We start from the raw sequence: 57671 nt of genomic DNA on the forward strand, positions 1-57671 counted from the left end.
CACTACGCAGCAGGCGACCTGGTCAACCAGGCGCAGGGCAAGCTCTACGAGGCCAGTACCGATGTCGGTCGACTGGAGACGGAGATTCGTTTCGTGGTGGAGGGCCGCGCCCGGGTGGAGCAAAGGCTTGTGACTTTGCACGAGCAGGCCACACTGTGGGCGGCCCGGGCTGAGGAGGCCCAGGGGGAGCTCGGTCGGCTTGAAGAAGTCGCACTCAGCGGCGACACCCAAGCCGAGGTGTTGGCCGCGCAGCTTGAAGAGCACGCCCAGCAAATTCCAGACCTGGAGGCCGCGCTGCGCCAGGCACAGGCGCAGGCCGATAGCCAGCGCACGGCGGTGGTACAGATTCAGCAGCAGCTGCAGGTGCTGGCCGCCGAGCAGCGCAGCATCGAAGAGCAAAGCCGCGGCCACCAGCTGCGCTGCGAGCGCCTCAGTGCCGACCGCAGCGTCCTGGTGGTGGCGGATGACTCCCGCTTGCATGACCAGCAGGCTCAGTGCGACGCGCTGCAGCAGGCAGCGCAGCAGGCACAGGCGCAGGTCGACACCTTGCAAGAGGCGCTGGGCGCGCGCGATACCCAGCGCCGTGAGAGCCAGCAATCCGCCAACAGCGCATCGGCGCACCAAGCGGATTTGTCAGCGCGGCTCGAGGCCCTTAAGGCCTTGCAGGAGCGGGTGAAAACTGACGGCAAGCTGCAACCCTGGCTGGCGCGCCATGGCTTGGACCATTTGCAGGGACTGTGGAGCCGCGTGCACATTGAGCAGGGCTGGGAAAACGCCTTGGAGAGCGCGCTGCGCGAGCGCCTCGCGGCGTTGGAGGTGTCGCGCTTGGACATGGTGCGCGCGTTCGCCAACGACACCCCACCGGCCAAGCTGGCTTTTTACAGCCCCCCACAGGCCCGCAAGCCAGAGCCCAGCAGCACGCTGCCGCGCTTGGTCGACTTGCTGCGATTGAATGACGCGAGCCAACGCGCCATCTTCGCCGACTGGCTGCATGGGTGCCTGACCGCGCCCAGTATGGAAGACGCACTGGCTCAGCGCAATCAGTTGCAGCCGGGTGAAACCATCTACCTGAAAACGGGCCATACCGTAAGCGCCCACGCCGTAGGTTTCTATGCCCCAGACTCAGAGCAGGCTGGCTTGCTGGCGCGCGCGCAAGAGATTGAGAGCCTGGACAAGCAATTGCGGGCGCAGCAAATCATTGCCGAGGAATCGCGCATGGCGCTGGCGCGCTCCGAGAGCGCATACGCCGACGCTATGCAGCGACTGGTCGAGGTACGGCGTGCGGCAACCGAGGCCCAGGCAAACCACCACGCCGCGCAAGTGGAAGTCCTGCGGCTAACGCAACAGGCGGAGCAGGCCCGCAGCCGCAGCCAGCAACTTGACATTGATCTGGCCGAAGTGATGGCCCAGTTGGAGTCGCTGCAAGAACGCCGCGCATTGGCACAAGAGCAGTTTGAGTCGCTGGACATCGCCTTAGGCGAAGCCCAAGAGCGCCACGCTGAACTGGAAGACCGCGTGCTGCAGGCGCAGCGTGTGCTGGCCCAGTGTTTAGAGCAACAGCGCAGCGTAGAACGCCAGGCGCAAGAAGCTCAGTTTGCCCAGCGCAGCCTGCAGTCGCGCCAGGCGGAGTTGCTGCGGTCGGTGGAAACTGCGGGAACCCAGGCGCAGACGATTGCGCGGGACGAGGCACGTGCCCGCGAGGAACTGGGCGGCCTGACCGACGCGGTGGCCCAAGCCGGGCTACAAAACGCGCTGGCGCAAAAGCTGGCCTGCGAGAAAACCTTGGGCGAACGCCGCAGCGAGTACGACGACCTCACCGCCAAACTGCGCAGCAGCGAAGAGCGCCGCATGCAACTCGAGCGCGAACTTGAACCGCTGCGCCAGCGCATCACCGAGTTCCAGCTCAAGGAGCAGGCTGCACGCCTGGGCTTCGAGCAAATGCAAGCCCAGCTTAGCGAGGCGCAGGCTGACCTGACGGCGCTTGAAAAGAGCATCCAGGAAGGCGGCGTGCGCCTGCAAGGTCTGCAAAGCGAGATCGACCGCTTGCACCGTGAGATTGCGGCCCTGGGCGCGGTCAACTTGGCGGCCTTGGACGAGCTGGCTGCCGCCCAACAGCGCAAGGCCTTTTTGGATGCGCAAAGCCAAGATTTGCGTGATGCGATGAACACCCTGGAAGACGCCATCCGCAAGATCGACGCCGAGACACGCACGTTGCTGTCGGAAACTTTCAACCAAGTCAATGGACACTTCGGGCGCATGTTCCCCGAGCTGTTTGGGGGCGGCAATGCGCGTTTGGTCATGACCGGCGACGAAATTTTGGACTCCGGCGTGCAGGTGATTGCCCAGCCGCCGGGCAAGAAGAACCAGACCATCCATCTGCTCTCCGGCGGAGAAAAGGCTTTGACCGCGATTGCGCTGGTGTTTGCCATCTTCCAGCTCAACCCCGCCCCGTTTTGCCTGTTGGACGAAGTGGACGCCCCGCTGGACGATGCCAACACCGAGCGCTATGCCAAGCTGGTGACCAGCATGAGCAAAGAGACGCAGTTTCTTTTCATCAGCCACAACAAGATCGCCATGGAAATGGCCGAGCAGCTTATCGGCGTGACCATGCAAGAGCAGGGCGTTTCCCGCATCGTGGCCGTGGACATGGACTCCGCAATCACAATGGCCACTTCGGCATGAACCTCCATGATGAGTAACCTGCAAATCGGTTTGGCGGTGTTGGGCGGCTTGGTGCTGGCCGCTTTGGTGGCCCACAGCACCTGGACGGCCCGCAAGAACGCGCCACGCCGCGCGCAGCCTGCGCCCGAGCAGCGGGACACCGCGCCAGAGCCTCAGGAGCCCATACTCGACGACACCGACCTGGCCGCCCCTGATTTGCCCCGTCCGACCACCTTGCGCAAAACCTCGCTGGACCCGCTGATCGATGTCATTGCCACCGTGGCGCTGGACCCGGCAAGCCCGGTGGTCTCCGGAGACGCCGCCATCGCCGCATCGCCTGCCACCCGCCGAGCCGGCACCAAGCCTTATGCCATCGAAGGCTACAACCTGTCGTCCCAGGTGTGGGAGCCACTGGCCGCCGGGCAGCGCTACGGCGGTTTTCAAGCGGGGGTGCAATTGGCCAACCGCTCGGGTGCGCTCAATGAAATCGAGTACTCCGAGTTTGTCGTCAAGACCCAATCGTTTGCAGACGCCCTCAACGCCACGCCGGAGTTCCCGGAAATGCGCGACGAAGTAGCCCGCGCCCGCGAGCTCGACCAATTTGCCAGTGCGCACGATGCGCAGCTTGGCTTCACCATCCGCGCCAAGAGCGCATCCTGGAGCCCCGGCTACGTGCACCAATGCGCGGCCAGGTTGGGTTTTGTGCCCGGCGCGGTGCCGGGGCGCATGGTGCTGCCCGCCAGCGTGGAAGGGCTCGCACCCGTGCTGGTGCTGGCTTTCGACTCGCAGGCGGCTTTGGCCGAAGACCCCGAGCAGTCCGCCATCCGCGAGCTGGGCTTGCACCTGGATGTGGCGCACGTGGACCGCAACGAGCAACCCTTTGTGCGCATGCGCGACGCCGCATTTGCGCTGGCCCGCGAGATGGACGGTGTGGTCACCGACGACGACGGCCAGGCGCTGGAAGCGCGCACCATGGACCTGATTGGCCAGGAGCTGGAGTCGCTCTACAACACCATGGAGCAGCGCGACTTGGCGGCGGGCAGCGTGCTGGCGCGGCGTCTGTTTTCCTGACGCTGGCGCCCGAGCTACGGCCATGCCCCAGAACCTTTCGTTTGACGAAGCTGCCTTGCAGCGCCTGCGCGCGCTGCACGCGCAACTGCACTACCACGCGCACCGCTACTACGTGCTGGATGCGCCGGAGATCCCTGATGCGCAGTACGACCAGCTGTTTCAGGAACTGCAGGCGCTGGAGGCCAAGCACCCCGAATGGCTGACGCCAGACTCCCCCACGCAGCGAGTCGGTGCAAAGCCGCTAGACCAGTTTCAGGCGGTGCGCCACGCGGTGCCCATGCTCAGCATCCGCACCGAGACCGACACCGAGTCCACTGGCGCGCAAGCGTTTGATGCCCGGGTGCGGCGTGAGTTGGAACTTTCCGAAGACGCAGCGCCGCTGGAGTACGTGGCCGAACTCAAGTTCGATGGCTTGGCCATTAACCTGCGTTACCAGCGTGGTGTGCTGGTGCAGGCCGCCACCCGTGGCGATGGCGAAAACGGGGAAGACGTCACCCAGAACATCCGCACCATCGGCCAAATTCCGCTCAAGCTGCCCGAAGGCGTGCCCGAGGTGTTGGAGGTGCGCGGCGAGGTGTATATGCGGCGCGACGACTTCGAGGCGCTCAACGCTCGCCAGCGCGCGCGCATCGCCGCCGGCGACAAAGGGGAGAAAACCTTTGTCAACCCGCGCAACGCCGCCGCCGGTGCGGTGCGTCAGCTCGATCCTGCCATTGCGGCGCAGCGGCCCTTGAGTTTTTTTGCCTACGGTGTAGGCGAGGTGTCCACTACGGCAGGCCGCCTGTTTGACACTCATATGGAACTGTTGCAGGCGCTCAAAGCCTGGGGCTTTGCGGTGGCGGCGCACACCGCTGTGGTGCAGGGTGCGGCTGGGCTGGTGGCGTTCCACCAGCGCATTGCGTCTGAGCGCGACAGTCTCCCGTTTGACATTGATGGCGTGGTCTACAAGGTCAACCGCATCGCCTTGCAGCAGCGCCTGGGTTTTGTCACCCGCGAGCCGCGCTGGGCGGTGGCGCACAAGTACCCGGCGCAAGAGCAAACCACCACGGTGTTAGCCATTGATGTGCAAGTGGGCCGCACCGGCAAGCTCACACCCGTGGCCAAGCTGGCGCCGGTGTTTGTGGGCGGCGTCACCGTCACCAACGCCACCCTGCACAACGAGGACGAGGCCCGGCGCAAAGATGTGCGCGTGGGCGACACCGTGATTGTGCGGCGCGCTGGTGATGTGATTCCCGAGGTGGTGGCCGTGGTGCCGGACAAGCGACTCGGCGACGTGGCCGTGTTTTCCATGCCGCTGGTCTGCCCGGTCTGCGGATCAACCGCAGTGCGCGAGGAGGGCGAAGCCGACCACCGCTGTACGGGTGGCCTGTTTTGCTCCGCCCAGCGCAAGCAGGCCATCCTGCATTTCGCGCAGCGCCGCGCCGTCGAGATCGAAGGATTGGGCGACAAACTGGTGGAGCAATTGGTGGACGCGCATATCGTGCGCACTTTGCCGGACCTGTACCGGCTCGGCCTGACCGCGCTAGCCGCACTGGAGCGCATGGCCGACAAGTCGGCCCAGAACATCCTGGATGCGCTGGAAAAGTCCAAGCGCACCACGCTGGCGCGTTTCATCTACGGGTTGGGGATTCGCCACGTGGGCGAGGCCACGGCCAAGGAGCTGGCCCGCCACTTCGGACGCTTGGACGCGCTGATGGACGCCGACGAAGCCGCGCTGCTGGAGGTCAACGATGTCGGACCGGTCGTTGCGCAGAGCATCCACACTTTTTTTGCCCAAGCCCACAACCGCGAGGTGGTGGAGCAATTGCGCGCCTGCGGCCTCACGTGGGAGGAGGGCAGTGCCGCCAGCGACCTGCCCAAACCTTTGGCGGGCCAGACCTTTGTGCTGACCGGCACTTTGCCGACGCTGGGCCGCGACGAGGCCAAGGACCGCATCGAGGCAGCGGGCGGCAAGGTCTCGGGTTCGGTCAGCAAAAAGACCCACTACGTGGTGGCCGGCGCGGATGCTGGCAGCAAGCTCGACAAAGCGCAGGCGCTGGGTGTGAACGTTATCGACGAGGCGGGCCTGTTGGCGCTGCTAGAGGAGAGTTCCCGTGGCAGTGCGTGAAATTTTGAAAATGGGCGACGCGCGCCTCTTGCGCACCGCACAACCCGTCACTGCGTTCGACACCGACGCGCTGCACCTGCTGGTAACCGACTTGCTCGACACCATGCGCGCAGCCAACGGCGCGGGTTTGGCGGCGCCGCAGATTGGCGTGGACTTGCAGGTGGTGATTTTTGGTAGCCGCGACTCGAACCCGCGCTACCCCGACCGGCCGCTGGTGCCGCCTACCGTGCTCGTCAACCCAAGCATTACGCCCTTGGGTGAGGAGGAAGACAGCGATTGGGAGGGCTGCCTGTCGGTGCCTGGGCTGCGTGGCATGGTGCCGCGCTGGTCGGCCATCCGCTACACCGGTTTCGACCAGTTTGGTGACCCCATCGACCGCAGCGTCAGCGGTTTTCATGCCCGGGTGGTGCAGCACGAATGCGACCACCTGTGGGGCACGCTGTACCCCATGCGGGTGCGCGACTTCACCAAGTTTGGCTTCACCGAGGTGCTGTTTCCCGGCATCTCCGACGCGCAGGACGACTGAGGGTCTACGAGGCCAGCGCGCCCAGCAACTCGGTTTCGATCTCGATTTGCGCCCGGTTGTGCTGGAGTTGCGGGCCGTGGATCAAGAACGTGTCTTCCACGCGCTCGCCCAGCGTCACCACTTTGGCAAGTTGCACTTCGATCTTGTGACGCGCTAGCACCCGCGCAATTGAGTACAGCAAGCCCAGGCGGTCGCTGGCGGACACATTGAGAAGCCAGCGCTGTGCCTTCTCGTCGGGCCGCAGCGAGACGCGTGGCGCCACCGGAAAACTCTTGACCCGACGCGACACCCGGCCTCGGCTGGGCGGCGGCAAATCGCCAGCGTTGGCAATTGCGCTGACCAAGCCGCTTTCGACCATCGCGGTGATTTCGCGAAAGTGCTCGTCCAAGTCAGTAGGCGTGATCACCTGGAAGGTGTCGAGCGCGTAGCCGGTGTTGCTGGTGTGGATGCGCGCATCCAGGATGCTGTAGGCGCCCTGGTCAAAGTAGCCACAAATGCGGGCGAACAGATCGGTCTGGTCTTTGGCGTACACCAGCACCTGCAGGCCTTCGCCCACCGGCGAGCGGCGCACCCGCACGATGGGCTCGGTGGTGTGCACGTGGCGCGAGAGCTGCTTGGTGTGCCAGGCGATGTCGGCGGCGTCGTGGCGCATGAAGTAGCCCACATCGAGCGTGTCCCACAGCGCCTTGTGCGCCTCAAAAGGCATGGCGTACAGCGCGACCATCACCAGGGCTTCGCGCTTGCGGGCTTCCACCTCGGTGTCGGGGTCGATGGCGCGGCCGCCCAAGGCGCGGGTGGTGTACTTGTACAGGTCTTCGAGTAGCTTGCCCTTCCAGGCGTTCCACACCTTGGGTGAGGTGCCGCGAATGTCGGCCACGGTCAGCAGGTACAGCGCGGTCAGGTAGCGCTCGTTGCCCACACGCTTGGCAAAGTCGCTGATCACGGTGGAGTTGCTGAGATCAGACTTTTGCGCAATGCGGCTCATGGTCAGGTGCTCGTGCACCAAAAACTCGATGAGCTTGGTGTCTTCAACGCTGATGCCGTGTTGCTTGCAAAAGCGCCGGGCTTCGGTGGTGCCCAACTCGGAATGGTCGCCCCCGCGACCTTTGGCAATGTCGTGGAAGAGTGCGGCAATGTAGAGCACCCAGGGCTTGTCCCAACCAGCAGCCAGCTGTGAGCAAAACGGGTACTCGTGGGCGTGCTCCACGATGAAGAAGCGCCGCACATTGCGCAGCACCATCAGAATGTGCTGGTCCACCGTATACACATGGAACAGGTCATGCTGCATCTGGCCAACGATGCGTCTGAACACCCAGAGGTAGCGCCCCAGCACCGAGGTTTGGTTCATCAGCCGCATGGCGTGGGTGATGCCCTCGGGTTGCATCAAGATCTTGCGGAAGGTTGCGCGGTTGACCGGGTCGCTGCGGAACTTGGCATCCATCAGGTCGCGCGCGTTGTAGAGTGCGCGCAAGGTCCGCGCCGACAGGCCTTTGACGCCCACGGTGGTTTGGTAGACCAAAAAGGTTTCCAAAATGGCGTGGGGCTCGCGCCGGTACAGGTCGTCGCTGACCACGTCGATGGCGCCGGCCTTGTCGTTGAAATGCTCGTTGATGCGGTGCGGCGCATGGGTGGAGGGGTTGAGCCGCTCCTCAATGTTCATCAGCAAAATCTGGTTGAGCTGGCTCACCGCCTTGGCCGCCCAGTAGTAGCGCTTCATCAGCGCTTCGCTGGCGCGCACAAAGCCTTTTTTGCCCGAAGCTGCTTCGCTGGACTGGTAGCCAAAGGACTCGGCTACCGCGTTTTGCAGGTCAAAAATCAGACGGTCCTCCCGGCGTCTGGCCAGCAGGTGCAGCCGCGCGCGGATTTGGAAGAGCAGCGACTCGTTGCGCTGGATTTGCCGTACCTCGAAGGTGGTGGCCAGTCCGTTTTTGGCGAGTTCGGCCCAGTTGTTTCCATAACCCGCTGCCTTGGCCACCCACAGAATCACTTGCAGATCGCGCAGGCCGCCGGGCGACTCTTTGCAGTTGGGTTCCAGCGCGTAGGGCGTGTCTTCAAACTTGGTGTGGCGCTGCTGCATCTCCAGCGTCTTAGCCACAAAGAAAGCCCGGGGGTCCATGGCCGCGAAAAATGCCTTCTGGAATGCGCGCACCAGCGTGGCGTTGCCGGTCACGCAGCGCGACTCCAGCAGCGCGGTCTGGATGGTGACGTCGCGCGCCGCTTCGCTCAGGCATTCCCCCACGGTGCGCACGCTCGAACCGATCTCCAGCCCCACGTCCCAGCAATTGCCAATGAAGCGCTCCAAACGCGCTTTCAGTGCGGGGTCTGCTTCGGGGGAATAGCCGTCGGGCAGCAGCACCAGCACGTCCACATCGGATTGCGGAAACAACTCACAGCGCCCGAATCCGCCCACTGCCATCAACGCAAACGGGTTTTGGAGCCCCGCCCACTCCCAAAGCTGCACCAGCGTGCGGTCGGCCAGCTGCGCCATCTGGTGCAGCGCCAGACGCATGCTGCGCCCCGAGGCGCCACGCTCGACCATCGCCTCTTGCAGTTGCTTCTTTTGCGCGCGGTACTGCGAGCGCAGCAGGGCGATGTCGGTCATTGCGCCTCAGGCCGCCTGGGGTACAAACGCTGGCGTCGCAGGACTGCCTGCAGAGAGGGTCAGCACCTCGTAGCCGGTGGGCGTGACCAGCACCGTGTGCTCCCACTGGGCCGACAGCGAATGGTCTTTAGTGACGATGGTCCAGCCGTCTTTCTCGGGGCCGTCTTTGATCTCTTTTTTGCCCGCATTGATCATGGGCTCGATGGTGAAGGTCATCCCTTCAACCAGCTTCTCCAGGGTGCCCGGGCGTCCGTAGTGCAGCACCTGCGGCTCTTCGTGGAACACCTGGCCGATGCCATGGCCGCAAAACTCGCGCACCACGCTGAAACCGTGGCCCTCGGCAAACTTCTGGATCGCAGCGCCAATGTCACCCAGATGCGCGCCGGGCCGGACCATTTGGATGCCGTGCCACATCGCGTCGTAGGTGACCGCACACAGCCGCCGCGCGGCAATCGAAGGCTCACCCACGAAGAACATGCGGCTGGTGTCGCCGTGCCAGCTGTCCTTGATGACGGTGATGTCGATGTTGACGATGTCGCCCTTTTTGAGCTGCTTGTCATTGGGAATGCCGTGGCACACCTGGTGATTGACCGAGGTGCAAATCGACTTGGGGTAGGGCGTGTTGCCGCCGCCGGTGTAGTTCAGGGGCGCCGGGACGGCGTGTTGCACCTGGGTGATGTAGTCGTGGGCGAGGCGGTCCAGCGCATTGGTGGTCACGCCGGGCTGGACGAAGGGGGTCAGGTAATCCAGAACCTCGGAGGCCAGCCTGCCGGCCAGGCGCATGCCTGCAATGCCCTGGGCGTCTTTGTAAGTGATGCTCATGGTTGCAATTATCCCATCGGGTTTCCGACTGGGGCGGCGGGTAAAATTTGCGGCTTTCCAGCCCACACCCCAGGCCCGCACAGTGACCTTGCACCTATCGACATTCGAGGGCGGAAACGCCTTGAGCAGCTTTCGGGTTGCGCAACTTCTGCCACGTTTGCAAGCGATCCACGACAAGGTCCACTTCGTCTCTGCCCGCTATGTGCACCTAGTGGCCACCGAAACGGCACCCGACGCCGCACTCTTGGCCAAGCTCGCGGCCCTGTTGACCTATGGGGACCCCTACGCCGGGTCGGTCGAGGGCGCGTGCATCGTCGTAGGCCCACGCTTTGGCACGGTGTCGCCCTGGGCCTCCAAAGCCACCGACATCGCCCGAAATTGCGGCCTGGCTGTGCGCCGGGTCGAGCGTTTGGTGGAGTACCGCATAGGCATCAAGAGCGGCGTGCTCTCCAAGCCAGTGCTCGGCGCGGAGCCGTTGCGCCAGATGGCCGATGTGCTGCACGACCGCATGACTGAGAGCGCCATGCTGGAGCGCGCACAGGCCACCGCCTTGTTCCAGAGCCTGCAAGCCGCACCCATGGACCACGTCGATGTGCTGGGCGGCGGTCGCGCCGCTTTGGTCGCCGCCAACACAGCGTTTGGCCTGGCACTGGCCAATGACGAGATCGACTACCTGGTGACGGCCTTCACGGGACTGGGGCGCAACCCCACCGATGTCGAGCTGATGATGTTTGCGCAGGCTAACAGCGAGCACTGCCGTCACAAGATTTTCAATGCCCGCTTCACCATCGACGGTGAGGCGCAAGACCACAGTCTGTTTGGAATGATCCGCCACACCCACCAGACTTCGCCCCAGCACATGCTGGTAGCGTACTCCGACAATGCGTCGGTGATGGAGGGTGCGGTGGTGGAGCGTTTCATGGCCAGCGCAGCGAATGCAACGCCAAGCGCCACCATTGGTGTGCCGCGCTACCAAAAGCAGCGGGCCACCCAGCACATCCTGATGAAGGTGGAAACCCATAACCACCCCACAGCCATCTCGCCTTTTCCCGGCGCGTCCACCGGCGCTGGCGGTGAGATCCGCGACGAAGGCGCAACCGGTCGTGGTTCCAAGCCCAAGGCTGGGTTGACCGGTTTCACCGTGTCCAAACTCTGGGGCGGCGGGGCGGATACGCCGGGCGGCAAGCCCGAGCACATCGCCAGCGCCCTGCACATCATGACCGAAGGCCCCTTGGGCGGAGCAGCTTTCAACAACGAGTTTGGGCGCCCCAACCTGTTGGGGTACTTCCGCGAGTACGAACAGACGGTTGTCAGCGATGTGGACACGGTGCAGCGCGGCTACCACAAGCCCATCATGATCGCAGGCGGCTTGGGCGTGATCGACGCCACCCAGACCCAAAAAATCGCCTTTGCAGCGGGCAGCTTGCTCATCCAGTTGGGCGGGCCGGGCATGCGCATCGGCATGGGAGGAAGCGCCGCCAGCTCCATGGCCACCGGCGCCAACGCGGCCGAGCTTGACTTTGATTCGGTGCAGCGCGGCAACCCGGAGATAGAGCGGCGTGCACAAGAGGTGATCAACCAGTGCTGGCTGCTGGGGCAGGGCAACCCGATTCTTGCGATCCATGACGTGGGTGCCGGTGGCCTGTCCAACGCCTTCCCCGAGCTCACCAACGACGCTGGTCGTGGTGCCCGTTTCGACCTTCGGGCGGTGCCGCTCGAAGAAAGCGGCATGGCGCCCAAAGAGATTTGGTGCAACGAGAGCCAGGAGCGCTATGTGCTGGCGATTGCACCGGAGTCGCTGGAGCTGTTTCGCGCCCTGTGCGAGCGCGAGCGCTGCCCGTTTGCGGTGGTGGGTGTGGCCACCGAGGCGCGTGATTTGCTGGTCGTGCAGGCCGATGGCCTGGCGCCTGCGGAGTTGGCCCGAAACGCTGCGGTGCAAATGCCCATGGATGTGCTGCTGGGCAAGCCGCCCAAGATGCACCGAGACGTGCAATCGGTGGCGCGCAAGTTCAAGCCCTTGGACCTCGGAGGTTTGGACCTGCAAAAAGCGGTCATTGACGTGCTGTCCCACCCGACGGTGGCGTCCAAGCGCTTTCTGGTGTCCATTGGCGACCGCACCGTGGGCGGCCTGACCCACCGCGACCAAATGGTTGGCCCCTGGCAGGTACCGGTGGCCGATTGCGCCGTCACCCTGGCCGACTATGCTGGCTTTGCTGGCGAGGCCATGGCCATGGGCGAGCGCACACCGCTGGCCGTGCTCGACGCGCCCGCGTCTGGCCGCATGGCAGTGGCCGAAGCCATCACCAATTTGCTGGCTGCGCCCATCGAACTCCCCCGCGTCAAGTTGTCGGCTAACTGGATGGCCGCCTGTGGCGAACCCGGCGAAGACGCTGCGCTGTACGCCGCCGTCCAAGCGGTGGCGCTGGAGCTGTGCCCGGCCTTGGGCATCTCAATTCCAGTGGGCAAGGATTCGCTGTCCATGCGAACCCAGTGGACGACTCCGCCAAGCGCCGGTGGCGGACCGCGCAAAGTGAGTGCGCCGGTGTCCCTCATCGTCAGCGCGTTTGCCACCCTGGTCGATGTGCGTGGCACCCTCACACCACAACTCGACCGCAACGAGGACAGCACGCTGGTGCTCATCGACCTGGGCCGCGGCCAACACCGCATGGCTTCCAGCGTCCTGGCGCAGACCCTGGACCAGGTGGGTGACGCCGCGCCCGACCTGGACCACGCACAAGACCTGGTTCACTTGGTCAATGCGGTCAATGACTTGCGCGCGCGCGGCATGCTGCTGGCCTACCACGACCGCAGCGACGGCGGGCTGCTGGCCACTGTGGCCGAGATGGCGTTTGCGGGGCGCGTGGGCGTGTCGCTCAATGTGGACCTGCTGGTCACCGAGGGCGACGGCATTGCCGACAGCCGCATGGATGTGGGCGACAGCAAGAACTGGGCGTCCCAGGTGGGCGCCCGCCGCGACGAACGCACACTGCAGGCGCTGTTCAATGAAGAGCTGGGTGTGGTGCTGCAGGTGCGCACCGCGCAGCGAAGCGAAGTGATGCAAACCCTGCGCGCACACCACCTTTCGGCGTTCAGTCATTGCATAGGCAAAACCCGTCCAGCCAGCAGCGCGGTGGACGCAGGCAAAGACGAATTGCAAATCTGGCGCGACGCCAAGTCCATCTTCTCGGCACCACTTCGTGACCTGCACCAAGTGTGGGACGCCGTGAGCTGGAAAATCTGCCAGTTGCGTGACAACCCCGCCTGCGCGGACGCTGAACACGCCGCCAGCAACGCCTGGAGCGATCCCGGGCTGCACGCCCATATTCCGCCAATGGCGCATGAACTACTTTGCAGCGCTCCGGCATTTCTGCAAACGCGTCCCAAAGTGGCGGTGCTGCGCGAGCAGGGCGTGAACTCGCATGTGGAAATGGCTTACGCCTTCACCGAGGCCGGTTTTGACGCGCTGGATGTGCACATGACCGATCTGCAAAGTGGGCGTGCGCGCTTGGCGGACTTTCAGGGCGTCGTGGCCTGCGGTGGCTTTAGCTACGGCGACACCCTGGGTGCTGGAATCGGCTGGGCGCGTTCCATCACCTTCAATCCTTCGCTTTCCGACCAGTTTTCCGCTTTCTTTGGCCGAACGGACACCTTCGGTTTGGGGGTGTGCAACGGTTGCCAGATGTTTGCCGAGCTCGCAGACATCATCCCTGGCGCGCAAGACTGGCCACGCTTTACCACCAACCAAAGCGAGCGGTTTGAGGCGCGCCTGTCCATGGTGGAGGTGTTGGACTCGCCCTCACTGTTTTTTGCGGGACTCGCAGGCCTGCGCCTGCCCATTGCGGTGGCCCATGGTGAGGGTTTTGCCAACTTCAGCCACAGAGGCAACGCCAAACGTGCGATTGCCGCAATGCGCTTTGTAGACCACGCGGGCGCGGCCACGGAGGCTTACCCTTGCAACCCCAACGGCAGCCCCGGCGGTCTGACTGGCGTGACCACCGCCGACGGTCGCTTCACCGCCTTGATGCCTCACCCTGAGCGGGTGTTCCGCAATATCCAAATGAGCTGGACTCCGTTGGATGCGCAGGTCTGCAGCCCGTGGATGCAGCTCTGGCACAACGCGCGCCGGTGGATGCGGTAAGGCAGTGGCTTAGCGCACCGGCAGGGGCCACGCAAGGCCCTAGGTTCCGGCGGTGTTGGTTTGGCAAGGTGCAGCAGCTCTTCTGAAACAAAAAAACGCGGCCAAAGCCGCGTTTTTTTGTGAGATTTTCGGGGTTCACTCCACCTTGGCTTTGTCGCGCAGTTCCTGCTGGAATTTTCCAATGCGCTGCTGCTGCAATTGCTGGGCAATCTGCGGCTTGACTTCTTCGAGCTTGGGCAACTGGATATCTCGGATGTCGTCTAAGCGGATCACATGGAAGCCAAATTGGCTCTTCACAGGCGCCTCGGTGATTTTGCCCTTGCCCAAAGCGACCAAGGCATCGGAGAACTCCTTCACGTAGCCGTTGGGGTTGGCCCAGTCCAGGTCGCCGCCGTTGGCACCGGAGCCAGGGTCTTTGGAGAGCTTTTTGGCCAGGTCTTCAAACTTGGCGCCCTTCTTGAGGCGGGCGATGATGTCTTTGGCCTGCGCTTCCTTTTCTACCAGGATGTGGCGGGCGCGGTATTCCTTGCCGGCGTTGGCCGCTGCAAACTTGTCGTACTCGGCCTTCACCTCCGCGTCGGTCACCGGATTCTTGTTTTGAAAATCGGTAAACAGTTCGCGGATCAGCAGGGACTGCTTGGTCCACTCGAGTTGGTTTTTGTAGTCATCGGTGGCATCCAGACCGCGGGCCACTGCCGCTTGGGCGAAGACCTCGCGGGCGATCAGCTCCTCGCGCAACTGGCCTTGCATGTCCTGGGTTACCGGCCGACCGGCGCGGGTGTACTGCTGGGCCAGTGCCTCAAGGCGCTCTTTGGAAAGCGCTTTGCCGTTCACGATGGCGACGTTTTGCGCAAAGGCCGTGCCAGCCAGCGTGCCCGCCAAGGCCGCCAAGGTGAGGGCGGCCAAGAGTTGCTTTTTCATTCCATTTCCTTCTGATTAATCGGGTATTTCGATGGCCACGGCGTGCAAGCCTTGGTCCAAAAAATCTTGCAGCGCATCATACACAAGGCGGTGGCGCGCAACCCGGCTCTTGCCAGTGAACAAAGGGGAGTTCAGCCGCACCCGAAAATGGGTCCCTTGGCCGCTGGCATTGGCCCCTGCATGGCCTGCATGCAGGTAGCTCTCGTCAACGACTTGCAGCAGGCTGGGAGATAGCCTATCGCGCAGTCGCTGCTCCAGTTGGGCGGTGGTGGGCGGGGTGCTCATGGCGGCGGGTCTTTTTTTGGGTCGTCTTTGAGGTAGGGCGAGATGTACAGACCTTGTGCGATCAAGAAGGCCAGCGGGAAGGCATAGCCCCACAGCTTGAAGTTCACCCACGCCTCGGTGCTGAAGTACACCACCACGAAGGCATTGGTAAGCGCCATGAACAGTGCATAAACCACCCACGCGATATTGAGCCGGTGCCACACGGCATCGGGCAGGTCCAGTTGGCCGCCCAGCAGCAGTTTTAGAAAGTTCTTGCGGTACACCCACAGTGCCAAGCCCAGCGCCAACGCGATCGCTGCGTAAAGCACCGTGGGCTTCCACTTGATAAAGCGTTCGTCGTGCAAGGCCAGGGTCAAGGTACCAAAGCCCAGTATGAGGACCAAGGTCGCCTTTTGCATGAATAGAAGCTTGCGCTCCATGGCATAAATCACCGCCATTTGCACCACCGTGGCCACCATCAAGGCCGCAGTGCCGGCGTAAATGTCGTAGAGCTTGTAGCCTACGAAAAACACCAGAATAGGAAACAGATCAAGCAGTATCTTCATGGGGCAAAAAGCGCAGCGAGGCGGAGTTCATGCAATAGCGCAGGCCGGTGGGTTGGGGGCCGTCTTCAAACACATGGCCAAGGTGGGCGCCGCAGTCAGCGCAATGCACTTCGGTGCGCTTCATCCATAGCAGGCCGTCGACCTTGGTGCCTACCGCATCGGACGCGATGGGCGCAAAGTAGCTGGGCCAGCCGGTGCCGGAATCATACTTGGCGCCCGATGCGAACAAGGGCTTGTCACAGCAGACGCAGAGGTAGGTGCCGCTTGCCTTGTGGTCCGCCAATGCGCCGGTGAATGCGCGTTCGGTGGCCTCGTGGCGAGTGACTTCATAGGCGAGGGGTTCGGCCCCTTTCTCTGCGAGCAGCGCTTTCCACACGTGGTCAGGCTTCTCAATTTTGAAGGGCATGGCGTGGTCTCCTGGAGATGGTTTGGTGCCGTGGTGTGGGTCGGTGATGTGGGGCGAGGTGCAGATTGTGGGGTGGACGGGTCAAGGGCTGGACGGCGGAGTTGCACAAGGGTTCGGGCGCTCGCATATGCACCTTAGGAGCTGCAACTGATGGCGATGCCGCTGGCCCAGTCGGGCGCAAAGTCGGCCCAATCCGCATGCTCCGGGTGCTCGTCAAATGGGCGCTCCAGCACGCGCAGCAATGCGTTTGCGACGCTGAAATCCTGCACCTTGGCCGCGCGAATGGCCAGCTCGCCTAAGTGGTTGCGCAGCACGAACTTGGGGTTGGTCTGCAGCATGGCGGGCACACTGTGGTCAGGCGCGACAGCCGCCAAGGCGCTCGCGTAGTCGGCCAACCAAGTGGCTATGCCTTCGCGGTCCAAAAACAGGTCGCGCACTGCAGGGTCGCGCAGGTCAGCCGTCTGTGCCCAGTGCGACAAGCGCCGCCAAAAGATCGTGTAGTCCACCCGTCCTGCGGCCAGCAGTCCCAAGATGCGATCAACCAACGGTGCCAACGCTTGCGCACCGCCTGCGCCCAAGGGATGTTCTGAAGTTGCCAGCCCCAGCTTGGCCGCCATGCGAGCCAAAATGGCTTTCGGGTAGCGCTCTTGGTAGGTTTCCAGTGCGGCCAGCGCGAGCGCCTGCTCACCCATCAGGGGCATGAGCGCCTGCCCCAGGCAAAACAGGTTCCAGTACGCCACCTGCGGCTGGCGCCCAAAGGCATAGCGGCCCTGGTGGTCGGAGTGGTTGCAAATGTGGGCGGGGTCGTAAGCGTCCAAAAACTGGAAGGGGCCGTAGTCCAGCGTCAGGCCCAGGATGCTCATGTTGTCGGTGTTCATGACGCCATGGCAAAACCCGACCGACTGCCAGTGCGCCAGCAAATCGGCGGTGCGCTCGGTCACCGCAGCCAGCAAGGCGACATAGGGGTTGCCCGACCACGCATCCGCTTGTCGGCAAGCGGGGTAAAAGCGATCGATCACTGCATCGGCCAGGGTGCGCAACGCGCCATGCTGGTCGTGGTGGCAAAAATGTTCGAAGTGCCCAAAGCGGATGAAGCTGGGGGCCACGCGGGCCACCACCGCCGCGGTTTCCGCTTCTTCGCGGAGCACCGGGCTGGGCGAGCCGGTGATGCACAGCGCCCGCGAGGTTGGTATGCCCAGACCGTGCATCGCCTCGCTGCACAAGAACTCGCGCAAGCTGCTGCGCAGCACCGCCCGGCCATCGCCCATGCGTGAAAACGGCGTAAGCCCCGCGCCCTTGAGTTGCAGCTCCATGCCGGCCAACTCGCCCAGCAAAATGGCGCGGCCGTCGCCGAGTTGACCGGCCCAAACGCCAAACTGGTGGCCGCTGTAGACGCTGGCAATCGGCTGGGCACCCTCCGGTACACGGTTGCCCGCCATGGCTTGCAGCCATACCTGCGATTCCTGCCAGCCCTGGGGGAGCCCCAGCAGGGTGGCCACCGCATCGCTTTGCGCCACCCAGTAGGGCGCTGCCAAGGCGGTCGGCTGCACGCGGGCAAAAAAGTCGTCGCCCAGCGCGGCGAAGCCGTGGCGCCATGGCAGATCGGCAAAGTTGGGGGCAGGGGAGCTTGTCAAATCGGGCATCGCCGGATTGTCCGGTATCCGGGCACGAAAGTGCTGTCGCGGGGCTTGGCAACGGGTAGGATTGCGCCTGACCTGGCCGGGCTGCTAGCACACCACCAACAAGTTGGAGACTTTTTATGATCGGACTCATGCAAAGCCAGCAGCTGCTGATTTCGTCTTTGATGGACTTCGCAGAGCGGCACCACGGGGATGCCGAGATCGTGTCCCGCCGGGTCGAGGGCGACATCCACCGCACCAACTACCGCCAGATTGCTGCCCGGTCCAAGCAGGTGGCGCACGGCCTGGACCACATGGGGCTGGGTTTCGGTGACCGGGTTGCTACCCTGGCCTGGAACGGTTATCGACACTTGGAGCTGTACTTTGGAGTGAGCGGTTCGGGCCGCGTGCTGCACACCCTCAACCCGCGCCTGCACCCCGAGCAGATTGTGTGGATTGCCAACCATGCGCAAGACCAGGTGCTGTGTTTTGATATGAGTTTTCTGCCCATCGTGCAGGCAGTGCACGCCAATTGCAGCACCATCAAGCACTACGTTGCGCTGTGCGACGCCAACAAGCTGCCGACCGACACTGGCATCCCCGGCTTGCAAAGTTACGAGGCCTGGATCGGCGCGCACAGCACCGACTACCACTGGCCCGAATTCGACGAAGACTCCGCCTCGAGCATGTGCTACACCAGCGGCACCACCGGCAACCCCAAGGGGGTGCTCTACAGCCACCGCTCCACCCTGTTGCACGCGTTTGCAGGCGCCTTGCCAGACGCACTCAACATCAGCGCACGCGACTGCATTTTGCCGGTGGTGCCCATGTTCCATGTCAATGCCTGGGGGCTGCCGTACTGCGCTGCAATGACGGGTTGCAAGCTGGTGTTCCCGGGTCCGTCCATGGACGGAAAGTCGATTTTTGAGTTGATGGAATCCGAGGGCGTCAACTTTGCCGCCGGTGTACCCACGGTCTGGCAAATGTTGCTGGGCTATTTGCAGTCCAACCAGCGGCGCTTTAGTACCCTGAAGCGCACCGTGATCGGCGGGGCCGCTTGCCCGCCGGCCATGATGCAGAGCTTTCAGGTGGACTACGGTGTGGAGGTTCTGCATGCTTGGGGTATGACCGAAATGTCGCCGCTGGGCACGGTGTGCACCCTCAAGAACAAACACGCCAAACTCGATGCCGCGCAGCAAATGCAGGTGCGGCTCAAGCAAGGCCGGGGCATTTTTGGCGTAGACATGAAGATCGTCGACGACAACCGCGCCGAGTTGCCTTGGGACGGCAAAACCTCGGGTGACTTGCTGGTCAAAGGGCCGTGGGTGGTGTCGGAGTACTTCGGGTCGGACGGTGCATCGCCCTTGGTGGACGGTTGGTTTCCCACTGGCGATGTCGCCACCATCGATGCCGATGGCTACATGCAAATCACCGACCGCAGCAAAGACGTGATCAAGTCCGGCGGCGAGTGGATCAGCTCCATTGACGTGGAGAACATCGCCATGGCGCATCCCGGCGTGGCGATGGCAGCCTGCATTGGCATGAAGCACCCCAAGTGGGACGAGCGGCCCATCATCGTGGTCGTCACCAAGCCGGGGGTGACGCTGACCCGCGATGAGGTGCTGGCTTTCTTTGTGGGCAAGACCGCCAAATGGCAGGTGCCCGACGACGTGGTTTTTGTGGACGCCATCCCTTTGGGCGGCACCGGAAAAATGCAAAAGTCGAAGTTGCGCGATATGTTGCGCGACTACCGGTTGCCTGGCGCCTGAATGGAGTTGCTGGTTGTTGCCCTGTTCAACGGCCTGAGCTACGGGCTACTGCTTTTCATGCTCAGCGCGGGGTTGACCTTGGTGCTGAGCTTGCTAGGGGTGCTCAACTTTGCGCACGCTAGCTTCTACATGCTCGGGGCCTATCTGGGCTTTACCGTGGCCGGCAGCCTGGGTTTTGGCGCAGCCCTGGTCGCAGCGCCGCTTGTGGTTGGCGCGATGGCCGCGTTGTTTGAGCGGTATGTTCTGCGCCGCATTCGCCCTTTGGGCCATGTGCCAGAGCTGTTGGTCACCTTTGGCTTGGCCTACCTGGTGCTGGAGGTGGTGCAACTGATTTGGGGCCGCACTCCGCTGGAGTTCCACCCGCCGCACTGGTTGCAAGGACCGCTGTTTACCTTGGTCAGCGCGCCGGAAGGTGGCCTGCACGGCCTGTGGGGCGCAGCACCGGACGCGCTGTGCCACGCCAGCGGCGCACAGCCCGCAAGCCGCTGCACCAGTTTTCCAGCAACCCGTGGTTTCATCATGCTGGTGGCGCTGGCCATGTGGCTGGTGCTGGCCCTGGGACTGCGTTTCAGTCGCGTCGGCTTGGTTATCCAGGCCTCGCTCACCCACCCGCACATTGTTCAGACGCTGGGCCACAACGTTCCGCGTTTATTCATGCTGGTGTTCGCCGCTGGCGCTGGTTTGGCAGCGCTGGCCGGCGTGGTGGGGGGGAGCACCTTTGTCACCGAGCCTGGGATGGCTGCGGCGCTGGGGCCGATCATCTTTGTCGTGGTCATCGTGGGCGGTCTGGGCTCGCTGGGGGGCGCGATGCTCTCGGCCTTGGCGATCGGTTTGCTGCAAACCTTTGCGGTGGTGTGGGACCAGCCGCTGGGACCAGTCTCGCTGGCCCAGGTGGCCCCGCTGTTGCCGTACCTGCTGCTGGTGCTCACCCTGGCGCTGCGGCCCAAGGGGCTCTTGGGCCGGCGGGAGGGCTGAGACGCCATGCGCCAAGCCTGCGTTTGGCTCGTGGCCTGCGGTTTGGTCGGGGTTGCGCCTTGGGTCTGGGGCGACTCCTTGGGCTTGAGCACGCTGTCGCAGATCGGGGTCGCGGTACTGGCTTGCCTGTCGTTCAACTTGTTGCTGGGGCAGGGCGGCATGCTGAGCTTTGGCCACGCCACCTACACCGGCGCCGGTGCGTTTGTGGCAATCCACGTTCTCAACGCCGGCGTCGGCGCGCCCTGGGCGCTGCCATTGCCCCTGCTGCCCTTGGTGGGCGGTCTTGCTGGAATGACATTGGCTGCTTTGCTGGGCTGGTTGTGCACCCGCAGGCCGGGCACGGTGTTTGCCATGATCACCCTGGGCTTGGGCGAGTTGGTCTACGCCGCTGCATTGATGCTGCCGCAATGGTTTGGTGGCGAGGCCGGCATTTCGGCCAACCGGACGCTGGCACCGGCTTGGTGGGGTTGGACATTTGGGTCGGCGCTGCAGGTGTACTACCTCATTGCTGCCTACGCGCTGTTGTGCGCCGCTGCGCTGTACCTGCTCACCTTCACGCCCTGGGGCCGTTTGCTCAATGCGGTGCGGGACAACCCCCAGCGCGTAGCGTGCATTGGCTTTGACCCACACCGCATGCGCTACCAGGCATTTGTCGTGGCTGGTTTTTTTGCCGGGATCGCTGGCGCGCTGGGCGCTATCCATTTTGAGACGGTGAACCACGAGGCGTTGGCGGCCAGTAAGTCCGGTGCCTATTTGTTGTTTACCACCTTAGGCGGTAGCGGCGCGTTCATGGGGCCGGTTCTGGGCGGGGTGTTGATGGTGCTCTGTACCGTGTTGCTTAGCGGCTTAACCCAAGCTTGGTTGTTGTACCTGGGCTTGCTGTTTGTCGCGGTGGTGCTGTGGGTGCCAGGCGGGTTGGCGGGTTGCTTCCACACCCTATGGCAGTGGGTGCGCACCGGCCAGCTGCCGCAAAGGCTGGGCCTCTTGGTGCCGCTGGTGCCCAGTGCAGCCGCAGCTGGCTTGGGGTTGGTGTTCCTGATTGAGATGGTGTACCACCGGCAGCTGGCGGCTTCGGTGGGGCCGGTACTGCGTTTTCTGGGCATGCAGCTCGACACCAGCGCGCCAGGTACTTGGACGCTGGCCGCGGCAGCCGGCGCAGTGGGCGCCTGCGCGCTGGCCGTGCAGTGGCGCCGCAGTGCGCCGCGCTGGCAGCAGATCGGCGATACCCACCATGGTTGAGCGCGCCTCCTTGCCGGTGCTGGAGCTGCGCGGGCTCTCCAAGCGGTTCGGCTCCACCGAGGTCATCCGGGGTGCGAATCTGGTCGTACATCCCGGCGAGCGCGTTGCCATCATCGGCCCCAACGGAGCTGGCAAGTCCACCTTGTTTGATCTGGTCACTGGACGTTACCCACCCTCGGACGGCCAAATTTTGCTGCACCAACGGCCCCTTCAGGGTCTCCCTCCCCACCAGATTCACCGTTTGGGCGTGGCCAGGAGCTTTCAAATCACCCAGGTGTTTCCCAAGCTCACCGTCACAGACAACTTGCGCTGTGCGGCACTGTGGCACCTGGGCTACCGCGCTGGCATGCTCCAAAGGCTGACCAAACTGGCCGGCGTGAACACGCGGGTGCAGCATTTACTGGACACGCTGGGCTTGCAGCCGCTGCGTGATCTGCCGGCAGCTGCCTTGGCCTATGCCGACCAACGCGCTTTGGACCTGGGCATGGCGCTGGCCGGCGACGCACCGGTGCTGTTGCTGGACGAACCTACTGCGGGCATGGGGCGGGGCGAAACCCAGCGTATGGTGGCCCGCATCCGTGAGGCCACGCAGGGCAAAACACTGCTCATGGTCGAGCACGACATGGAGGTGGTATTCGGGCTGGCGGACAAGGTCGCAGTGTTGGTGTCCGGCGCCTTCATTGCGGTTGACACCCCCGAGCGGGTGCGCGCCGATCCCAAAGTGCAGGCAGCGTACCTCGGCGCGCTGGACGTCCCATCGGACAGGGCGCGCGCGTGATGGAATTGCACATCGAGGACCTGCATGCGGGCTACGGTCACAGCCAGATCTTGCGTGGCGTGTCTTTGCAGGTAGCGGCCGGCGAGATCGTGACGGTGCTGGGCCGCAATGGCGCGGGCCGCTCCACCCTGGCCAAGGCCGTGGTGGGGCTGGTGGCTTGCAGCGGCTCCATCACTTGGAACCGACAGCAGCTCGTCGGGCGCGCGCCACACGACATCGCTGGCCTGGGCGTGGGCTATGTGCCCGAGGGGCGTGAGGTGTTTCCAGGGTTGACGGTGCAGCAAAATCTGTTGCTGGGACAAAAGCGGGCGGTCCACCGGGGAGCACACGGCTCCAAGGTCCAGCCCAGACCCTGGACACTGGATGCAGTGCTTGAGATGTTTGCGGCCCTGCGAGAGCGCCAGCACACTTTGGCTGGGGTGCTCTCTGGCGGCGAGCAGCAGATGCTCGCTTTGTGCCGCACCCTCATGGGCAACCCGCAATTGCTGGTGGTGGATGAGCCCACCGAAGGGCTGGCACCCCAGGCGGCGGCGCAGGTTGCCAACCTACTGCGTGAGCTGCGAGCGCAAGGGCTGGCTGTTTTGTTGATCGAGCAAAAGCGCACCATCGCGCAGTCGGTGTCCGACCGTTGTGTGGTGCTGGGCCAAGGACGCATCGTGGCGCAAGGCACGCCGGAGCAGGTGTTTGCGCAAGCCGATGTGGTGTCGGAGTGGCTTTTGGTGTGAGGGAAAAGCAATGCAGTTTGGTGTCGATGTTCCGTTTGTCAATTTGCTGGGTTTTGAGCTACTGCTCTTCGAGGGTGGGCACAGCGCCGTGCGCTTTGACCCCCAAGCCGAGCACCTTAACTCTTTCAACGTCACCCACGGCGGCGCGATCATGACGCTGTTGGACGTGGCCATGGCTAGCGCGGCGCGCAGCGTCACACCGGACCTGGGCGTGGTCACCATCGAGATGAAGACCAGCTTCATGCGACCAGCCGTGGGCCCGCTGACTGCCAAAGGCGAGCTGGTGCACCGCACCGCCACCTTGGCGTTCACGCAAGCCACTGTGCGAGACGCCCAAGGCCGGGCCTGCGCACAGGCCACCGGCACCTTCAAATACCTAACCCGCTTGGCCATAGGCACGCGCGGCGTGCGCCGCTCACAACCAGCTACCGACTAGACTTCCCACCCAATTAGGAGGCCCCCATGAACGACTTTCGAAACAAAACCGCGGTACTTACTGGTGCCGGATCAGGCTTCGGTCTGGAATGCGCCCGCATCGGTGCCAGCCTGGGCATGAACCTGGTGTTGGTCGACGTGCAGCAAGACGCGCTCGATGCGGCGGTGGCCGAGTTGACGGTTGCGGGCGCGCAGGTGCTGGGCGTGCGCATGGACGTGTCCAAGGCGGACGCCATGGAGGCATTGGGCGCGACAACCTTGGAGCGCTTTGGCGTGCCCCATTTGGTGTTCAACAACGCAGGCGTGGGTTCCGGCGGCTTGGTGTGGGAAAACACAGTGAAAGATTGGGAATGGGTGCTTGGTGTCAACGTGATGGGGGTGGTCCACGGCGTGCGCGTGTTCACCCCCATGATGCTCAAGGCCGCCGAGGACGACCCCGCCTACCGTGGCCACATCGTCAACACCGCCAGCATGGCGGGCTTGCTCAACGCGCCCAACATGGGTGTCTACAACGTAAGCAAGCACGCTGTGGTCTCGTTAAGCGAAACCCTGTACCAAGACCTGGCCCTGGTCACCGACCAGGTGGGCGCCAGCGTCTTGTGCCCGTACTTCGTACCCACCGGCATCGCCCACAGCCACCGCAACCGCCCGGCCGACCTGGTGGCCGCAGGCAGCCGCCCCACGCGCAGCCAACGCATCGGCCAGGCCATGAGCGACAAGGCCGTGAGCGCCGGCAAGGTCAGCGCGGCAGAAGTGGCCGCCAAGGTGTTTGATGCAGTGCGCGACCGGCAGTTTTACATCTACAGCCACCCCAAAGCGATTGCAGCGGTGCAAACCCGCATGGAGGATGTATTGCAGGCGCGCAACCCCACCGACCCCTTTGCAGAGCGGCCAGAACTCGGACAGGAATTGCGCCAGGCACTGCGCAGCAGTTAGTCCGGCTGGGCTTCCCCCCGCCAGCGCGTCCAATGTGCCAAGCCCAGCTCGTAGGTTTGAAGCTGCACCGCCACGGTCTCGTGGATATCGTGGCCGTAGCCGCCACCCATGGCGAAAGCAACGGGAATCCGGCGGGCATGGCACCAGTCAAACACCCGCTGGTCGCGCGCGCGCAAACCCTCAAAGCTCAGTTTGAGCCGACCCAGCCGGTCGCGCTCGAACGGATCCGCACCCGCTAGGTAGAGCACCAAACCAGGGGAGAAGCGGGCTTCCATGGTGCGCAGCGCGCTATCAAGGGCAGCCAGGTAGTCACCGTCGGTGCAGCCGTCGGGCAGCGCGACATCCAGGTCGCTGCGCTCCTTGGCAAACGGAAAGTTTTTTTCAGCATGCACTGACAACGTGAAGACCGAATCGTCCCGCGCGAAGATGTGCGCCGTCCCATTGCCTTGGTGCACGTCAAGGTCGATGATGGCGACCTGCAGCGGCGCGCGGCGCACGCCTTGTGCGTCGGGCAGTCGACCCCACTCGGCTTGCAATACACGGGCGCTGACCGCCAGGTCGTTGAATACGCAAAAGCCTGCACCCCGGTCGGCATAGGCGTGGTGGGTACCACCAGCCAAATTGCCTGCAATGCCCTCCTGCATGGCTGTCCGCGCGGCCTGCAGGCTGGCACCCACCGAGCGCCGCGCGCGCTCGGCCATGGCCAGGCTCCAGGGAAAACCAATGTCACGCAGCACCTCCGCTGGCACGGAGCCCGAGGCAATGGCGTCGACGTAATCGGGGTGGTGCACAAAAGCGAGTTCGCCGTCGCTGGCGGCCGTCGCGCCTGTCACACGCACGCCGGGCAAAGTGCGCTGCAGCGCCTCGCGCAGCAGTTGGTACTTGGCCATGGGGAAGCGGTGCCCGGCGGGCAGGGGCAAGACAAAGTGGTCGCTGTAGAACGCCTGCATCCGACCATTGTGCGGGAAGCCTCCTCGATTCCGAGGCGCGGGTCGGCGGAAAGGGACTTAAAAAATGTTCCAATACGGCCCCTGTACTTTCACATTTTTTCTGGACTACCCCATGGGCAACAAAATCGTTACCGAAGCTGACCGCAAAGCCACCCCCCGCCCGGTTCCCCCTAACGGATACGCCCTGCCCACGGGTGGACGCGGCCAGCGCGTGAGCCTGGAGCGCGGCGTATCGACCCGCAGCAAAAAGAACCCGGGCAAGCGCCCCTCCAAAGGCGGCTAATCGCTCGCGAAGCGGTTCGGGTCTGACACACAGCATCCGATGTTTGAATCCGCTGAGCTAGGCCACAAAGTCAGCAAAAGCGCGTTTCGTGAGGCGGTTGCACCGCTGCGGGAAGCTTTGTTGGAGGCCCAGGCCAAGCTGGTCCTCGACAAAAAAACCCCGGTGTTGATCCTCATCAGCGGGGAAGACGGAGCTGGCAAGCGCGAAACCATCCACGTGCTGTACGAGTGGATGGACCCGCGCTACCTTTCCACCCTGGCGTTTGATACGCCCAGTGACGAGGAGCGCGAACGCCCGCCAATGTGGCGCTATTGGCGCTCCCTGCCGCCCAAAGGTCGCATTGGTGTGTTTGCGGGTTCTTGGTATTCGGAACCGATTCGCCAACGCATCGAGGGCGAGATATCGCAACAGGACTTGGATGCGCGCGCTGCATCGATCAACCGCTTCGAAGCGATGTTGGTCAACGAGGGCGCGCTGATCCTGAAGTTCTGGATCCATCTGACCAAGGCCGAGCAACGCAAGCGCTTCGAAGACCTTGCAAGTAACCCGCTGACGGCGTGGCGCGTCACCCCGTGGCACTGGGACCGTCTGAAGACCTACGACAAGCTGCATGCGGTAGCCAGCCACTTTCTGCGAATGACAGATACAGCATGGGCACCCTGGCGGGTGGTGGAGGGCACGGACGAGCGCTACCGCTCCTTGCGGGTGGGACAGTTGGTGCAGGCTGCGTTGGCAGCGCACCAAGCCAAAGCCGATGCTGCTGCCGACCCGGTGGGTGTGCAGGTACCGGCCAGCGTTCCATTACTACCCGCGGTGCTTGCGCCCGGAACCCAATCGCGCAATGTGCTTTCAGCGATGGATTTGTCTCTGTGCTTGAGTGATGTGGTGTATGAGCGGGAACTGGCCTTGCTGCAAGGACGCTTGTCTGTGTTGGCGCGCACGCCCGAGTTCTTGGGGCGGTCCTTGGTTTTGGCCTTTGAGGGGGCGGACGCGGCCGGAAAGGGCGGGGTGATTCGGCGCATCAGCGGTGCACTCGACACGCGGCAGTTTCAGGTGGTTCCAGTGGCCGCGCCCACCGAGGAGGAACGCGCCCAGCCGCACCTGTGGCGGTTCTGGCGTAACCTGCCGCGCAAGGGCCAGATCAGAATGTTCGACCGCACCTGGTACGGTCGGGTCCTGGTAGAGCGCATCGAGGGTTTTTGTGCGCCCAAGGACTGGAACCGCGCCTACGGTGAGATCAACGACTTTGAGCAAGAGCTCAACGACGCTGGTGTGATCGTGATGAAGTTTTGGCTGCAAATCAGCCAAGAAGAACAGCTCAAGCGGTTTGGGCGCCGCCAAGAGGTGGGCTTCAAACGCTTCAAGATCACCCAGGAAGACTGGCGCAACCGCGAAAAGTGGAACGCGTACCAAGAAGCGATATGCGACATGGTCGAGCGCACCAGTACCCCCGAATGTCCGTGGCTCCTGGTCGAGGCCAACGACAAAAACTATGCACGCATCAAGATCCTGCGCGCCGTGTGCGATACCTTGGAGCGTGTGTTGGATGTTGCGCCACCCAAACCGTCTAGGACGTCCAAGCCGCCTAAACCACCTAAGGCCGCCAAGTCCGCCAAATCCGGCAAAACACCATCCCTGTCCAAAATCAGCCACGGCAGCTAGCCCGCGTCTCCCATTTCCATTGGTTTATGCACAAGATCACCGCGCAATTGGCGCAAGAACTGGGTGTGCGCACCCCACAAATCGACGCCGCTGTGGCCCTCCTGGACGGTGGAGCCACCGTGCCTTTCATCGCCCGTTACCGCAAAGAGGCCACCGCCGGATTGGACGACATCGTGCTGCGCCAGTTGGAAACCCGGCTGGCCTACCTGCGCGAGTTGCAAGACCGCAAGGAGGCGGTGCTCAAAAGCATCGAAGAGCAGGGCAAGCTGACCCCGGTACTGCGCCAGGCGGTCATTGATGCCCCGACCAAGCAGGAGCTGGAAGACCTGTACCTGCCCTACAAACCCAAACGCCGCACCAAAGGCATGGCCGCGCGCGCGGCTGGCCTAGAACCCTTGGCAGACGCCTTGTTTTTCGACCCCACGCAGGACCCTGCGGCAGCCGCCAGTGCCTATGTGCACAGTGAAAAAACCGAGGCGGACGACGACTTCACCACCGTGGCGGCGGTGCTCGACGGCGTGCGCGACCTGCTCAGCGAGCGCTGGGCCGAGGATCCTCGCCTGGTGCAGGACCTGCGCGAGTGGCTATGGGAGCGCGGTCTGCTGCAATCACAACGCAGGGCGGACAAGGACGAGCACCAAGCCGAGGTCGCTAAGTTTCGCGATTACTTTGACTACGACGAGCCGATTGCACGCGTGCCCTCCCACCGGGCGCTGGCGGTGTTTCGTGGCCGGTCGCTGGACATTCTGGACGCCAAGCTGGTGGTGCCTGAGCCCGAGGGCACGGTGGCCGGCGTGGCGTCAAACCCCTTGGCGGGAGCCAAGAGCCGGGCGGCAGCACCGGTGTCGCTGGCCGAGGCGCGTTTGGCCCGCGCCTTGGGCTGGAGCCACCAAAGCCGAGCGGCTGACGACCTGATCCGCAAATGCGTCGCCTGGACCTGGAAGGTCAAGCTGGGCCTGTCCATCGAGCGCGACCTGTTCGCCCGTTTGCGCGAACAGGCGGAAAAAGTGGCGATCAAGGTGTTTGCCGACAACCTGCGCGACCTGTTGCTGGCAGCACCAGCGGGTGAGCGCGTGGTGATGGGCTTGGATCCTGGCATTCGCACCGGGGTCAAGGTGGCGGTGGTGGACCGCACCGGCAAGCTGCTGGAAACTGCCACTGTCTTTCCGCACGAACCGCGCCGCGACTGGAACGGTGCATTGCACACCTTGGCAACCCTGTGCCAGCGCCACGGCGTGAACCTGCTGGCCATCGGTAACGGCACGGCCAGCCGCGAGACCGACCAACTGGCCGCTGAGCTGCTAGGGCAACTGGCCAGCCAGGGTGGACAGCGCATCGAGAAAGTGGTGGTCAGTGAGGCGGGGGCGTCGGTGTACTCGGCCAGCGCATTTGCCTCCGAGGAAATGCCGGATGTGGATGTGAGCCTGCGGGGTGCCGCCAGTATTGCCCGACGGGTGCAAGATCCCTTGGCCGAGCTGGTCAAGATCGATCCCAAAAGCATTGGCGTGGGCCAGTACCAGCACGACGTCAACCAAAGCGAGCTGGCCAAAACCCTGGATGCGGTGGTGGAAGACTGCGTGAATGCCGTTGGCGTGGACCTCAACACCGCCAGCGCCCCGCTCTTGGGCCGGGTGTCGGGCTTGTCGGGTACGGTGGCCAAGGCGGTGGTGCGCTGGCGCGAGGCCCACGGCGCTTTTGCCTGCCGCCAAGACCTGCTCAAAGTGACCGGGCTGGGTACCAAAACCTTTGAGCAAAGTGCGGGCTTCTTGCGCATTCGCGGCGGCAGCAACCCGCTGGACTGTACTGGCGTGCACCCGGAAACTTACCCCGTGGTGGAGCGCATTCTGGCCCATACCGGCAAGCCCATTGACGCACTGATGGGGCGCACAGACCTGCTCAAAACACTGCGCCCCGAGGCCTTTGCAACGCCACAGTTTGGCACCGTGACGGTCCAAGACATTGTCTTGGAGCTGGAGAAACCTGGCCGCGATCCGCGCCCGGACTTTGTGGTGGCGCGGTTCACTGAAGGCGTCAACGACCTGGGGGATCTGCGCGAGGGCATGGTGTTGGAAGGCACGGTGAGCAACGTGGCGGCGTTTGGTGCGTTTGTCGACATTGGTGTGCACCAGGATGGCTTGGTTCACGTCAGCCAACTGGCACACGCCTTTGTGCGCGATGCGCGGGAGGTGGTCAAAACCGGGGACATTGTCAAAGTGCAAGTGCTGGAGGTGGATGGTCCGCGCAAGCGCATTGCATTGAGCATGAAAATTGGCAAACCGGGCAATGCAGCAGGTGCGGACCGGGCGGCGGATAACCGGTTTCAGGGCGCTACCCGGGCGCAACAGCGCCCAGCGCAGGCCGCAGCCGGGCGGACGGGCGCTGCCGCGGGGACGCGGGCAGAGACACCATCGGCGATGGCCCAGGCTTTCGCGAAACTCTACCGGTAAAAGCCCGTGCGCGCGCTCCACTTGTACGCAGGAACGACAGCCCGGGCTTGGCTGGCCCGCAACGGCTTGCGGGCGCAGGATGTGGGCACGATTGCGGCCGCAGCCGGTGGCCCCAAGGGCCTGCTGCTGGGCCCCTTGGACCGCTTTCTGTTTGGTGACTGGCTGGCGCGCAGTACCCACTCGGTGGACTTGGTGGGTGCCTCCATTGGAGCGTGGCGCATGGCGACCGCCTGCATGGCCCAGCCACAGGCCGGTTTTGCGCGCTTGGAGCACGACTACATCCACCAGCATTACGAACTCGCACCAGGCCAAAAACGCCCTAGCGCCCAGCAGGTCAGCGACACCTTTGGTCGCAACCTGAAGGATTTTTTCGGTTCGCACCTGGAGCAGGTACTTCAGCATCCGCGCTACCGCCTGCATATCGTGACCTCGCGCGGTCGCCACCTGCTGCGCCGCGAACACCGCTGGGCCACGCCCTTGGGCTATGCGGGTGCGTTTGTGAGCAACGCGGTGCGGCGCAAAAGCTTGGGCGCCTGGCTGGAACGGGTGGTGTTTTCCAGCCAGCAAGCCGCCTTGCCTTTTGGCACCGACGACTTTGCCACCCGCCAGGTGGCTTTGTCTGCAGCCAACTTCAGCCCTGCGCTGCAAGCCAGTTGTTCCATTCCCTTTGTGTTGCAGGCGGTACACGACATTCCCGGCGCGCCCACCGGTGCGTACTGGGACGGCGGTATCACCGACTACCACTTGCACCTGGACTACCCGTCGCAGAAGCCGCAAGCCATCGTGCTGTACCCGCATTTCCAGGCCCAGGTGGTACCCGGTTGGCTGGACAAATCGCTGGCGTGGCGGCACCGGCCCACGCCGTTTCTGGACACCATGCTGCTGCTGGCGCCCAACCCCGAATGGGTCAAAACCTTGCCCAACGGCAAGCTACCTGATCGGCATGACTTTGTGTTCTACGGCAACGACCTGGCCGCCCGGGTCCGCGCCTGGTCGGCGGCGGTGTCTGCCAGTGTCCAGTTGGCGCAAGAGTTTGCGGCGTGGCTGGAGCGGCCCGATATGTCACTGGTGCGGGAACTGACGCCCGCACGGGCGGGTTGACCGGGCGGATTGCGGCTGATGGAGCAGCGCAGAAGGGCTAGAGCGAACGCTCCAGCATGTCGCGGTAATCTTGGGCAGATGCGCTGCGCGGGTTGGTTTTGTGGCAGTGGTCGGCCAAGGCACCGGCGATGGTGGCATCGAACTGCGACCGCTCCACGCCCAGATCCGAGAGCCCGCGCGGCAATCCCAGGCGCGCGTTCATGTCGCGGATGGCATCCGCCACATCGCTGCCCGAGGACAAACCCATGGCCTGCGCCATGCGTTGCAGGCGCTGCTCCTTTTGCACCGACTCGGCGTGCGCATTGAATGCGATCACAGCAGGCAAAAAAACTGCATTCAAAGTGCCATGGTGCAAGCGAGGGTTGATGCCGCCCAAGCTGTGGCTCAGGCTGTGCACGCAACCCAAGCCTTTTTGAAACGCCATGGCGCCTTGCATGGACGCGCTCATGAGTTGCATGCGGGCTTCGCGGTCGGCGCCGTTGCGGGTGGCGCGCTCGATGTGCGCCCAAGCGCGCTGCAGCCCGTCGAGCCCGATGCCGTCGGCTGGCGGGTTGAAGGCGCTGGCGAAAAAAGTTTCAATGCAGTGGGCCACCGCGTCCATGCCGGTGGCGGCCGTGAGCAAGGGCGGCAGACCCAATGTCAGCTCCGGGTCGCACAGGGCAGCCTTGGGCACTAGGTGCCACGAATGGAAACCTAGCTTGCGGCCGTCGTCCACGATCACGATGGCACCCCGCGCCACCTCGCTGCCGGTGCCGCTGGTGGTGGGCACGGCGATGATGGGCGCCACCCGCTCCGTGATGCGGGGCGCCCCACCTTCAATCGTCGCGTAATGGGCCAATGGACCGCTGTGGGTGGCAGCGATGGCCACGCCTTTGGCACAGTCGATGGCCGAGCCGCCACCGACTGCCACCAAGCCGTCGCACTGGTGCGCGTGGTAGTGCGCGGCGGCAGCGCGGACTGCCGCTTCGGTGGGGTTGGAGGGGGTCTGGTCGAAGACCGACACGGGCACATCTGGCAATGCATCCAGCGCCTTTTGCAGTACCCCGGCCGCGCGTACACCGGCGTCGGTGACGACCAAGGGCCGCTGGATGCCCACGCGCTGGCACTCCTGCTGCAGTAGGCGCACTGCACCGAACTCGAACTGGACTTGGGTGATGTAGAAGATCAATGACATGGTGGGCTCGCTTGGGATGCCGACGTGTAGCATCGACGGGCAAGCCACTGTAGCAAGCCGTTCGCGCATGAGCCACCCCAGAAACCCCCACGCACTGCTGACACCCGCCATGCGCACGCTGCTGGCGCGCATGGCCCAGGCCAATCCCGTGCCGCTGCATGCGATGGCGCCCGAGCAGGCCAAGGCCGCCTACGCGAGCCGTGCCGATGTGCTGGAGCTGCCAAGCCAAGCGATGGCGCGCGCAGAGGATCTGCGCATTCCCGCCCGGGACGGTCACTTGCTGGACGCAAAACTGCTGGTGCCCACCGCCGCAGCGCTGCCGGTCTTGGTCTATTTTCACGGTGGCGGTTTCACGGTCGGCAGCGTGGCGACCCACGAGATCTTGTGCCGGCGTTTGGCGCATTTGACTGGCTGTGCGGTGCTGTCGCTCGACTACCGACTGGCACCGGAGTTCAAGTTCCCCACCGCGCACAACGACTGCTGGGATGCAGTGCAGTGGCTGGTACGCCATGGCGCTGAACACGGTCTGGATGTAGACCGCGTCGCGGTGGGTGGCGACAGTGCTGGTGGCACGATCGCCACTGCGTGCGCAGTGCAGGCGCGGGATGCCGGAATCGAGCTGGCACTGCAACTGCTGTTCTACCCCGGCACCATCGGCCACCAAAACTCCGCGTCGCACCGCATGTTTGGCAGGGGCTTTTTGCTAGAAGACGTGGCGATCGACTATTTTTTTGGCCACTACCTGCGCAACCCCGCTGACCGGGACGACTGGCGGTTTGCCCCATTGGACGGCTTGCGTCCTGACGGCCAGTCTGTGGATTTCAGTGGCGTGGCGCCCACGTGGATCGGCTTGGCCGAGTGCGACCCCTTGGCGGACGAGGGCATTGCCTACGCGGATGCGCTGCGGATCGCTGGCGTGGCGGTGGACCTGGAGATCTACCGGGGCGTGGTACACGAGTTCATCAAAATGGGCCGCGCACTGCCCCAAGCGGCACAGGCCCACGCCGATGCGGCACGCGCGCTGCGGCGCGCTTTCCAGCTAGAAGCCCAGTGAGGCCAGCAGGTCGTCCACGTCGTCTTGCTTGAGCGCGGTGTCGGCGGTTTGCGGGCCCTGCAAAACGTGGGTGTCCACCGTGGCAGGGGTGTCAGGTACTGGCTCTTGCTCTTTGTACGGCGCGCTTTCGACCAAGAGTTGTACCAGTTGCAGCTCGGTCTTGGTGATGATGTCAATCACCTTCTTGATCACCTGTCCCGAGAGGTCTTGGAAGTCCTGCGCCATCATGATGTCGCTGAGCACTGTGCCCTGATCACTGGCGAATTTGGCGGTGTTTTGGGCGAACTTGCTGCAAGTCAGCATCAGGCCACGGGCCTGTTCCACCGTCATGTCCTCGGACTGCGCCAGCCGCAGCAGCGATTGCGCAAGCTCCTCACCGCGGCGGCTCAAATCGTTGCATTCGGGTTTGGCGACTTCGACCAAGCCCAGCACTTTGTTGGCCGCGTCTTCGGTCATCTTTCCCACATAGGCCAAGCGGTCGCGGGTGTTGGGAATTTCGCGGACGATTTCGTTGAGTTGGTTCCCACCCAAAGCGGTCAAGGCCTCGTGCATTTCCCGCGTGATCGAGCCCAACCGCGCAAAGGCCTCTTCTTTGCTGAGTGATGAAGACATCGTTAGTTACCCCGTTGTAGTCGCGCTGTGGTGTTGCACAGTTTACACACCGCCATCACACATCTTCGAGCAAAGGGTAGGGCAGGGGCAGGCAGTGCAGGCGGGGGCCCGCAGCGTTGCGGGCATGCAAGGTGTCTTTGTGCGCGGCTTCCAATTGCATGGACACAATCGCATCAAAACCGCCGTCTGGCGACTCGGCGGACTGCACCACCATGCCCACCGGTTGCTCCGGGTCGGCGGCGTCTACCACGGGGTCGGCCGCAGCGACGGCCTGCGAGAAATGCGCCAAGAAGGCCCTGCGTTTGAGTGTGCCGCGAAACTGGCTGCGCGCCACCACCTCCTGACCGGGGTAGCAGCCCTTTTTGAAACTGACCCCGCCCACCGATTCGTAATTCAGCATCTGCGGCACAAAGGCCTCCGAGACCGCTGCACCCACCGTGGCTACCGCACTGCGTACCTCGGTCCAAGCCCACAGTCCAGGCGGCAGGCAGGGGCCTGCGGGCACGGGTGCCTGCGAAGGGCGCAGATCCATCTGGCGGGGCACGCCGTCGGCGGCGGGTAGTTGAATAACCGTGCCTGCTTCTGTGTGTTGCACACCCCACAGGGCAAGCCCCGGCGCGCTTGCCGTGGCCGCGCCTACGCGACCATACAAGGCCAGTTCGGTGCTGGCGTCGCTGATGCGCACCTTGGCGCGCAACACGAACATCGACAGCCGCTGGATGGTGACCGCCAGCATGTCTTGGCTGCAAATGAGCAATACCTCGCTGGCGCTGGGCTTGATGCCGACCATACTCACCACCATACGGCCTTTGGCCGTGCACAGGGCGGTCAAGCGCGCTTGGTCCGGCCCCAACAACGCGAAGTCTTGGGTCAATTGGCCGTGGATAAACTTGGCTGCGTCCTCGCCCTGGAGCCGGATGACGCCGAGGTGCGCAAGCGCTGCGATGCCGTTGGGTGGGTTGGGGGTGCTACTCATGCGGTCCATTATGATTCCTCGGATGCACTCGTTTGGATCTTAGGGCTGTGCGCCGACTCGCCGTTTTGTTAGCTTCTATCCTGCTGGCGAGCGCTGCGCTGGCATGGTGGTGGATGCACGCGCCTTTGGGCCTCTCGCAGGACGTGGTTGAGTTGGCGGTGGAGCCTGGCAGCAGCGCACAAGAAGTAGCCCAAGCAGTGGCCAGCCAGGGCAGCACGCCAGCTTCGCTTCTTTACTGGTGGTTTCGCCTGTCCGGCCAGTCGCGCAACATCAAGGCGGGCAACTATGAGCTGGGCAGCGGCACCACGCCACGCTCGCTGTTGCAAAAGCTGGTGCGCGGCGAGCAATCGCTGCGCAGCGTCACCCTCCTGGAGGGCTGGACGTTTGCCCAAATGCGGGACGCACTGCGCCAAGCCGACGGTCTGCAGCCCCTGACCGCGGGTTGGAGCGCCGAGGCGATCATGGAGCGAGTCGGCAAGCCCGGTGTGCCCGCCGAGGGGTGGTTTTTCCCGGACACTTACACCTACTCGAAAGGCGCCACCGATCTGTCGGTGCTGGTGCGCGCCATGCACGCGATGGAAAAGAAGCTGGCCCTGGCATGGGCACAACGCCAGCCCGGCATTGCGGTGAACAGCCCCGAACAGGCACTGGTGCTGGCCAGCATCATCGAAAAGGAAACGGGTTTGGAGCGTGACCGCGCCATGGTGGCCTCGGTGTTTCACAACCGGCTGCGCATCGGCATGCGTCTACAAACCGACCCGACGGTGATCTATGGCATGGGAGCGCAATTTGACGGCAACTTGCGCCGCGTAGATCTGCTTACCGACACGCCATGGAACACCTACACCCGTTCGGGTTTGCCGCCTACACCGATCGCCGCTCCGAGCAAGGCGGCACTTTTGGCGGCGGTGCAGCCACAGGCGTCCAACGCGCTTTACTTCGTGGCCCGCGGCGACGGCAGTAGCGAGTTCAGCGCGACCTTGGATGCCCACAATCGGGCGGTCAACCGCTATCAGCGCAAGCAACAAGCGCGCGCGGATTAACTAGAGACGACACATGGCGGGCATATTCATCAGCTTTGAAGGCATCGACGGCGCGGGCAAGTCGACCCACATCGAGCGGCTGGCCCGCTGTTTTGCTGCGCAGGGTAGGGCAGTCACATTGAGTCGCGAACCCGGTGGCACCGATCTGGCGGAGCGCTTACGCAGCATGCTGCTCAATGACCCCATGGACCCGATCACTGAGGCCTTGCTTGCCTTTGCAGCCCGCCGCGATCACCTGACCCAAGTCATCGTGCCCGCATTGCAGCGCGGTGAGGTGGTGTTGTGCGACCGCTTTACCGACGCTACCTTCGCTTACCAGGGTGGCGGACGGGGCGTGGACTGGGACATGCTCCAGACTTTGGAGCGCTGGGTGCAATCCGCTGGGCCTCTGGTGCAGCCCGACTTGACGCTGTGGTTTGACTTGCCAACATCGGTGGCGGCCGGGCGTCTGCTTGGCGCACGGGTACCTGACAAATTTGAGTCGCAACCCGAGGCGTTTTTTGATGCCGTATCGCAAGGCTATGCGCGCCGCTGCGCCGAGGGCGCCGGGCGCTTTGCACGGATCGATGCCGACCAGGCCGCCGATCGGGTCTGGGATGGCGTCTTGGACGCCGTGCGCCGCAGGGGATTTCTGACGTGAGCAGCGCCGTCCAGAACTCTACCAACCCTGCGTGGATTGCACAGCAGACGGAGCAACTGCTGCGCCAGTCCGGGCATGCTTGGCTGCTGCAAGGCCCCTCCGGATTGGGCCAGTACCGTCTAGCACTGGCTTTGGCGCAAGCGTTCCTGTGCGAGTCGGTCACGCCGCAAGGTGCTTGCGGTCAGTGTGCCAGTTGCCATGCAGTGGACGTTCGAACCCACGCAGACCTATGTGTTCTGATGCCGGAAACGGCGCTGTTGGCGCTGGCTTGGCCGCTGCCTGAGAAAGCTCAGACCGAAATTGACGAGAAAAAGCGCAAGCCGAGTCAAGAGATTCGCGTTGAAGCTATGCGCGATGCCATTGGATTTTCACAGCGCACCAGCGCGCGCGGGCGTGGCAAGGTGGTGCTGATTTTTCCGGCAGAAAAGATGAATCCAGTGACCTCCAACGCGCTGCTGAAGACGCTGGAGGAGCCGCCAGGCGATGTGAGGTTCTTGTTAGCTACCGAGTCGGCACATCAACTTTTGCCTACCATCCGTAGTCGATGCCTGAGCCACACGATGGCATGGCCCAGCCAAGCGCAGGCGTTGCAGTGGTTGGAACAGTGTGGCGTGCAGTCTGGTGACGCCATTACTTTGCTGCGCGCAGCCGGCGGACGTCCGGAAGATGCGATGGATCTGCTGACCTTGGATGGTGCGGCGCAAAAGTGGGCTGGATTTCCGGCAGCCATCGCGCGAGGTGACACCGAGTTCGTGCGCGACTGGCCTGTTCGCCGGCTAATTGACGGGTTGCAAAAGTTGTGTCACGACCTGTGTGCCTGCCAGGTCGGAGCCCCCTCGCGGTTTTTTGAATCCGATTGCCTGCGTGCGTTGGGGCGGCCAAGGCTTGCGGCCCTGACCGGTTGGAGTGCGCAATTGGCACGTGCTCGTCGGACTATGGAACATCCTTGGAACGGCGGATTGATGCAAGAGGCGCTTGTGGCGTGCGCGCAATCCACCCTAAACTCCGCCCACAAATAAAGGTCCCATGAGCGCAACTCCCACCACCCCCCGCCCCAGTGTGATCCAGCTCTCCATCAAGGAGAAGGCGGCCTTGTATGCCGCCTACATCCCCGCCTTTGCTGACGGGGGGGTGTTCATACCGACCTCCAGGGAGTACGCATTGGGGGACGATATCTACGTCCTCTTGTCCTTGCCCGACGACCCACAGCGCTACCCGGTGGCCGGCAAAGTCGCTTGGGTCACGCCTGCTAAGTCGGCTGGTGGACGCACCCAGGGCGTTGGCATCATGTTCCCAAACGACGAAAAGACGCGCGCTTTGCGAATCAAGATCGAAGAGATATTGGGCGCGCTGTTGGCTTCTGAGCGACCAACCCAGACCATCTGAGTGTTTACCGACTCACATTGCCACCTAAGCTTCCCCGAGCTTGCCGATGCCATTGGGCCCATACGTCGTTTGATGGACGAGGCACAGGTGTCGCGCGCGCTGTGCGTATGCACTGCTTTAGAAGAGTTCGAAATCGTCCACCAATTGGCTCTGAGCTACGACAACTTCTGGGCCAGCGCGGGGGTGCACCCGGACAACGAGAATGTGCAGGAGCCCGTGCTTGAGGATTTACTTCGACTCGGTGGGCTCCCCAAAGTGGTTGCCGTCGGAGAGACTGGGCTGGACTACTACCGCCTCAACGGCCGCACGCTGCAGGAGATGGAATGGCAGCGTGAGCGCTTTCGGGTACATATACGCGCGGCGCAGCAACTGCGCAAACCCCTCATCATCCACACCCGCAGCGCCTCATCCGACACGTTGCGCATCTTGCGTGAGGAGGGCGAGGACGGTCGCAGCGGCTCCGCTGGCGGGGTGTTCCACTGCTTTACCGAGACCATGGAGGTTGCTAGGGCTGCGCTCGACTTGGGTTTTTATATCTCGTTTTCGGGCATCGTGACCTTCAAGTCCGCACAAGACATACGCGATGTGCTAGCCATGGTGCCCCTTGACCGCCTATTGATTGAGACAGACAGCCCTTACTTGTCACCGGTGCCGTTTCGGGGCAAGACCAACAATCCTTCCATGGTGCCTTGGGTTGCTAAGCAGGTGGCCCAGACAAAAGGCATCGCATTGCAGACGGTGGCTGAAGTTACGAGCGATAATTTCAGCACTCTATTTCGCGAGGTTGTTAGCTAATGTATTTCATTAAAAAAGTTCTTTTGAGCGTTGTTTTTATTGGTTTTTCTTCGGCTCATGCAGGGTCGTACGAAGATTTTTTCAAGGCGATCAGGACAGACGACCCTGCGGTTATCACCGATCTGCTGAACCGTGGCTTTGACCCCAATACGGTCAATCCCGAGGGGCAATACGCTTTGGGCTTGGCGGTTCGCCTGGGCTCACTCAAGGCAGTGCAGGTGCTGTTGTCTGCACCTGATATCAAGGTGGAAACCCGCACTCTGCAGGACGAGAGCGCGTTGATGTTCGCCGCGCTCAAGGGCTACCTCGACTTGTGCAAGCAGCTTATCGCGCGCGACGCTGATGTTTACAAGCCCGGGTGGGCACCCTTGCACTATGCCGCTGCCAACGGCCATGTGGATGTGATTAACCTGTTGCTAGAGCATTATGCGTACCCCGACGCGGAGTCGCCCAACCTGACTACGCCGCTGATGATGGCGGCGCTCTACGGGAACCCGGAGTCGGTTAAGGCGCTGCTTGACGGCGGTGCAGACCCCACGCTCAAAAACAGCCTGGGTTTGACTGCATTGAACTTCGCGCAGCAAGGTGGCCAGGCAGACTCAATCGAACTGATTGCAGCCGCATTGCGCGGCATCCGCCCCAAAGGCACTTGGTGAGCTCATACCGCGGCCGTTTGTGCGCCAACATTGCTGATCGGCCGTGTTCTCAGCGCGCTTTGCGACTGGGGTTCCTAGTCGGGATGCCCTTAGTACTTTATACGATGTATATTATGTTAATAAAATACATATCGTGAAGGTACTGCTAAGTCCAAGTCTGCTTCTGCTTCTATCACCCCGTCTCAACGCGACCAACACGCGGTGAATGGTCGCGAAACGTTACTGGATCTTGAAGGCCACTGTTGGAGCAGTTGCGTCGGAAAAAGAGGCGCCGAAAGCCAGTTCGCCTTCACCGTGCAGCACACACTCATCTCTGCGCAGCAAAACCTCCGAACTGGTGGAGTCTGAGAACCGTACCGCACTGCCGTAGCTGCTTAGGTCCACCAGTAGCACGCTTCCGTTGCGCCACTCGAGGCGCGCATGAATGCGGGACACACGTGGGTCGTTGACCATGAAATCCACGTTGCGTACACGGCCAATGTGGATGGGTAGTTCGTACGAACTAAACACCTTGGATGTGCCGTTCCAAGTCAAAGCAATGTCGCGCGCTGCGGCCTCGCCATCGCCTGTCGACAGCAAAGGGTCGATGCTGCCCTGCATGGTCAAGAACTCGGACGCTTCACCCTCATGCCATTCGATCTGGTACACGGTGCAAGGCTCTGCGCGGCCCCGTATGCTGATGGGTCCCAATATGCGGAAGGTCACACCATGGTCCTCTGCTACACCCGCCAGAGATGCGGCATTAGCCCAAATCTGGTTGGGTCCGGACAAGTCACACAACCGGGCGGCAACATTCACGGCATCGCCGTAGCAGTCACCCGAAACCATTTCCACATCGCCGCTGGCCACGCCAATGCGCACCGGAAGGGCCGCCTCTTTGGGGCCTTTGACCATGGTTGCGGTGTGGAGCCGCTGCATCTCGACTACGGCGGTAATGGCGCTTTGGCCGTTTGGGAAAAGCGCCAAAACGCCATCCCCCAATGTTTTTACAACGCGGCCCCCCTGGGCAATCACCTGCAGCGCAATCCAATCTGTAATTTGGGTGATGGTCTCGGTGGCGCGTGCATTGCCCAGCGCCTCGAATACGCCGGTGCTGCCATGCAAGTCGGTAAACACCACGGTCGCGTGTACGCCCATCCATCGGTCCCTCTGATTTGTATTGCGGATAGTTTAGGGCATTCGCTTTACCGCAATCAAACCACGTGTCCCCAGGCCACGAGCACGTCTCGCCCTTCTACCGCGAGGTCCACTTTCGCTCCTACAGGTAAGAGAACCTTGGTCTGGACATGGCCGTAGGGCAGCTGGGTCAGGACTGGTACATGCAGGCGGTCTTGCAGCCAGCGCACCACGGACTTCATGGTGAAGCCCCTGTCGTGCGCGCCCAAGCTGTAGCCGGTGAACTGTCCCAACAACAGGGCCTTTTGCTGGCCCAGCACGCCAGCATGGAGCAGCTGGGCCAGCAAGCGTTCGATTCGGTACGGATGCTCATGGATGTCCTCCAGGAAGAGCACGCCAGCCTTTACCTTGGGAAAAAACGGTGTACCAAGGAGAGAACACAGCACGCTGAGATTGCCACCCCAAAGCATGGCGTTTTCGACGAAATAGGGTTCGACCGATGCACCCAAGGGTTGCCGCCAACCAACCCCCTCCCCTTGTCCGGACAGCATCTCATCAAAACACGCCTCCATGATTTCGTCGGGCTCGGGCTGTGCGCCAAACCCCTCGCACAGCGCGGGGCCTGCCCAGGTCATGCTCTTGGTCTTCGCCAACAACGCCGCCTGTAAGGCGGTGAAGTCGCTGATGCCAACAAACTGCGTTCCTTGGGAAATCGACTTGGCGATCGCCTTGTAGTCGAGTTGGTCAAGAATGCGGGTAAGCCCGTAGCCACCGCGTGAGATGAGTGCGACATCGGCGCCACTGGCCGCGGCACGGTGGATAGCCTCAATGCGACAGGCATCATCGCCCGCAAAGCGGGTGCTGCTGCGCAGTGCATCCGGATCGATTTCCACCTTGTGCCCCATGGCTTCTAGCCGCTTGACGCCACGCTTGAACGCCGCCTTGTCGCGCACGGCGCCGGAGGGGGAATAGATGTAGATGTGTTTTGCCACCGGCGGATTATCCGCTGTGAAAAACCGCCAATGCGGCCTCCGCTACTGCTTGCCCATGCTCCTGCACAAAGTGCCCGGCCTCAGTCATCACCATGGGCTCGGGGCAACCGCGCACGGTACGGCGCAAGCCTTGCATGACCTCGTGCCCAAACACCGGGTCTTGCGCGCCCACCGCCATCAGTGTTCGGCCCAGCCATTGCGTGGACCAGAAGCGAGCGGCCTCGCGTGACACCGCAGCACCTGGTGAAGCTGGGTGCTGCGGCACCAAGCGCGGAAAGGCACGCAGCGCTGCACGGTGGCCTGAATCGGGGAACGGCGCCTCATAGGCGGCGCACTCAGCGGCAGACAGATGGGGGTTGCCGCGTCCGAACAAGCGGCCCACGCCATAAGTTGGCTTGCGCTCGCACATCGAGCGCCAATCCAGAAAACCTGGGGGCAAAGGCACCTCACCCGTCGCCAGCCAGGTGTTCATCACCAACAACCCGCAGTAGCGCTGCGGTGCGGCCATCGGCAGGGTGAGCCCAAGCAGACCGCCCCAGTCTTGCACCACCAAGACCACACGCTCCAAGGCAAGCTTTTCAACGAAGTCCAGGAGGTAGCTGCGGTGCAATTCGAAGCTGTGAAAATCCTCGCGCTTGGGCTTGTCGCTTTTGCCAAAGCCAATCAGGTCGGGCGCCACCACCCGGTGGCCGGCACGCGTCCAGATCGGAATCATCTTGCGGTACAGGTAGCTCCAACCGGGGTTGCCGTGCAGGCACAAGAAGGTCAGCGGCGCGCCGTTATCGCCTTCATCAAGGAAATGCAGGCGCAGGCCAGCAATCTGCGCCAGATCGGTGCGGTAATGCGGTTCCCAGGGGTAGGCTGGCAGTGAATCAAAGCGGGCCTCGGATGTGCGCAACGCATCCTCGCGCACGCCCACTTTCTCGCCGGCCTTTTGCTCCCGCAATCCCGCAAAGAAGTTGCGCAAAACCGAAGCGCATGCATCGGCGAGAACACCGCCCTGTACCGCTGTGTGGTGGTTGAGCTGGGTGTTAGAAAACACATTGATCACCGATCCTGCAGCGCCCGTTTTGGGGTCGGGCGCACCGTAGACCAAGCGGTCCAGCCGCGCGTGCAGAACTGCGCCAGAACACATGGCACAGGGTTCCAAGGTCACGTACAGGGTGCAACCATCGAGTCGGTGGCTGCCCAGCGTCCTTGCAGCCGCGCGCAGCGCCACTACCTCGGCGTGTCCAGTGGGATCGGTATCCGAGACGCTGGTGTTGTGCCCGACACCGACCACCACTCCATCTTTGACCACCACCGCGCCCACCGGAACTTCGCCACAGCGCAATGCCTCCTGCGCTTGGCCTAGCGCCAGCAGCATGAACTGGTGGTCGGCCCCGTTCACCGAGGTGTCACTCCCACTCGATGGTGGCCGGTGGCTTGCTGCTGATGTCGTAGGTCACGCGGTTGATGCCTTTGACCTCGTTGATGATGCGCCCGGAAACCTTTTTCAGCAGCGCATAGGGCAGCTCTGCCCAATCGGCGGTCATGAAGTCGCTGGTCTGCACAGCGCGCAATGCCACCACGTAGTCGTAGGTACGCCCATCGCCCATAACTCCCACGCTTTTGACGGGCAAGAACACGGCAAACGCTTGGCTGGTGCGCTCATACCAACTCTGGCCATTGTCAGCCTCGACGTGGGCCCGGAGCTCTTCGATAAAAATGGCATCCGCTCGGCGCAGCAAGTCGGCGTATTCCTTTTTGACCTCGCCCAAAATGCGCACCCCCAGGCCCGGTCCGGGGAATGGATGCCGATACACCATGTCGTGCGGTAGGCCCAGTGCCACGCCGAGTTCACGCACCTCGTCCTTAAAAAGGTCCCGCAGCGGCTCCAAGAGCTTGAGCCCGAGTTGCTCGGGCAGGCCGCCCACATTGTGGTGGCTCTTGATGGTGACCGCCTTCTTGGTCTTGGCGCCGCCGGACTCAATGACGTCAGGGTAAATCGTGCCCTGGGCCAGCCATGCCACATGCCGCGCTTGGTCGCTCTTAAGCTTGGCGGCTTCGGCTTTGAAGACTTCGACAAACTCGCGTCCTATGATTTTTCGCTTGGCCTCGGGGTCGGTGACACCGGCCAGGTGCCCCAGAAACTGCGCCTCGGCGTCTACCCGCACTACCTTGGCGTGCAGCTTGCCCACAAACATGTTCATCACGCTGTCGCCTTCATGCAAGCGTAGCAAGCCGTGGTCCACAAACACGCAGGTCAACTGGTCGCCAATGGCGCGATGAATCAAGGCAGCCGCCACCGAAGAGTCCACTCCACCCGACAAGCCCAAGATGACATCTTCCTGGCCCACTTGGGCGCGGATTTTTTCCACCGCTTCCGCGATGTAATCGCCCATCACCCAATCGGCTTTGGCACCGCAAATCTCCAACACAAAACGACGCAAAATCGCCGCGCCTTGCACGCTGTGCGTTACCTCAGGATGGAACTGCAGTGCGTAGAAACCACGGGACTCGTCGGCCATGCCGGCAATCGGGCAGCTCTCGGTGCTGGCCATGGTTTTGAAGCCGGGCGGCAGCGCCGTCACTTTGTCGCCGTGGCTCATCCAGACCTTAAGCATGCCTTGACCCGCAGGCGTGGTGTAGTCCTCAATGCCAGCGAGCAGTCGCGTGTGCCCGTGGGCGCGTACATCGGCGTGGCCGAACTCCCGCTTGTCGCTGGGTGCAACAGTGCCACCGAGTTGCACCGCCATGGTGAACATACCGTAGCAAATACCGAGCACCGGAATGCCCAAAGCGTACACCGCTTCAGGCGCCCGCAAGTCCTGCGCCTCGTAAGTGCTAGCGTGGCTGCCCGAGAGGATGACGCCTTTGAGCGAGCCATCGTGCGCATACTCGCGCAGCCAGTCGTCACTCACGTCGCAGGAGTGCACTTCGCAGTACACATGGGCTTCGCGAATGCGTCGGGCAATGAGCTGCGTGACTTGCGAGCCGAAATCAAGGATGAGGATTTTGTGGTGCATTGTGCGGCTCAGTCGGCGCGGTAGTTGGGCGCTTCTTTGGTGATTTGTACGTCGTGCACATGGCTTTCGCGGATGCCTGCCGTGGTGATTTCGACGAACTCAGACTGGTTATGCATCTCGTCAACCGTGGCGCAACCGCAGTAGCCCATGCTGGCGCGCACGCCGCCGGCCATTTGGAACACGATGGCGACCATCGAGCCTTTGTAGGGCACCCGCCCTTCAATGCCCTCGGGCACCAACTTGTCAGCATTGGGATTGCCAGTAGAGGACTCCTGAAAGTAACGGTCTGCACTGCCCTGTTGCATCGCGCCGATGCTGCCCATGCCACGGTAGCTTTTATAGCTGCGGCCCTGGAACAAAATCACCTCACCCGGAGCCTCCTCGGTGCCTGCGAACATGCCGCCCATCATGACCGAGCTGGCACCCGCGGCAATCGCTTTGGCAATGTCGCCGCTGTAGCGGATGCCGCCGTCGGCAATCAAGGGCACGCCCGTACCGCGCAGCGCCGTCGCCACGTTGTCTATCGCGGTGATCTGCGGTACACCCACACCGGCAACAATGCGGGTGGTGCAGATGGAACCCGGACCAATGCCCACCTTGACCGCGTCTGCCCCCACCTCGGCCAGCGCGCGCGCAGCCGCGCCAGTGGCAATGTTGCCGCCCACCACATCGACCTGGGGAAAGTTGTTCTTGACCCAACGCACCCGTTCGATCACGCCCTTACTGTGCCCATGCGCTGTGTCCACCACGATGGCATCGACGCCAGCTTTGACGAGCGCCTCTACGCGTTCCTCTGTGCCCTCGCCCACGCCAACCGCCGCGCCCACCCGCAATCGGCCGGACGCATCGCGCGCAGCATTGGGGAAGTTAAGCTGCTTGGTGATGTCTTTCACCGTGATCAAGCCCTTGAGTTCGAACGCATCGTTAACCACTAGTAGGCGTTCGAGTTTGTGTTTGTTGAGCAGGGCCTTGGCAGCCTCTGGGGTGGTGCCATCAGGCACGGTGACCAAGCGCTCGCGCGGCGTCATGATCTCGCGCACCGCCTGGTCGTAGCGGGTCTCAAATCGCAGATCCCGTCCTGTAACGATGCCCACTACTTTGCCGCCGTCGCACACCGGGAAACCCGAAACGCCGAGTTGCTCGGATAGGGCAATCACCTGGCGCACCGTGGTCTGCGGCGTGATCACCACAGGGTCACGCAGCAGGCCCGACTCGTAACGCTTGACCTTCAGTACCTGTGCGGCCTGCTCGGCTGGCGTGAGATTTTTGTGCACGATGCCGATGCCACCCTCCTGTGCGATTGCAATCGCCAAGCGGGCCTCAGTCACCGTGTCCATGGCAGCTGACACCAAGGGCAAGTTGAGTGCGATGCTGCGGGAAAAACGGGTGGCTAGGGAGGTGTCCTTGGGCAGGACTTGGGAGAACGCCGGCACCAACAAGACATCGTCGAAGGTGAGCGCTTTGCCGAGGAGGCGCATGTCAAAGCTCCAAAAAATCGATTGTACCCGTCACCCTTTGCACTTCGGCGTTGCGTTTCGTGACCCGCGCCAGATTGCGAACGCTAAACTGCGCGCCATGGTAAGTAAAGGGACTCTTCTCGCGTGGCTGTTCGTTTGGGTCTGCCTGCCTGTGCACGCGCAATGGCAGTGGACCGATGCGGTGGGCCGCCAGGTCTTCAGCGACCGCGCGCCGCCTCCCGATATCCCCGACAAGAACATCATCAAGCGCCCTGCCACTTCGCCACCCAAGAGCACCTTGCTGCAGACGTCGGATGGCCTTGGTCAGGGTGATGTAACGCCAACCACTGCGGGCGCTGCGGTGCCAGCAGCATTGCCTGCCGTTTCAGCGCTCGATAGAGAGCTAGAGGCCAAGCGCCAGCAAGCCGCCCAAGCGCAAGCCTCGGCCGTCAAGGCCGCGCAAGAGCGGAACCTCAAGGTCAAAATTGAGAATTGCACACGCGCCAAGCAGGCCAAGGCCACCTATGAATCCGGCGTGCGCATCGCCCGCACAAACGCAGCGGGTGAACCTGAGTACTTGGACGAGAACGCGCGCTCGGCCGAGCTCAAGCGCATACAGGGAGTTGTGGACAGCGACTGTCGATAAAGTCGCCCACAGGTCGCATGCCCATCGTGGTACGCCGATCCACAAACCCAACGCGGACAACGACCCTATAAGGTCACGTTCAGCAAAGGAACGCCGATGGCACTAAGCGCAGGGAAGCCCAGCCAGTAGAACGCGTCTGGGCTCAGTAGCCCGCTTTGGCGCCCGGCCTTCTGTTGGCAAACAGACCGGTGGACTTGCTGCCTTGGCCCCGAAAACGCTCGCGGCGGGCCACCTTGGGGTCTACCTGAAGCGGTCGGTACACCTCCACCCGGTCACCATCGCAGACCAATTGACCGGCACTGGCCTTGCGGCCCCATACGCCTAGGGTCATCCCATCCACTACAGCATCGGGTAAATCAACCAACAACTGACTAACCCGAATCGCATCGGACAGTGTGCTGCCTGAAGGCAGGTGAAGGTGTGCTTCTTGGAACTCCCGCGGCCGCTTGGAGACCACCACACTGACGCGAACGATGCTAGCCATACACCTGCTCGGCGCGTTTGACGAAAGCGTCGACCAGGCTGGCGGCGATCTTGTCGAACACCGGCCCGATGAGTTTGGCCAGCAAGCCGCTGTCGAAACCGTATTGCAGCGACAGCTCCACTTTGCACGCGCGCTGCAAACCGTCGCCGATGGCATGGAAGTTCCACTGTCCTTGTAGCTGGGAGAACGGGCCTTGCACCAACTGCAGTGCCACGCGGCTGTCGACGGTGTGGGTGTTTCGGGTGGTAAAGACCTGGCGCACGCCGCCAAAGGCAATGCCCACCTGCGCCACCATGCCCCCGGGCAAGTGCTCAATCACGCTGGCTTGATCGCACCAGGGCAAGAATTCTGGGTAGCGATCAACGTCAGTTACCAGCGAGTACATCTCGTGTGGGCTGTACCAGATGAGAACGGACTTGTTGACGGTTTTCATAGAATGCGCCTTGACGCGGGATTGTAGACAGGCCTCGTGCCACCCATTGTTTCGCTCTCTACACACCCCACCTCCTGTCCATGGCCAAGAAACCCGATACCGCAAGCCGCATCGCCGACAACAAAAAGGCGGCCTACAACTACTTTTTCGAAGAGCGGTTTGAGGCTGGCATCGTGCTGGAGGGCTGGGAGGTGAAGTCGCTGCGCGCAGGCAAAGTGCAGCTGACCGATGGCTATGTGGTGGTGCGCAACGGTGAACTGTTTGTGATCGGCTTGCAGATCAACCCGCTGCACACCGCCTCCAGCCATGTCAACCCCGACCATGTGCGCACCAAAAAGCTGCTGCTGCACAAGGAGCAAATCCAACGCCTCATCGGCAAGGTCGAGCAAAAAGGCTACACGCTCATTCCGATCAACCTGCACTGGAAATCAGGCAAGGTGAAGTGCGAAGTGGCGCTGGCCAAAGGCAAGGCCGAGCACGACAAGCGCGACACCATCAAGGACCGCGAAGGAAAGCGCGAGGTCGAACGCGCCATGAAAAGCCGCAGCCGCTAAAACGCAGCGGCTGCGCGCTGGTGGCGCTTAGGCCCGAGAGGCCTTTTTACGCTCGCTCTCAGACAGGTGGCGCTTGCGCAGGCGAATCGACTTGGGCGTGATTTCGACCAGCTCGTCGTCCTCAATGAACTCCACACCGTACTCCAGCGTGCAATCGATGGGCGGTGTGATCTTGATCGCGTCCTCCTTGCCAGACACCCGGAAGTTGGTCAATTGCTTGGTGCGGGTGGCGTTGACCACCAGGTCGTTGTCGCGGCTGTGGATGCCCACGATCATGCCTTCGTACACCGGGTCGTTTGCCTTGACGAACATGCGGCCGCGGTCGTCGAGCTTGCCCAGCGCATAGGTAAAAATCTCTCCCGCATCCATCGAGATCAGCACGCCATTCTTGCGGCCACCAATGTCCCCCTTGTGAAGCTCGTAGCGGTCAAAAATGTTGGAGATCAGGCCCGAGCCACGGGTCAGATTCAAAAACTCATTGGTAAAGCCGATCAGCCCCCGCGCCGGGATACGGTATTCCAAGCGCACGCGGCCACGGCCATCGGGTTCCATGTTCACCAGTTCGCCGCGGCGCTCGCCTAATGCTTGCATCACGCCGCCTTGGTGCTGCTCCTCGATGTCGGCGGTCACCAGCTCGATCGGTTCGTGCTTTTCGCCGTCAATTTCACGAAATACGACGCGCGGCTTGGAGACAGCTAGCTCGTAGCCCTCGCGGCGCATGTTCTCCAGCAAGATCGTCAGGTGCAGTTCGCCCCGGCCCATCACCTCGAAGATACCCTCCTCGTCGGTTTCGCGCACCCGCAGCGCCACGTTGTGCTGCAACTCTTTTTGCAGTCGATCCCAGATCTGGCGGCTGGTCACGTATTTGCCTTCGCGGCCGGCCAGCGGGCTGGTGTTGACGCAAAAATTCATCGTCAGCGTGGGCTCGTCGACCTTGAGCATGGGCAAGGGTGCCGGGCTAGCCGGATCGGTGACCGTGACGCCAATGCCTATGTCGGAAATGCCATTGATCAGCACGATCTCGCCTGGGCCGGCTTCGGTGGCCTGCACCCGCTCCAGCCCTTGAAAGGTCAGAACTTGGTTGATACGACCTTTGATGGACTTGCCATCCGGACCGTCCATCACCACCACATCCATCATGGGTTTGATCGTGCCCTGGCTGATGCGGCCCACACCGATGCGTCCTACAAAGGTAGAAAAGTCGAGCGCGGAAATCTGCAACTGCAGCGGCGCTGCCGGGTCGCCCTTTTGCGAAGGCACGTGCTGGAGCACCGTGTCGAACAGGGCCGACATGTCGGGGCCCCACTGCTCACCGGGCGCACCCTCTTGCAATGAGGACCAGCCGTTGATGCCGGAGGCGTAGACCACGGGAAAGTCGAGCTGCTCGTCGGTGGCCCCTAACTTGTCGAACAAGTCGAAGGCCGCATTGACCACGTAGTCAGGGCGCGCACCGGGCTTGTCCACCTTGTTGACCACCAAGATCGGCTTCAAGCCCAGCGCCAGCGCCTTCTTCGTGACGAAGCGGGTTTGGGGCATAGGACCTTCTTGCGCGTCGATCAAGAGCAGCACACCGTCGACCATGCTCAGTGCGCGCTCCACCTCGCCGCCAAAATCGGCGTGTCCGGGGGTGTCCACGATGTTGATGTGGGTGCCCTTCCAGCTGACGGCGCAGTTTTTGGCCAAGATTGTGATTCCACGCTCCTTTTCGATGGCGTTGTTGTCCATCACCGTATCGACCACTTTTTCGTGCTCAGCGAAGGTGCCGGATTGGCGCAAGAGCTGGTCCACCATGGTGGTTTTGCCATGGTCCACGTGGGCAATGATGGCGATGTTTCGGATTTGTTTACTGCTCATATTTCACTTTCAGACAACTAACTTTGAACCTTCAATCAGCGACATCTGCGCCTGGTACTGGCCAATCTCTAGCGGGCTGAGAAGCCGCCCTGGGATCAACTCACCCGCCTTCACATGCCCAGTACCCAACAGAGTACGCGACGCATCGGCATACACCGCTACCGCATCCGCATCTGGCCAGTCGCCGCGCCTGCGCATGCCACTCAAAAAACGTGCCGCATTGTCCGCATCCAGTGTGACAAGCGCATGCCCGGCCAACAAGCCATCGGGCGGCATCAGGCTCGCCAGGCGTTCGTCCGGCGACATCGCCTCCAACGCCTGCAGCGACACGGTCTGCGCCTCCCCAAATCCGCCGGTGCGGATGCGGCGCAACGCGCTCACGTGCGCACCACAACCCAAAGCCTCGCCGATGTCCTCGCCCAGCGTGCGGATGTACGTGCCCTTGCTGCAGTCCACCGCAATTTCTATGGTGGGCGCTGCACCCGCCAATTCGGCGCGCAGCAAGCGCAAACGGTGCACAGTGATCGCGCGCGGTGTGCGCTCCACCTCTTGGCCTGCACGCGCATATTCGTACAACGCACGCCCGTCCTTTTTCAATGCGCTGTACATGGGCGGCACCTGCGATAACGCACCAGTGAACCGCTGTAACACAGCTTCCACCTGGGTCAGCGACACCGCCACCGCCCGCTCTCGCAGCACCTCGCCCTCGGCGTCGGCAGTGCTGGTCGTGGTGCCCAAGCGCAGCTGCGCCACATAGGCTTTGTCGGCATCCAAGTGCATTTGGCTGAACTTGGTGGCAGCACCAAAGCACAGTGGCAAGACCCCAGTGGCCAGCGGATCCAAGGTGCCGGTGTGGCCGGCTTTTTCGGCCTGCAACAACCACTTCGCCTTTTGCAGCGCTTGGTTACTTGACAAGCCCAAAGGCTTGTCTAACAGCAACACCCCATGCACAGGGCGCCGCTGCACCCGTGTGCGTGGCGCGTTCATGCTCAGTCCTCTTGGGCCCGAGACGACACTGCCTTGGCGATCAACGCATTCATGTCGGCAGCCCGTTCAGTGGTCTGGTCAAAGATGAAATGCAAGGTCGGCACCGTGTGGATACGCAGCCGCTTGAAGATGCCAGATCGTAAAAAGCCCGCTGCTTGGTTGAGCCCCTCGGCGGTGGTCACCGGGTCGCCCACCAGCAGGCTGAAAAACACCTTGGCATGGGCGTAGTCGGGTGTCACCTCCACCGCCTGAATGGTCACCATTCCCACCCGCGGATCTTTGAGCTCGCGCGCAATCAGCTCCGTCAGATCGCGCTGGATCTGGTCGGCGATGCGGAACCCGCGGTTGGGGGTGGACGACTTTTTTCGAACCATGGCGAGCGGCAGGCTGGACGCTTACAGCGTCCGGGCGATTTCCTTCACCTCAAAGAACTCGAGCTGGTCGCCCTCAGAAATGTCGTTGTAGTTTTTGAGCTTGATACCGCACTCAAAGCCTTCCTTGACCTCGCGCACATCGTCCTTCATCCGCTTGAGCGAATCGAGTTCGCCGGTGTAAATGACGATGTTGTTGCGAAGCAGACGGAAGTTGGCGTTGCGGGTGACGTGGCCGGTGGTGACCATACAACCGGCCACGGTGCCGATCTTCGATGCTACGAACACGGTGCGGATCTCGGCAGTGCCGATCACCTCTTCGCGCTTCTCTGGCGCCAGCATGCCCGACATGGCGGCCTTCAACTCATCGACCGCGTCGTAAATGATGTTGTAGTAGCGAATGTCCACCCCGTTGCCTTCGGCGAGCTTGCGCGCGCCAGCGTCGGCACGGGTGTTGAAGCCGATGATGATGGCCTTAGATGCAATGGCCAAATTGACATCGGACTCGCTGATGCCGCCCACCGCGGCGTAGACCATCTGCACCTTGACCTCATCGGTCGAGAGTTTAAGCAACGACTGAGCCAGCGCTTCCTGTGAACCCTGCACATCGGCCTTGACGATGATGGGCAGCATCTTGACGTCGCCGGAGGTCATGTCGGTGAACATGTTCTCCATCTTGGCGGCTTGCTGCTTGGCCAGCTTGGTATTGCGGAACTTGCCAGCGCGGTAAGTTGCAATCTCGCGGGCACGGCGCTCGTCGGAGAGCACCATGAATTCGTCGCCGGCTTGCGGCACTTCGGTCAAACCCTGGATTTCCACGGGGATAGAAGGTCCTGCTGTCTTGATCGGCTTGCCGTTTTCGTCCAGCATCGCCCGCACGCGACCATAGGTCTGGCCGGCCAGCACCACGTCGCCGGTCTTGAGCGTGCCCGACTGCACTAGCACAGTAGCCACGGGGCCGCGACCCTTGTCCAACTGGGCCTCAATGACCAAGCCCTTTGCCATGGCGTCCACTGGAGCCTTGAGCTCCAGCACTTCGGCTTGCAGCAGCACTTGCTCCAGCAGTGCGTCGATGCCCACACCGGTTTTGGCCGACACGGACACAAAGGGCGAGTCGCCCCCGAATTCTTCGGGCACCACCTCTTCAACCACCAGCTCGTTCTTCACGCGCTCGGGGTTGGCATCGGGCTTGTCGATCTTGTTGATTGCCACCACGATGGGCACGCCAGCGGCCTTCGCATGCTTGATGGCTTCGCGGGTTTGGGGCATTACGCCGTCATCTGCTGCTACGACCAGAATGACGATGTCGGTCGCCTTTGCGCCGCGGGCGCGCATGGCGGTAAACGCTTCGTGTCCTGGCGTATCCAAGAACGAAACCATGCCGCGTGGCGTTTCCACGTGGTACGCGCCAATGTGCTGTGTGATGCCACCGGCCTCGCCGGAGGCCACTTTGGCGCGACGGATGTAGTCCAGCAGCGATGTTTTTCCGTGGTCCACGTGGCCCATCACGGTCACCACCGGCGCGCGCACCAGCGACTCCGCCTGCTGTCCTTGTACCTCGTCATCGGTAAATGCCTCGGGATCGTCGAGTGCGGCAACCACCGCTTTGTGGCCCATTTCCTCGACCACGATCATCGCGGTGTCCTGGTCCAACGGTTGGTTGATGGTCACCATCTGCCCGAGTTTCATCAAGTGCTTGATGACCTCCGAGGCCTTGACGGCCATTTTGTGGGCTAGCTCGGCCACAGTGATGGTCTCGGGGACATGCACTTCGATGGTGCGTGTTTCCACCGGAGCCGGTGCGTGGTGGTGGTCGTCGCGGTCGCGGTCGTTGCCGCGCTTTCCTCGCGGGCCGCTGCGCCAGTTGGTGGAGCGGCCCGTACCCAAGCCGGTATCGCCCCGGGTTTTGAGTTCCTTTTTCTTGGCCGGGTCGCCTGCCCAACTGCTGGAGAGCTTGGCGGACTTGACTTCCTTGCCGCTGCCCGGTGCTGCAGCACCAGTCGCGTTGCCCGTCGCCTTGGCGGGCTTGGCCACCACCGAACCTGCTGCGGGCTTGTGCAGCGTTCCCTTCAGACCGGCTTTGGCTTCGGCTGCGGGTTTGGCTTCTTCGGGCTTCTTGGCTACCAGTACCTTCTTGGGCGCGGACATCATGGAGCGGATCGCGGCTGCCTCGGCCTCGGCTTTGCGGCGACGGTCGCCAAGCTCAGCGGCACGGGCCGCCTCGTCCTCGGCTGCCGCTTTGGATGCAGCGGCAGAGCGCGCTTGTTCGGCGGCCTTGGCTTGCTCAGCTTGGGCCTGTACATCTGCCTGCGCGGTCGATGCCTGCGCCGCCTCTGGCGCAACAGAAGGTTTGGCGGCTTTGGCAGACGCTGCAAGTTCGGCGGCCTTTTGCGCGGCAGCGCGGGCCTTGGCCTCTTGCTCCTCGCGCTCGCGGCGGCGTTGGGAGAGCTCTTCTTCTTGGCGCCGGATCAGCTCCGCCTGGCGGCGTGCTTCCTCTTCGCGCCTGGCCAACTCCTCGTGGTCGATCACCGGAACCACTTCGGCATGTTCCGCGGTTTCGGCTTCAGCCGCAGGCGCTACTGATTCCAGACCGTCATCGCGGCGGACAAAGGTGCGCTTCTTGCGCACTTCCACCTGGATGGTGCGCGCTTTGCCGGTGGCGTCGGCCTGCTTGATTTCGGTGGTCTGCTTCTTGACCAGCGTGATTTTTTTGCGCTCTGGCACAGCCGTACCATGGCTGCTTTGCAGGTAGCTCAAAAGTTTGTGCTTGTCTGCATCGGTCAGCACATCGGTGGCGGCCTTCTTGGCAACCCCGGCCGAACTCAGCTGCTCTAACAGCGTTTCTGTGGACTTCTTGAGTTCATTGGCAAACTCGGCGACGGTCGTACTGGACATGTGTGGTGGTACCTTTGGTTCGGCGCAGCCAGCCTTTTGGGCCTGGGCTCGCCATCACTGAAACTGGATAGGCATGGCAGTCGGGCTCAAGACGCTGCGTCATTGGCAAACCAATGCGCCCGCGCGGTCATGATCAAGGCCCGAGCCTCCTCGGCCGATTGCCCGGTGATGTCGGTGAGCTCGTCGAGCCCCAGATCGGCCAAGTCGTCACGGGTGTGGATGCCCGCCTCGGTTAGCTTGGCAATCAGGTCAACCGACAGGCCTTCCAAATCGCGCAGATCTTGGGAGACACCGTCCACGCGCTCTTCTTGCGCGATCTCCATGGTGAGCAAGGCGTCCTTGGCGCGGTTGCGCAGCTCGTGGACTGTGTCTTCGTCGAAGCTCTCGATCTCCAGCATCTCTTGCAATGGCACGTAGGCCACTTCTTCGAGGCTGGTAAAGCCCTCGGCAATCAGGATGTCGGCGATTTCTTCGTCCACATCGAGCTTTTCCATGAACAGCCTGCGTCCGGAATCGGTTTCCACCGCCAGCTTTTGGGCCGACTCGGCAGCGTCCATGATGTTGATCTTCCAGCCGGTCAGCTCGGACGCCAAACGCACGTTTTGCCCGCCACGGCCAATGGCAATGGCCAGGTTTTCTTCGTCCACCACGACGTCCATGGAGTGGCGCTCCTCGTCCACCACGATCGAAGACACATTGGCTGGCGCCAGCGCACCAATCACAAACTGCGCCGGATCTTCACTCCACAGCACAATGTCTACGCGCTCGCCAGCCAGCTCATTGGTCACACCATTGACGCGGGTGCCACGCACACCGACGCAGGTACCGATGGGATCGACCCGTTTGTCATGCGAGAGCACCGCGATCTTGGCGCGCGAACCGGCATCGCGGGCGCAGGACTTGATCTCCAGCAGCCCTTGCTCGATCTCCGGCACCTCTTGGCGGAAAAGCTCCATCATGAATTCGGGCGCCGAGCGGGACAGCACGATCGGCGCGCCGCGCAGCGTGAGGTCCACCTCCATGATCATGGCGCGCACGCGATCGCCGGTGCGCAGGTTTTCCTTAGGAATCATTTCACTGCGACGCAAGCGGCCCTCTACGCGGCCGCTTTCCACAATGATGTCGCCCTTGTCCATGCGCTTGACGGTGCCGACAAAGATCTTTTCACCGCGCGACATAAAGTCGTTAAGCAGCATCTCGCGCTCAGCATCGCGAATTTTTTGCAAGATCACCTGCTTGGCGGCCATGGCGCCAATTCGACCAATTGGCACCGACTCCACTGTCTCCTCAATGTACTCATCGACCTCGATATCGGGAATTTGCTCCTTGGCTTCGAACAGCAGGATTTCTTGGTCGGGCAGTTGCAGCCCGGCTTCGTCGGGGACCACGTGCCAGCGGCGGAAGGTTTCATAGTTGCCGGTGTCGCGGTCCAGGGCCACACGAATGTCTACGTCACCCGCAAACAGCTTCTTGGTAGCTTGCGCCAGCGCTGCCTCGACTGCCGCCAGCACCACGTCACGCTCCACGTTTTTCTCACGGGAAATTGCTTCAACCAGCATCAACAGTTCGCGATTCATGCCATGACTCTCCAAAACACTCTCATCAATGAAAACAAACCCATTCAGGGCAGCGCAGGCGCGGCGCCGTCGGCACCCGCACCCACACCCCGCCCCTTGAAACTCACAATCGGCGCAAGCCGCGCCTCACGCAACTCGTCTAAGGTAAAACCCAATGCCTGCAGCGGTGGTGGCACCCGCTTTTTGCTAAGGCGCTGACCCGGTTTAGGGGCCGGTTCGTCGCTCCACACAATCTGCCAACCCGCCACGCCTTGCGCATCCACCACCGACTCCAAGGCGCCGCGAAACTTTTTGCGGTTGGCATGGATCTGGCCCTGCGCGGCAGCACCCATCGGCGCCTTCAAGGTGATATCGATCACTTGCCCCGCAAAGCGCTCGAAATCTTGTTGATGCCGCAGGGGTCTATCAATACCGGGCGAAGAAACCTCTAGCCGCTTGTACTCAACACCGTCTACTTCTAGCGCAAACTGGAGCTGGCGGGTGACCTTTTCGCAATCCTCCACCGTGACAAACTGTTCCACGGTGACCGACCCCTGTGCGGGCTTGACCCATGGCAGATCAATGGTGATGCGCAGCAAGCCTCCGGCTGAGCGCTCGACCTCAACCAAGTCGTAGCCCAAGCCGCGCACGGTCTCTTCAACAATTTGCTGCAACGCCACCTTGCCCTTACCCCAATACGTGCCCGCGTCACCCTGAAGGCACGCGCAACCCAAAAACAATCGCCCAAAAAAAACGGGCGGTAGTTACCCGCCCGTTTGGTCGTGAGCGCGGATTGTACTGTAGATTTTTGCCAAAACCAGCGCCCTGAATGAGCCAGCGTAGAGCGAGCTCGGGGCGTGCTTCAGTTGCAACTGGGGTGGGCGTGGTGCCTAGCCGCCTGCGGCAAGCAGGGTCTGGGTGTAGGGCTGCTGGGGGTTGTCGAAAACCGCGTCCATGGGGCCGCTTTCGACAATGCGGCCATCTTGCATCACTACCACGGCATGGGCCATGGCGCGCACCACCGCGACGTCATGTGTGATTAGCAGATAAGCCAGTTTGCGGCTGCGCTGCAGGCCTTGCAAAAGCTGCAGAATTTGCTTGGCCATGGTCACATCCAGCGCACTGGTCGGCTCGTCGAGCACGAGCACCTCGGGCTGGACGATCAGGGCACGGGCGATGGCAATGCGCTGTCGCTGTCCACCAGAGAACTGGTGCGGGTAGCGCAGCAGCAAGCCCGGGAACTGGGTCTCGGTCAAACCCACCTCGGCCAGCGCCGCATCCACCTGGGTCCGGCGCTGCTGCGCAGACAACTCGGGTTGATGCACCAGCAAGCCCTCGCCCACGATTTCCTCCACTGTCAGGCGAGGCGAGAGCGAAGAAAACGGATCCTGAAAAACAACCTGTATTCGCTTGCGCAGGGCCAAATCACTGGCGGCACCCTGCCCCCATCGCTCGCCCAACACCTCCAGGTCGCCGCCGCTGCGCAGCAAGCCCAAGGCAGCTAGCGCCATGGTGGATTTACCGGAGCCTGACTCGCCCACCACGCCCAGCGTCTGGCCCACAAGCAACTCCCAGTCGGCCGACTCCACGGCGACAAACTCGCTGCGGGAAAACCAGCCCCGTATTCCAGGGCGCGGTACGGGGTAGGTCACCCGCAGGGCGTGGGTACGCAAGGCTTGGGGGGCGTCCGGCTGCGCGAGGTCTACATCCCGCTGCGGGCGGCTGTCGAGAAGGCGGCAGGTGGTGGGGTGTTGAGGTGCGGAGAACACCGCGTCAACACTGCCCTGCTCCACCAAGTGGCCTTGCTCGATGACTGCCACGCGGTCGGCAAACTGGCGCACCATGTTGAGATCGTGGGTGATAAGTAAGACCGCCATGCCGTGCTGTCGCTGCAAATCGGCCAAGAGCGCAAGAATTTGCTTTCGCACGGTGACATCCAAAGCGGTGGTGGGCTCGTCGGCCAGCAAAAGTTTGGGCCG

Annotated in this window: 50 protein-coding genes (2 of these 50 running past the window's edge); 25 read left to right on the forward strand and 25 right to left on the reverse strand. The window is 62.6% G+C overall.

Annotation, left to right across the window (positions count from 1 at the left end; translation table 11 throughout):
* The 4 genes in view from smc to def are tightly spaced (at most 22 nt apart) and all read left to right on the forward strand, a layout consistent with a single transcriptional unit that may run on beyond the window.
* Positions 1–2682, forward strand: partial view of a chromosome segregation protein SMC gene (gene smc / locus ACILRC_RS08040; RefSeq protein ID WP_395668843.1) — the 3' portion only. 834 nt of this gene lie to the left of the window's left edge; 2682 of the gene's 3516 nt are visible here — the last part of the coding sequence; its start codon lies beyond the left edge, outside the window; its stop codon occupies positions 2680–2682.
* Positions 2683–2691: 9 nt separating this feature from the next.
* Positions 2692–3732, forward strand: coding sequence for a cell division protein FtsZ (locus ACILRC_RS08045; RefSeq protein ID WP_395668844.1), 1041 nt, complete (start codon positions 2692–2694; stop codon positions 3730–3732).
* 22 nt (positions 3733–3754) lie between these two features.
* Positions 3755–5839, forward strand: a complete 2085-nt coding sequence (gene ligA, locus ACILRC_RS08050; protein WP_395668845.1) for an NAD-dependent DNA ligase LigA — start codon at positions 3755–3757, stop codon at positions 5837–5839.
* Positions 5826–6365: a peptide deformylase gene (def, locus tag ACILRC_RS08055; protein ID WP_395668846.1), complete on the forward strand. Its 540-nt coding sequence runs from the start codon at positions 5826–5828 to the stop codon at positions 6363–6365. Before ligA ends, def begins: the two co-directional genes overlap by 14 nt.
* A 4-nt stretch (positions 6366–6369) precedes the next feature.
* Here def and ACILRC_RS08060 read toward each other — a convergent pair whose 3' ends face one another.
* Both ACILRC_RS08060 and map read right to left on the reverse strand, forming a co-directional pair.
* Positions 6370–8967, reverse strand: coding sequence for a [protein-PII] uridylyltransferase (locus tag ACILRC_RS08060; RefSeq protein ID WP_395668847.1), 2598 nt, complete (start codon positions 8965–8967; stop codon positions 6370–6372).
* Positions 8968–8973: 6 nt separating this feature from the next.
* Positions 8974–9789 (reverse strand): type I methionyl aminopeptidase, encoded by an 816-nt coding sequence (map, locus tag ACILRC_RS08065; protein ID WP_395668848.1) that lies wholly within the window; start codon positions 9787–9789, stop codon positions 8974–8976.
* A gap of 82 nt (positions 9790–9871) precedes the next feature.
* Here map and purL point away from each other — a divergent pair, with 82 nt between their 5' ends.
* Complete coding sequence (gene purL, locus ACILRC_RS08070) at positions 9872–13927, forward strand: phosphoribosylformylglycinamidine synthase (RefSeq protein ID WP_395668849.1); 4056 nt, start codon at positions 9872–9874, stop codon at positions 13925–13927.
* Positions 13928–14062: 135 nt separating this feature from the next.
* Here purL and ACILRC_RS08075 read toward each other — a convergent pair whose 3' ends face one another.
* The 5 genes from ACILRC_RS08075 to ACILRC_RS08095 form a co-directional block, all read right to left on the reverse strand.
* Positions 14063–14848 (reverse strand): peptidylprolyl isomerase, encoded by a 786-nt coding sequence (locus ACILRC_RS08075; RefSeq protein ID WP_395668850.1) that lies wholly within the window; start codon positions 14846–14848, stop codon positions 14063–14065.
* Between the two features lie 15 nt (positions 14849–14863).
* Complete coding sequence (locus tag ACILRC_RS08080) at positions 14864–15133, reverse strand: BolA family protein (protein WP_395668851.1); 270 nt, start codon at positions 15131–15133, stop codon at positions 14864–14866.
* Positions 15130–15678, reverse strand: a complete 549-nt coding sequence (locus ACILRC_RS08085) for a septation protein A (RefSeq protein ID WP_395668852.1) — start codon at positions 15676–15678, stop codon at positions 15130–15132. Before ACILRC_RS08085 ends, ACILRC_RS08080 begins: the two co-directional genes overlap by 4 nt.
* Complete coding sequence (msrB, locus tag ACILRC_RS08090) at positions 15662–16084, reverse strand: peptide-methionine (R)-S-oxide reductase MsrB (protein ID WP_395668853.1); 423 nt, start codon at positions 16082–16084, stop codon at positions 15662–15664. Before msrB ends, ACILRC_RS08085 begins: the two co-directional genes overlap by 17 nt.
* A 134-nt stretch (positions 16085–16218) precedes the next feature.
* Positions 16219–17727, reverse strand: a complete 1509-nt coding sequence (locus ACILRC_RS08095; protein ID WP_395668854.1) for a YdiU family protein — start codon at positions 17725–17727, stop codon at positions 16219–16221.
* 116 nt (positions 17728–17843) lie between these two features.
* Between ACILRC_RS08095 and ACILRC_RS08100 the strand changes: the two genes are divergently transcribed.
* The 7 genes from ACILRC_RS08100 to ACILRC_RS08130 are packed head-to-tail and all read left to right on the forward strand — an operon-like array spanning position 17844 to position 24560.
* Complete coding sequence (locus ACILRC_RS08100) at positions 17844–19472, forward strand: 3-(methylthio)propionyl-CoA ligase (RefSeq protein ID WP_395668855.1); 1629 nt, start codon at positions 17844–17846, stop codon at positions 19470–19472.
* A complete protein-coding gene (locus tag ACILRC_RS08105) occupies positions 19473–20447 on the forward strand; it encodes a branched-chain amino acid ABC transporter permease (protein WP_395668856.1) in 975 nt (324 codons plus the stop codon).
* 6 nt (positions 20448–20453) lie between these two features.
* On the forward strand, positions 20454–21686 hold the full coding sequence (locus tag ACILRC_RS08110; protein WP_395668857.1) for a branched-chain amino acid ABC transporter permease: 1233 nt from the start codon (positions 20454–20456) through the stop codon (positions 21684–21686).
* The gene (locus ACILRC_RS08115; RefSeq protein WP_395668858.1) at positions 21679–22464 is read left to right on the forward strand and encodes an ABC transporter ATP-binding protein; all 786 of its coding nucleotides are present in this window, start codon (positions 21679–21681) and stop codon (positions 22462–22464) included. The genes ACILRC_RS08110 and ACILRC_RS08115 overlap by 8 nt, the downstream gene beginning before the upstream one ends.
* Positions 22464–23189, forward strand: a complete 726-nt coding sequence (locus ACILRC_RS08120; protein WP_395668859.1) for an ABC transporter ATP-binding protein — start codon at positions 22464–22466, stop codon at positions 23187–23189. The genes ACILRC_RS08115 and ACILRC_RS08120 overlap by 1 nt, the downstream gene beginning before the upstream one ends.
* A 10-nt stretch (positions 23190–23199) precedes the next feature.
* Entirely contained in the window at positions 23200–23625 is a 426-nt protein-coding gene (locus ACILRC_RS08125; protein ID WP_395668860.1) for a PaaI family thioesterase, read from the forward strand.
* A gap of 26 nt (positions 23626–23651) precedes the next feature.
* Positions 23652–24560: an SDR family oxidoreductase gene (locus ACILRC_RS08130; RefSeq protein WP_395668861.1), complete on the forward strand. Its 909-nt coding sequence runs from the start codon at positions 23652–23654 to the stop codon at positions 24558–24560.
* Here ACILRC_RS08130 and ACILRC_RS08135 read toward each other — a convergent pair.
* The gene (locus ACILRC_RS08135) at positions 24557–25510 is read right to left on the reverse strand and encodes a histone deacetylase (RefSeq protein ID WP_395668862.1); all 954 of its coding nucleotides are present in this window, start codon (positions 25508–25510) and stop codon (positions 24557–24559) included. The two genes, ACILRC_RS08130 and ACILRC_RS08135, sit on opposite strands and share 4 nt — an antisense overlap.
* A gap of 112 nt (positions 25511–25622) precedes the next feature.
* On the opposite strand from ACILRC_RS08135, the gene ACILRC_RS08140 reads away from it, so the two are divergent.
* From ACILRC_RS08140 to ACILRC_RS08155, 4 genes are read left to right on the forward strand one after another with little or no spacing between them, the layout of a single operon-like run.
* Positions 25623–25793, forward strand: a complete 171-nt coding sequence (locus ACILRC_RS08140; RefSeq protein ID WP_395668863.1) for a hypothetical protein — start codon at positions 25623–25625, stop codon at positions 25791–25793.
* 39 nt (positions 25794–25832) lie between these two features.
* Positions 25833–27455 carry a polyphosphate:AMP phosphotransferase gene (pap, locus tag ACILRC_RS08145; RefSeq protein ID WP_395668864.1) on the forward strand — a complete coding sequence of 541 codons (1623 nt, stop codon included), beginning with the start codon at positions 25833–25835 and terminating at the stop codon, positions 27453–27455.
* A gap of 26 nt (positions 27456–27481) precedes the next feature.
* Positions 27482–29902 (forward strand): Tex family protein, encoded by a 2421-nt coding sequence (locus ACILRC_RS08150; RefSeq protein ID WP_395668865.1) that lies wholly within the window; start codon positions 27482–27484, stop codon positions 29900–29902.
* A gap of 6 nt (positions 29903–29908) precedes the next feature.
* A complete protein-coding gene (locus tag ACILRC_RS08155) occupies positions 29909–31003 on the forward strand; it encodes a phospholipase (protein WP_395668866.1) in 1095 nt (364 codons plus the stop codon).
* A gap of 37 nt (positions 31004–31040) precedes the next feature.
* Here ACILRC_RS08155 and ACILRC_RS08160 read toward each other — a convergent pair whose 3' ends face one another.
* Positions 31041–32177, reverse strand: coding sequence for an iron-containing alcohol dehydrogenase (locus ACILRC_RS08160; RefSeq protein WP_395668867.1), 1137 nt, complete (start codon positions 32175–32177; stop codon positions 31041–31043).
* Positions 32178–32244: 67 nt separating this feature from the next.
* On the opposite strand from ACILRC_RS08160, the gene ACILRC_RS08165 reads away from it, so the two are divergent.
* Entirely contained in the window at positions 32245–33231 is a 987-nt protein-coding gene (locus ACILRC_RS08165) for an alpha/beta hydrolase (RefSeq protein ID WP_395668868.1), read from the forward strand.
* Here the strand turns inward: ACILRC_RS08165 and ACILRC_RS08170 are convergent.
* Positions 33217–33843 carry a protein phosphatase CheZ gene (locus tag ACILRC_RS08170; protein ID WP_395668869.1) on the reverse strand — a complete coding sequence of 209 codons (627 nt, stop codon included), beginning with the start codon at positions 33841–33843 and terminating at the stop codon, positions 33217–33219. The genes ACILRC_RS08165 and ACILRC_RS08170 overlap by 15 nt on opposite strands.
* A 55-nt stretch (positions 33844–33898) precedes the next feature.
* Entirely contained in the window at positions 33899–34819 is a 921-nt protein-coding gene (locus ACILRC_RS08175; RefSeq protein ID WP_395668870.1) for a YgfZ/GcvT domain-containing protein, read from the reverse strand.
* A gap of 47 nt (positions 34820–34866) precedes the next feature.
* On the opposite strand from ACILRC_RS08175, the gene mltG reads away from it, so the two are divergent.
* Genes mltG through ACILRC_RS08205 form a run of 6 tightly spaced genes read left to right on the forward strand, consistent with a single transcriptional unit; the run spans position 34867 to position 39339 of the window.
* Positions 34867–35862 carry an endolytic transglycosylase MltG gene (mltG, locus tag ACILRC_RS08180; RefSeq protein ID WP_395668871.1) on the forward strand — a complete coding sequence of 332 codons (996 nt, stop codon included), beginning with the start codon at positions 34867–34869 and terminating at the stop codon, positions 35860–35862.
* Positions 35863–35875: 13 nt separating this feature from the next.
* Complete coding sequence (gene tmk / locus ACILRC_RS08185; RefSeq protein ID WP_395668872.1) at positions 35876–36502, forward strand: dTMP kinase; 627 nt, start codon at positions 35876–35878, stop codon at positions 36500–36502.
* Positions 36499–37521 carry a DNA polymerase III subunit delta' gene (locus ACILRC_RS08190; RefSeq protein ID WP_395668873.1) on the forward strand — a complete coding sequence of 341 codons (1023 nt, stop codon included), beginning with the start codon at positions 36499–36501 and terminating at the stop codon, positions 37519–37521. Before tmk ends, ACILRC_RS08190 begins: the two co-directional genes overlap by 4 nt.
* A gap of 7 nt (positions 37522–37528) precedes the next feature.
* A complete protein-coding gene (locus tag ACILRC_RS08195) occupies positions 37529–37888 on the forward strand; it encodes a PilZ domain-containing protein (RefSeq protein WP_395668874.1) in 360 nt (119 codons plus the stop codon).
* Positions 37889–38683 carry a TatD family hydrolase gene (locus ACILRC_RS08200; RefSeq protein ID WP_395668875.1) on the forward strand — a complete coding sequence of 265 codons (795 nt, stop codon included), beginning with the start codon at positions 37889–37891 and terminating at the stop codon, positions 38681–38683. It begins immediately after the preceding gene.
* A gap of 23 nt (positions 38684–38706) precedes the next feature.
* Positions 38707–39339 carry an ankyrin repeat domain-containing protein gene (locus ACILRC_RS08205; RefSeq protein WP_395668876.1) on the forward strand — a complete coding sequence of 211 codons (633 nt, stop codon included), beginning with the start codon at positions 38707–38709 and terminating at the stop codon, positions 39337–39339.
* 219 nt (positions 39340–39558) lie between these two features.
* Here ACILRC_RS08205 and ACILRC_RS08210 read toward each other — a convergent pair whose 3' ends face one another.
* The 5 genes from ACILRC_RS08210 to guaB are packed head-to-tail and all read right to left on the reverse strand — an operon-like array spanning position 39559 to position 45933.
* A complete protein-coding gene (locus ACILRC_RS08210; protein ID WP_395668877.1) occupies positions 39559–40476 on the reverse strand; it encodes an adenylate/guanylate cyclase domain-containing protein in 918 nt (305 codons plus the stop codon).
* A 56-nt stretch (positions 40477–40532) separates the two neighbouring features.
* Complete coding sequence (locus ACILRC_RS08215) at positions 40533–41447, reverse strand: LD-carboxypeptidase (RefSeq protein WP_395668878.1); 915 nt, start codon at positions 41445–41447, stop codon at positions 40533–40535.
* A 7-nt stretch (positions 41448–41454) separates the two neighbouring features.
* Entirely contained in the window at positions 41455–42837 is a 1383-nt protein-coding gene (gene tadA, locus ACILRC_RS08220; RefSeq protein WP_395668879.1) for a tRNA adenosine(34) deaminase TadA, read from the reverse strand.
* A gap of 7 nt (positions 42838–42844) precedes the next feature.
* Positions 42845–44455 (reverse strand): glutamine-hydrolyzing GMP synthase, encoded by a 1611-nt coding sequence (gene guaA / locus ACILRC_RS08225; protein ID WP_395668880.1) that lies wholly within the window; start codon positions 44453–44455, stop codon positions 42845–42847.
* Positions 44456–44463: 8 nt separating this feature from the next.
* Complete coding sequence (gene guaB, locus ACILRC_RS08230) at positions 44464–45933, reverse strand: IMP dehydrogenase (protein ID WP_395668881.1); 1470 nt, start codon at positions 45931–45933, stop codon at positions 44464–44466.
* 151 nt (positions 45934–46084) lie between these two features.
* Between guaB and ACILRC_RS08235 the strand changes: the two genes are divergently transcribed.
* Positions 46085–46558, forward strand: a complete 474-nt coding sequence (locus tag ACILRC_RS08235) for a DUF4124 domain-containing protein (RefSeq protein ID WP_395668882.1) — start codon at positions 46085–46087, stop codon at positions 46556–46558.
* Positions 46559–46700: 142 nt separating this feature from the next.
* On the opposite strand, the gene ACILRC_RS08240 is transcribed toward ACILRC_RS08235, so the two are convergent.
* Together ACILRC_RS08240 and ACILRC_RS08245 are read right to left on the reverse strand one after the other, a co-directional pair.
* Positions 46701–47042 (reverse strand): RnfH family protein, encoded by a 342-nt coding sequence (locus tag ACILRC_RS08240; protein ID WP_395668883.1) that lies wholly within the window; start codon positions 47040–47042, stop codon positions 46701–46703.
* On the reverse strand, positions 47035–47475 hold the full coding sequence (locus ACILRC_RS08245) for a type II toxin-antitoxin system RatA family toxin (protein WP_395668884.1): 441 nt from the start codon (positions 47473–47475) through the stop codon (positions 47035–47037). The genes ACILRC_RS08240 and ACILRC_RS08245 overlap by 8 nt, the downstream gene beginning before the upstream one ends.
* A gap of 80 nt (positions 47476–47555) precedes the next feature.
* Between ACILRC_RS08245 and smpB the strand changes: the two genes are divergently transcribed.
* Positions 47556–48029, forward strand: a complete 474-nt coding sequence (gene smpB / locus ACILRC_RS08250) for an SsrA-binding protein SmpB (protein WP_395668885.1) — start codon at positions 47556–47558, stop codon at positions 48027–48029.
* A 27-nt stretch (positions 48030–48056) separates the two neighbouring features.
* Here the strand turns inward: smpB and typA are convergent, their stop codons facing one another.
* The 7 genes from typA to ACILRC_RS08285 form a co-directional block, all read right to left on the reverse strand.
* The gene (gene typA / locus ACILRC_RS08255; protein ID WP_395668886.1) at positions 48057–49883 is read right to left on the reverse strand and encodes a translational GTPase TypA; all 1827 of its coding nucleotides are present in this window, start codon (positions 49881–49883) and stop codon (positions 48057–48059) included.
* A gap of 9 nt (positions 49884–49892) precedes the next feature.
* Positions 49893–50870: a tRNA pseudouridine(55) synthase TruB gene (truB, locus tag ACILRC_RS08260; RefSeq protein WP_395668887.1), complete on the reverse strand. Its 978-nt coding sequence runs from the start codon at positions 50868–50870 to the stop codon at positions 49893–49895.
* 2 nt (positions 50871–50872) lie between these two features.
* The gene (gene rbfA / locus ACILRC_RS08265; protein WP_395668888.1) at positions 50873–51244 is read right to left on the reverse strand and encodes a 30S ribosome-binding factor RbfA; all 372 of its coding nucleotides are present in this window, start codon (positions 51242–51244) and stop codon (positions 50873–50875) included.
* A gap of 21 nt (positions 51245–51265) precedes the next feature.
* Positions 51266–54136 (reverse strand): translation initiation factor IF-2, encoded by a 2871-nt coding sequence (gene infB, locus ACILRC_RS08270; protein ID WP_395668889.1) that lies wholly within the window; start codon positions 54134–54136, stop codon positions 51266–51268.
* Between the two features lie 86 nt (positions 54137–54222).
* Positions 54223–55713 (reverse strand): transcription termination factor NusA, encoded by a 1491-nt coding sequence (gene nusA / locus ACILRC_RS08275; protein ID WP_395668890.1) that lies wholly within the window; start codon positions 55711–55713, stop codon positions 54223–54225.
* Positions 55714–55757: 44 nt separating this feature from the next.
* Complete coding sequence (gene rimP / locus ACILRC_RS08280) at positions 55758–56372, reverse strand: ribosome maturation factor RimP (RefSeq protein WP_395668891.1); 615 nt, start codon at positions 56370–56372, stop codon at positions 55758–55760.
* A 210-nt stretch (positions 56373–56582) separates the two neighbouring features.
* On the reverse strand, positions 56583–57671 hold the 3' portion of the coding sequence (locus tag ACILRC_RS08285) for an ABC transporter ATP-binding protein (protein ID WP_395668892.1). Its footprint extends 507 nt past the window's final position; only the last 1089 of its 1596 coding nucleotides appear in the window; its start codon lies beyond the right edge, outside the window — the gene reads right to left on this strand; it ends in the stop codon at positions 56583–56585.

Source organism: Rhodoferax sp., from assembly GCF_044236835.1.
Taxonomy (GTDB): Bacteria; Pseudomonadota; Gammaproteobacteria; order Burkholderiales; family Burkholderiaceae_C; genus Allorhodoferax.

Excerpts from the sequence above, each read along its gene's own strand:
- ACILRC_RS08100 (WP_395668855.1), top strand. The coding sequence starts at position 17,844 with ATGATCGGACTCATGCAAAGCCAGCAGCTGCTGATTTCGTCTTTGATG.
- ligA (WP_395668845.1), top strand. The coding sequence starts at position 3,755 with ATGCCCCAGAACCTTTCGTTTGACGAAGCTGCCTTGCAGCGCCTGCGC.
- ACILRC_RS08110 (WP_395668857.1), top strand. The coding sequence starts at position 20,454 with ATGCGCCAAGCCTGCGTTTGGCTCGTGGCCTGCGGTTTGGTCGGGGTT.
- ACILRC_RS08075 (WP_395668850.1), bottom strand. The coding sequence starts at position 14,848 with ATGAAAAAGCAACTCTTGGCCGCCCTCACCTTGGCGGCCTTGGCGGGC.
- ACILRC_RS08135 (WP_395668862.1), bottom strand. The coding sequence starts at position 25,510 with ATGCAGGCGTTCTACAGCGACCACTTTGTCTTGCCCCTGCCCGCCGGG.
- ACILRC_RS08130 (WP_395668861.1), top strand. The coding sequence starts at position 23,652 with ATGAACGACTTTCGAAACAAAACCGCGGTACTTACTGGTGCCGGATCA.
- pap (WP_395668864.1), top strand. The coding sequence starts at position 25,833 with ATGTTTGAATCCGCTGAGCTAGGCCACAAAGTCAGCAAAAGCGCGTTT.
- ACILRC_RS08175 (WP_395668870.1), bottom strand. The coding sequence starts at position 34,819 with ATGAGTAGCACCCCCAACCCACCCAACGGCATCGCAGCGCTTGCGCAC.
- ACILRC_RS08210 (WP_395668877.1), bottom strand. The coding sequence starts at position 40,476 with ATGGGCGTACACGCGACCGTGGTGTTTACCGACTTGCATGGCAGCACC.
- ACILRC_RS08120 (WP_395668859.1), top strand. The coding sequence starts at position 22,464 with ATGGAATTGCACATCGAGGACCTGCATGCGGGCTACGGTCACAGCCAG.
- ACILRC_RS08240 (WP_395668883.1), bottom strand. The coding sequence starts at position 47,042 with ATGGCTAGCATCGTTCGCGTCAGTGTGGTGGTCTCCAAGCGGCCGCGG.
- ACILRC_RS08165 (WP_395668868.1), top strand. The coding sequence starts at position 32,245 with ATGAGCCACCCCAGAAACCCCCACGCACTGCTGACACCCGCCATGCGC.
- typA (WP_395668886.1), bottom strand. The coding sequence starts at position 49,883 with ATGAGCAGTAAACAAATCCGAAACATCGCCATCATTGCCCACGTGGAC.
- ACILRC_RS08245 (WP_395668884.1), bottom strand. The coding sequence starts at position 47,475 with ATGAAAACCGTCAACAAGTCCGTTCTCATCTGGTACAGCCCACACGAG.
- ACILRC_RS08170 (WP_395668869.1), bottom strand. The coding sequence starts at position 33,843 with ATGTCTTCATCACTCAGCAAAGAAGAGGCCTTTGCGCGGTTGGGCTCG.
- ACILRC_RS08125 (WP_395668860.1), top strand. The coding sequence starts at position 23,200 with ATGCAGTTTGGTGTCGATGTTCCGTTTGTCAATTTGCTGGGTTTTGAG.
- ACILRC_RS08140 (WP_395668863.1), top strand. The coding sequence starts at position 25,623 with ATGGGCAACAAAATCGTTACCGAAGCTGACCGCAAAGCCACCCCCCGC.
- tmk (WP_395668872.1), top strand. The coding sequence starts at position 35,876 with ATGGCGGGCATATTCATCAGCTTTGAAGGCATCGACGGCGCGGGCAAG.
- ACILRC_RS08115 (WP_395668858.1), top strand. The coding sequence starts at position 21,679 with ATGGTTGAGCGCGCCTCCTTGCCGGTGCTGGAGCTGCGCGGGCTCTCC.
- ACILRC_RS08195 (WP_395668874.1), top strand. The coding sequence starts at position 37,529 with ATGAGCGCAACTCCCACCACCCCCCGCCCCAGTGTGATCCAGCTCTCC.
- smpB (WP_395668885.1), top strand. The coding sequence starts at position 47,556 with ATGGCCAAGAAACCCGATACCGCAAGCCGCATCGCCGACAACAAAAAG.
- infB (WP_395668889.1), bottom strand. The coding sequence starts at position 54,136 with ATGTCCAGTACGACCGTCGCCGAGTTTGCCAATGAACTCAAGAAGTCC.
- msrB (WP_395668853.1), bottom strand. The coding sequence starts at position 16,084 with ATGCCCTTCAAAATTGAGAAGCCTGACCACGTGTGGAAAGCGCTGCTC.
- ACILRC_RS08105 (WP_395668856.1), top strand. The coding sequence starts at position 19,473 with ATGGAGTTGCTGGTTGTTGCCCTGTTCAACGGCCTGAGCTACGGGCTA.
- ACILRC_RS08060 (WP_395668847.1), bottom strand. The coding sequence starts at position 8,967 with ATGACCGACATCGCCCTGCTGCGCTCGCAGTACCGCGCGCAAAAGAAG.
- ACILRC_RS08095 (WP_395668854.1), bottom strand. The coding sequence starts at position 17,727 with ATGCCCGATTTGACAAGCTCCCCTGCCCCCAACTTTGCCGATCTGCCA.
- ACILRC_RS08080 (WP_395668851.1), bottom strand. The coding sequence starts at position 15,133 with ATGAGCACCCCGCCCACCACCGCCCAACTGGAGCAGCGACTGCGCGAT.
- nusA (WP_395668890.1), bottom strand. The coding sequence starts at position 55,713 with ATGAATCGCGAACTGTTGATGCTGGTTGAAGCAATTTCCCGTGAGAAA.
- truB (WP_395668887.1), bottom strand. The coding sequence starts at position 50,870 with ATGAACGCGCCACGCACACGGGTGCAGCGGCGCCCTGTGCATGGGGTG.
- rbfA (WP_395668888.1), bottom strand. The coding sequence starts at position 51,244 with ATGGTTCGAAAAAAGTCGTCCACCCCCAACCGCGGGTTCCGCATCGCC.
- guaA (WP_395668880.1), bottom strand. The coding sequence starts at position 44,455 with ATGCACCACAAAATCCTCATCCTTGATTTCGGCTCGCAAGTCACGCAG.
- guaB (WP_395668881.1), bottom strand. The coding sequence starts at position 45,933 with ATGCGCCTCCTCGGCAAAGCGCTCACCTTCGACGATGTCTTGTTGGTG.
- ACILRC_RS08045 (WP_395668844.1), top strand. The coding sequence starts at position 2,692 with ATGAGTAACCTGCAAATCGGTTTGGCGGTGTTGGGCGGCTTGGTGCTG.
- ACILRC_RS08150 (WP_395668865.1), top strand. The coding sequence starts at position 27,482 with ATGCACAAGATCACCGCGCAATTGGCGCAAGAACTGGGTGTGCGCACC.
- ACILRC_RS08160 (WP_395668867.1), bottom strand. The coding sequence starts at position 32,177 with ATGTCATTGATCTTCTACATCACCCAAGTCCAGTTCGAGTTCGGTGCA.
- map (WP_395668848.1), bottom strand. The coding sequence starts at position 9,789 with ATGAGCATCACTTACAAAGACGCCCAGGGCATTGCAGGCATGCGCCTG.
- ACILRC_RS08085 (WP_395668852.1), bottom strand. The coding sequence starts at position 15,678 with ATGAAGATACTGCTTGATCTGTTTCCTATTCTGGTGTTTTTCGTAGGC.